Origin of the sequence: Caballeronia sp. INML2, from assembly GCF_023631365.1 — a bacterium.
Lineage (GTDB): Bacteria > Pseudomonadota > Gammaproteobacteria > Burkholderiales > Burkholderiaceae > Caballeronia > Caballeronia turbans.
Genome location: NZ_JALQDH010000013.1, coordinates 1 through 57,671, shown reverse-complemented (window position 1 = coordinate 57,671; position 57,671 = coordinate 1). Strand labels below are relative to the sequence as shown.

At 64.2% G+C, this 57,671-nt stretch carries 43 protein-coding genes and 1 pseudogene (1 of these 44 running past the window's edge); 27 read left to right on the top strand and 17 right to left on the bottom strand.

Going from position 1 to position 57,671, the window contains the following annotated elements; all coding sequences use genetic code 11:
* Positions 1-336, top strand: the 3' portion of a protein-coding gene (locus NCT32_RS04560) for a DMT family transporter (RefSeq protein WP_061119903.1). It extends 597 nt beyond the left edge of the window; the window shows 336 of its 933 coding nt (coding positions 598-933); its start codon lies beyond the left edge, outside the window; it ends in the stop codon at positions 334-336.
* A 621-nt stretch (positions 337-957) separates the two neighbouring features.
* Here NCT32_RS04560 and NCT32_RS04555 read toward each other — a convergent pair.
* A complete protein-coding gene (locus NCT32_RS04555) occupies positions 958-1,311 on the bottom strand; it encodes a hypothetical protein (RefSeq protein ID WP_250489931.1) in 354 nt (117 codons plus the stop codon).
* 16 nt (positions 1,312-1,327) lie between these two features.
* On the opposite strand from NCT32_RS04555, the gene NCT32_RS37570 reads away from it, so the two are divergent.
* The 5 genes from NCT32_RS37570 (at position 1,328) to NCT32_RS04530 (ending at position 6,013) form a co-directional block, all read left to right on the top strand.
* The gene (locus tag NCT32_RS37570; RefSeq protein WP_086961358.1) at positions 1,328-1,693 is read left to right on the top strand and encodes a type VI secretion system Vgr family protein; all 366 of its coding nucleotides are present in this window, start codon (positions 1,328-1,330) and stop codon (positions 1,691-1,693) included.
* A gap of 577 nt (positions 1,694-2,270) precedes the next feature.
* Positions 2,271-2,903, top strand: coding sequence for a hypothetical protein (locus tag NCT32_RS04545; protein WP_143756380.1), 633 nt, complete (start codon positions 2,271-2,273; stop codon positions 2,901-2,903).
* Positions 2,860-4,266 (top strand): hypothetical protein, encoded by a 1,407-nt coding sequence (locus NCT32_RS04540; protein WP_143756381.1) that lies wholly within the window; start codon positions 2,860-2,862, stop codon positions 4,264-4,266. Before NCT32_RS04545 ends, NCT32_RS04540 begins: the two co-directional genes overlap by 44 nt.
* A gap of 68 nt (positions 4,267-4,334) precedes the next feature.
* Positions 4,335-4,592: a PAAR domain-containing protein gene (locus NCT32_RS04535; RefSeq protein WP_086961353.1), complete on the top strand. Its 258-nt coding sequence runs from the start codon at positions 4,335-4,337 to the stop codon at positions 4,590-4,592.
* Positions 4,589-6,013, top strand: coding sequence for a hypothetical protein (locus NCT32_RS04530; RefSeq protein ID WP_061119911.1), 1,425 nt, complete (start codon positions 4,589-4,591; stop codon positions 6,011-6,013). Before NCT32_RS04535 ends, NCT32_RS04530 begins: the two co-directional genes overlap by 4 nt.
* Positions 6,014-6,283: 270 nt before the next feature.
* On the opposite strand, the gene arfB is transcribed toward NCT32_RS04530, so the two are convergent.
* From arfB to recC, 4 genes are read right to left on the bottom strand one after another with little or no spacing between them, the layout of a single operon-like run.
* On the bottom strand, positions 6,284-6,697 hold the full coding sequence (gene arfB, locus NCT32_RS04525; protein ID WP_409219257.1) for an alternative ribosome rescue aminoacyl-tRNA hydrolase ArfB: 414 nt from the start codon (positions 6,695-6,697) through the stop codon (positions 6,284-6,286).
* Positions 6,698-6,722: 25 nt separating this feature from the next.
* The gene (locus NCT32_RS04520; protein WP_250489930.1) at positions 6,723-8,732 is read right to left on the bottom strand and encodes an AAA family ATPase; all 2,010 of its coding nucleotides are present in this window, start codon (positions 8,730-8,732) and stop codon (positions 6,723-6,725) included.
* Positions 8,729-12,433, bottom strand: a complete 3,705-nt coding sequence (recB, locus tag NCT32_RS04515; protein WP_061119913.1) for an exodeoxyribonuclease V subunit beta — start codon at positions 12,431-12,433, stop codon at positions 8,729-8,731. Before recB ends, NCT32_RS04520 begins: the two co-directional genes overlap by 4 nt.
* Positions 12,430-15,828, bottom strand: coding sequence for an exodeoxyribonuclease V subunit gamma (recC, locus tag NCT32_RS04510; RefSeq protein WP_061119914.1), 3,399 nt, complete (start codon positions 15,826-15,828; stop codon positions 12,430-12,432). Before recC ends, recB begins: the two co-directional genes overlap by 4 nt.
* A gap of 195 nt (positions 15,829-16,023) precedes the next feature.
* On the opposite strand from recC, the gene NCT32_RS04505 reads away from it, so the two are divergent.
* On the top strand, positions 16,024-18,573 hold the full coding sequence (locus tag NCT32_RS04505; protein WP_061119915.1) for an FUSC family membrane protein: 2,550 nt from the start codon (positions 16,024-16,026) through the stop codon (positions 18,571-18,573).
* Between the two features lie 18 nt (positions 18,574-18,591).
* On the opposite strand, the gene NCT32_RS04500 is transcribed toward NCT32_RS04505, so the two are convergent.
* Both NCT32_RS04500 and NCT32_RS04495 read right to left on the bottom strand, forming a co-directional pair.
* Positions 18,592-18,810, bottom strand: coding sequence for a hypothetical protein (locus NCT32_RS04500; RefSeq protein ID WP_061119916.1), 219 nt, complete (start codon positions 18,808-18,810; stop codon positions 18,592-18,594).
* Positions 18,811-19,187: 377 nt separating this feature from the next.
* On the bottom strand, positions 19,188-19,655 hold the full coding sequence (locus NCT32_RS04495) for an Lrp/AsnC family transcriptional regulator (RefSeq protein WP_086961356.1): 468 nt from the start codon (positions 19,653-19,655) through the stop codon (positions 19,188-19,190).
* A 133-nt stretch (positions 19,656-19,788) separates the two neighbouring features.
* Between NCT32_RS04495 and NCT32_RS04490 the strand changes: the two genes are divergently transcribed.
* Entirely contained in the window at positions 19,789-20,388 is a 600-nt protein-coding gene (locus tag NCT32_RS04490) for a cysteine dioxygenase family protein (RefSeq protein ID WP_061119917.1), read from the top strand.
* 7 nt (positions 20,389-20,395) lie between these two features.
* On the opposite strand, the gene NCT32_RS04485 is transcribed toward NCT32_RS04490, so the two are convergent.
* Positions 20,396-23,065, bottom strand: coding sequence for a mechanosensitive ion channel family protein (locus NCT32_RS04485; RefSeq protein ID WP_061119918.1), 2,670 nt, complete (start codon positions 23,063-23,065; stop codon positions 20,396-20,398).
* A gap of 136 nt (positions 23,066-23,201) precedes the next feature.
* Positions 23,202-23,672 carry a hypothetical protein gene (locus NCT32_RS04480; protein ID WP_061119919.1) on the bottom strand — a complete coding sequence of 157 codons (471 nt, stop codon included), beginning with the start codon at positions 23,670-23,672 and terminating at the stop codon, positions 23,202-23,204.
* A gap of 191 nt (positions 23,673-23,863) precedes the next feature.
* Between NCT32_RS04480 and NCT32_RS04475 the strand changes: the two genes are divergently transcribed.
* From NCT32_RS04475 to NCT32_RS04445, 7 genes and pseudogenes are all read left to right on the top strand, one after another.
* Entirely contained in the window at positions 23,864-24,445 is a 582-nt protein-coding gene (locus tag NCT32_RS04475) for a DJ-1/PfpI family protein (RefSeq protein WP_061119920.1), read from the top strand.
* 192 nt (positions 24,446-24,637) lie between these two features.
* Entirely contained in the window at positions 24,638-24,946 is a 309-nt protein-coding gene (locus NCT32_RS04470) for a hypothetical protein (protein ID WP_061119921.1), read from the top strand.
* A gap of 537 nt (positions 24,947-25,483) precedes the next feature.
* The gene (locus NCT32_RS04465; RefSeq protein WP_061119922.1) at positions 25,484-26,317 is read left to right on the top strand and encodes an IclR family transcriptional regulator; all 834 of its coding nucleotides are present in this window, start codon (positions 25,484-25,486) and stop codon (positions 26,315-26,317) included.
* 332 nt (positions 26,318-26,649) lie between these two features.
* On the top strand, positions 26,650-27,996 hold the full coding sequence (locus NCT32_RS04460) for an MdtA/MuxA family multidrug efflux RND transporter periplasmic adaptor subunit (RefSeq protein WP_061119923.1): 1,347 nt from the start codon (positions 26,650-26,652) through the stop codon (positions 27,994-27,996).
* 24 nt (positions 27,997-28,020) lie between these two features.
* Positions 28,021-31,143 (top strand): annotated as a pseudogene (locus NCT32_RS04455) (MdtB/MuxB family multidrug efflux RND transporter permease subunit); the annotation flags it as partial.
* A gap of 3 nt (positions 31,144-31,146) precedes the next feature.
* Positions 31,147-34,482: an efflux RND transporter permease subunit gene (locus NCT32_RS04450; RefSeq protein WP_061119925.1), complete on the top strand. Its 3,336-nt coding sequence runs from the start codon at positions 31,147-31,149 to the stop codon at positions 34,480-34,482.
* Between the two features lie 162 nt (positions 34,483-34,644).
* Entirely contained in the window at positions 34,645-35,337 is a 693-nt protein-coding gene (locus tag NCT32_RS04445; RefSeq protein WP_061119926.1) for an SDR family oxidoreductase, read from the top strand.
* On the opposite strand, the gene kdpE is transcribed toward NCT32_RS04445, so the two are convergent.
* Genes kdpE through NCT32_RS04425 form a run of 4 tightly spaced genes read right to left on the bottom strand, consistent with a single transcriptional unit; the run spans position 35,313 to position 38,234 of the window.
* Positions 35,313-36,011 (bottom strand): two-component system response regulator KdpE, encoded by a 699-nt coding sequence (gene kdpE, locus NCT32_RS04440; RefSeq protein ID WP_061119927.1) that lies wholly within the window; start codon positions 36,009-36,011, stop codon positions 35,313-35,315. The genes NCT32_RS04445 and kdpE overlap by 25 nt on opposite strands.
* A 45-nt stretch (positions 36,012-36,056) precedes the next feature.
* The gene (locus NCT32_RS04435) at positions 36,057-37,031 is read right to left on the bottom strand and encodes a quinone oxidoreductase (RefSeq protein WP_061119928.1); all 975 of its coding nucleotides are present in this window, start codon (positions 37,029-37,031) and stop codon (positions 36,057-36,059) included.
* A gap of 21 nt (positions 37,032-37,052) precedes the next feature.
* Positions 37,053-37,439, bottom strand: a complete 387-nt coding sequence (locus NCT32_RS04430; RefSeq protein WP_061119929.1) for a methylglyoxal synthase — start codon at positions 37,437-37,439, stop codon at positions 37,053-37,055.
* A gap of 15 nt (positions 37,440-37,454) precedes the next feature.
* Positions 37,455-38,234, bottom strand: a complete 780-nt coding sequence (locus NCT32_RS04425) for an SDR family oxidoreductase (RefSeq protein WP_061119949.1) — start codon at positions 38,232-38,234, stop codon at positions 37,455-37,457.
* Positions 38,235-38,472: 238 nt separating this feature from the next.
* Between NCT32_RS04425 and upp the strand changes: the two genes are divergently transcribed.
* The 9 genes from upp (at position 38,473) to rng (ending at position 46,641) form a co-directional block, all read left to right on the top strand.
* Complete coding sequence (upp, locus tag NCT32_RS04420; RefSeq protein ID WP_061119930.1) at positions 38,473-39,126, top strand: uracil phosphoribosyltransferase; 654 nt, start codon at positions 38,473-38,475, stop codon at positions 39,124-39,126.
* 341 nt (positions 39,127-39,467) lie between these two features.
* Positions 39,468-40,196, top strand: coding sequence for a YebC/PmpR family DNA-binding transcriptional regulator (locus NCT32_RS04415; RefSeq protein ID WP_061119931.1), 729 nt, complete (start codon positions 39,468-39,470; stop codon positions 40,194-40,196).
* Between the two features lie 257 nt (positions 40,197-40,453).
* Entirely contained in the window at positions 40,454-41,755 is a 1,302-nt protein-coding gene (purD, locus tag NCT32_RS04410) for a phosphoribosylamine--glycine ligase (protein ID WP_061119933.1), read from the top strand.
* Between the two features lie 138 nt (positions 41,756-41,893).
* Positions 41,894-42,853, top strand: coding sequence for an oxygen-dependent coproporphyrinogen oxidase (hemF, locus tag NCT32_RS04405; RefSeq protein WP_061119934.1), 960 nt, complete (start codon positions 41,894-41,896; stop codon positions 42,851-42,853).
* The gene (locus NCT32_RS04400; protein WP_061119935.1) at positions 42,844-43,554 is read left to right on the top strand and encodes a nicotinate-nucleotide adenylyltransferase; all 711 of its coding nucleotides are present in this window, start codon (positions 42,844-42,846) and stop codon (positions 43,552-43,554) included. The genes hemF and NCT32_RS04400 overlap by 10 nt, the downstream gene beginning before the upstream one ends.
* Before the next feature lie 2 nt (positions 43,555-43,556).
* The gene (rsfS, locus tag NCT32_RS04395; RefSeq protein ID WP_061119936.1) at positions 43,557-44,009 is read left to right on the top strand and encodes a ribosome silencing factor; all 453 of its coding nucleotides are present in this window, start codon (positions 43,557-43,559) and stop codon (positions 44,007-44,009) included.
* A 14-nt stretch (positions 44,010-44,023) separates the two neighbouring features.
* Positions 44,024-44,494 carry a 23S rRNA (pseudouridine(1915)-N(3))-methyltransferase RlmH gene (rlmH, locus tag NCT32_RS04390; protein WP_250489929.1) on the top strand — a complete coding sequence of 157 codons (471 nt, stop codon included), beginning with the start codon at positions 44,024-44,026 and terminating at the stop codon, positions 44,492-44,494.
* A 55-nt stretch (positions 44,495-44,549) separates the two neighbouring features.
* On the top strand, positions 44,550-45,164 hold the full coding sequence (locus NCT32_RS04385) for a nucleoside triphosphate pyrophosphatase (RefSeq protein ID WP_061119950.1): 615 nt from the start codon (positions 44,550-44,552) through the stop codon (positions 45,162-45,164).
* A 7-nt stretch (positions 45,165-45,171) separates the two neighbouring features.
* Positions 45,172-46,641 carry a ribonuclease G gene (gene rng / locus NCT32_RS04380; RefSeq protein ID WP_061119938.1) on the top strand — a complete coding sequence of 490 codons (1,470 nt, stop codon included), beginning with the start codon at positions 45,172-45,174 and terminating at the stop codon, positions 46,639-46,641.
* 72 nt (positions 46,642-46,713) lie between these two features.
* Here rng and msbA read toward each other — a convergent pair whose 3' ends face one another.
* Both msbA and NCT32_RS04370 read right to left on the bottom strand, forming a co-directional pair.
* Positions 46,714-48,432 (bottom strand): lipid A export permease/ATP-binding protein MsbA, encoded by a 1,719-nt coding sequence (gene msbA / locus NCT32_RS04375; RefSeq protein WP_409219258.1) that lies wholly within the window; start codon positions 48,430-48,432, stop codon positions 46,714-46,716.
* 314 nt (positions 48,433-48,746) lie between these two features.
* Positions 48,747-49,883, bottom strand: coding sequence for a glycosyltransferase family 9 protein (locus NCT32_RS04370; protein WP_061119940.1), 1,137 nt, complete (start codon positions 49,881-49,883; stop codon positions 48,747-48,749).
* A gap of 346 nt (positions 49,884-50,229) precedes the next feature.
* Between NCT32_RS04370 and NCT32_RS04365 the strand changes: the two genes are divergently transcribed.
* Positions 50,230-50,991 carry a glycosyltransferase family 2 protein gene (locus NCT32_RS04365; protein ID WP_061119941.1) on the top strand — a complete coding sequence of 254 codons (762 nt, stop codon included), beginning with the start codon at positions 50,230-50,232 and terminating at the stop codon, positions 50,989-50,991.
* 5 nt (positions 50,992-50,996) lie between these two features.
* Here NCT32_RS04365 and NCT32_RS04360 read toward each other — a convergent pair whose 3' ends face one another.
* Positions 50,997-52,061 (bottom strand): glycosyltransferase family 4 protein, encoded by a 1,065-nt coding sequence (locus NCT32_RS04360; RefSeq protein WP_061119942.1) that lies wholly within the window; start codon positions 52,059-52,061, stop codon positions 50,997-50,999.
* Positions 52,061-55,594 carry a DNA polymerase III subunit alpha gene (dnaE, locus tag NCT32_RS04355; protein ID WP_061119951.1) on the bottom strand — a complete coding sequence of 1,178 codons (3,534 nt, stop codon included), beginning with the start codon at positions 55,592-55,594 and terminating at the stop codon, positions 52,061-52,063. The genes NCT32_RS04360 and dnaE overlap by 1 nt, the downstream gene beginning before the upstream one ends.
* 211 nt (positions 55,595-55,805) lie before the next feature.
* Between dnaE and NCT32_RS04350 the strand changes: the two genes are divergently transcribed.
* Positions 55,806-56,669: a sulfurtransferase gene (locus NCT32_RS04350; RefSeq protein WP_061119952.1), complete on the top strand. Its 864-nt coding sequence runs from the start codon at positions 55,806-55,808 to the stop codon at positions 56,667-56,669.
* A 17-nt stretch (positions 56,670-56,686) separates the two neighbouring features.
* Positions 56,687-57,556 carry a tRNA glutamyl-Q(34) synthetase GluQRS gene (gene gluQRS / locus NCT32_RS04345; protein WP_061119943.1) on the top strand — a complete coding sequence of 290 codons (870 nt, stop codon included), beginning with the start codon at positions 56,687-56,689 and terminating at the stop codon, positions 57,554-57,556.
* The last annotated feature ends 115 nt before the right edge of the window (positions 57,557-57,671 follow it).

Genomic DNA, 57,671 nt, shown 5'->3' with positions numbered 1-57,671 from the left:
GCAACGCTCACGCTTGCGCCCATTGCGTTCCTCACGTGGCCCGCCGCGCCGGTTTCCGCCCACGCGTGGGGCGCGGTGCTCGCGCTCGGCATCGGCTGCACGGGCATCGCGTACTTCATCTATTTCCATCTGGTCGCGGTCGCGGGTCCGGCCCGCGCGATGACCGTCACCTTCGTCATTCCGCTCTTCGGCATTCTGTGGGGCGCGGTGTTTCTCGGCGAACATGTGTCGATTGCGATGATCGCGGGGTGTGGGATCGTGCTTGCGGGGACTTCGCTTGCTACCGGCGTTGTGAAGCGTGTGCCGTTCATTGGGCGGCGTAAGCTTGCGCCGTGAGCCAGGCTTCTGCCAGGAACGCTGGACGCCGCGGCGATTTCTTCGTTTTCTTGCTTCTGCATACCGTCGACATCGTTCGCGCTCTGATGGTCAAAGGCACCGGCGGCGCGCTGCCGACTTCCATCCCGGTAATCGGATCGCCAAGGAACGAAAGCGCTCCATGCGCTCGTGAATAGCGTCGAGTACCGCAAACAGCGGCGGTCCGTTCTTGTAGTTCGACCGGCGCGTCGGTTCGATATCCCCGCGTGCGTGCTGATGAATAAGGACTTGACCGGCGAGACGCTCGCTTCCCTGCGCGGGTGCTTCGGCTTCGACCTGGAACAGGTGGAGCGGCGCGCAGCGGCCCCCGATTGCTAGCTCCGCCGGCCATTCGATTTGGGCAGTTCCTATTTTCGGTTGCGCGAAGTCAGGCATCTTTCACCACGAATTGATACACAAATTCTCTCGGCTGCGCGTTAGCCTCCGTATCGCTAACGGCTCGCGCTCCGAGACGTCGGCCACTTCGGATTCCGGAATACCGAGCTGGTGCACAAACCCATTCAAAATGATCGGCAGGTTCCTGAAGTTGAGCACTGCTTTGGACACGCTGCGGCGGGTCTTTTTTGTTTTGGCTACGCGCTTTTAGCCAAAAAGGAGGATTAGTTGAATCGCAGAGACGAATACTTTGAAAGACGTGAGCGCGCTTTTCAAGGACAGCATCAGCCCTACTTTCTTGAGATAAGAAGCGCGCCGAGTTCGGCCACGGCGGATGTCTTCAGCATTGAGGGCGAGGAAGCCATCGGGCAGGAGAGCCGCTTCAAGATTCAGTTCACGCACACATCGCACGACTTGTCCCAGCGCGAGTATCTGGGCAAGCGGGGTTCGCTTCTCGTGCAGCCGCCGCATGACCCGACTCGCCAACTCAAGCCCGATCCGGCACGTCACAAATTTGGCGTAATCACAGGCTTCTCCAAACTCTCGACTCTTCGCGGGCAATCCGGACCTCCCGTACATACTCCATGCGCTGCATAACTCGCAGGATACCGACCCGGTTCATCAGGAACACAAGTGGCGCACGCGCAACGTCGTCATTCACACGGTTCGCAACAACACGATTCAGGTCGAGGACCGCGAGAACCAGGAACATATCAAGATCGCGACGGAGCCGGGCAAGTCGCAACTGAACCTCGGTCACGCGGTCGGCCGTGATGACAAAGCTCGCGGATTCGGCTTCGAACTGCGTCTGCGCCGGAAATCATGCATTTGGCAGGGCCTGCGTTCGCGCCCGTGGTCGTGCCGTTTAAAACGGGTTGCGACGCGTGGCTGTACTCCGAGAGTTTCGCGGAGAAGACGACGCCGCCCGGATCGAAGCAAGTGAACTGGGAGCAGCCGCAGAGTGCAGGCGCGGTGCCTGCTGCGCCCCCTTCGCCGTCAACGTCCGACGCGAGCGCGTCGAGTGCGCCGTCGGCCAATGCTGCCGCGTACGATCAGCCGTCCCCCGATGCGCCCGAGGCGGATCATGATTCCAAGCATGAAATGAAGAAATCGCCAGCGTCAAAGGAGACCGATCCTGAGCCGGAACCGATCAAACTCGCCGAGCCGGTTTGGTGTGACTGGAACCTGAGAAGGTTGAAACCGAATGCGACGGCGCAACCGAAACGGGAGAATATAAGGCACTGACTAATACGAAGACTCCTTGGCTTAATCTAGACAACAGCCAACGCATCGGCGGGGGATCATTCCCTACTACGTTCGAACTGCTTTATGAGCCGGACACAAAAACACTGACAGCTTCCGTCCGTGTAAAAATAATACCGGTTGACCTAATTAAGGCCGACAGCACCGGTCAAGCGATCCTCGATTGCGACGGGCGTAAGCAGTCTGTGCCATACGAAAACAGCGCGCACTGGCGAAATGTTGCGAATGGTGTCGGATCGCCGTTTGCCGGACTCGTCATGGAATATCGCGATGCGGCAGGATCAAATGTCGATCTTGTTGCGTTGAAACGGCAGGTAGAAGCAACGCTGAATGGGCATAAGAGCCAATTGATTCTTGCCGGATGTTCAAAGGCCGCTTCGTGTGGCTGCCGGGTCAAGGTTAGATTCAATGTGACGTTCTTATTGAGCGTTAAGAATTGCCACGTCGGAGAATATCACAAAGAAATATGGTTATTTCCGAAAACAGACCGCGCCGACGCTGCATCATGGGGCGAGTCAAATTTCGACCCCATACCTAAAGATCCGAATCGGTATGTATCGCTCTCTGAAATGAACATTGTTGCACACGAATGCGGTCATCTGTTTAATTATCCCGATGAATACTGGGCGTTCGGCGGTTTTGTTCACAGTGACTATATAAACAATGGTGAGCTTGATTTTAAGAAAGCCGATGAATTGAAACTCAAGCAAACGTGGAAAATGATGTCTACACCTAATCTCATGGGGTCGGGCGCCCGACGACAAAGCGCGAAAACGCGCTCCTACTATCTTCGATACGTCAGGCAGCACTTTTCGAAAATGACAAATAAGACTTGGAATATTGGTTATGAAGAAGAATTGGTGTGCGACGAAAATTCGCAAATTAATTAGAAACATCGCAGTCGAAAAGAAGACTCTCACGAAATTACTAGTGATTTATTTAGGAGGTTTTGCTGTGCCGATTCTCTCTGCCGCCGCGACAGTGCCGAGCGTCGCCGATGAAGGTTTCTCCATGAGTAGGATGGGCGGTCATCAGTACGGCACTAATGGAATCGGAGTATGGACTTCAGGGAGGGTTCGTGTTGGTCTATCAGACACAATTCAAACAGAGTTTAATGGCGCTGGAATTATAGAGAATCAGCTTACATCGGAAGACGTTAAGCAGGCTAGAGACATTCATCGTCAGCTATGTGAAATTGCTGATTCCAAGCCCGCAACAGACATGAAACGGATTGATCCGCCGACTGTATATTCCGCCAGCTGTGTACAAAATGGCAAGAAAACCGTTTATCAAGGAAGGATAGACGAGCTACCTAGAGAACTTTGCTTTCTTATGGATAGCTTCTATTTAAGAACTCGGGATTCTTATGCACGTGACGGCCGCGCTATTGCCAAGCTTGATGTTTCCGTAGAGAGCATTGTCCGGCAAAGAGATGGATTCCAGATATCGGTCAAATTCATCAATAGCGGAGATTACCCTATGATTACTCTCCCCCCCGACCACTGGAGCGGTGTATGGGGAGAAGATTTAATCTGGATCCACGGACAAAGCGCGGACGGCAAGCATAAGTGGAATGTCGATCTATCGGCGTTGCCCTTGATCAACAAGGCCGACTTCCCCGGAGACACCGTGACCATTCCACCGAGGAGTTCTGTAACGTACAAATTCTTGACCCTTCCCGATGAAAAGCTAATTGCTGGAATATACAGCTTCGAAGCCCAAGTTTTTATGAGCGTCGGCGCAGAAGACGGCCCCGTTGCCAGCATGGGCAAAGTCGATTTCCACTCAGACCGCACCAAGCCCACCCGCGTAACTTTCGACCGCGACTACCCCTCAACCCCGCAAGAGTGGAAGGATTTCGAAGCGCGTAAGGCTAAGGAAGTGTCTTTCCTAATGCCCGGCGCGACGGTGGCCGAATCCGGCTACTACCGCGCTGCGTCGATTGCCGGAACCCGCGATCAGTTCGTGAGGAAGTTCGAGCAAGGCACCGCTGCGCCCGACCTTGATTTCCAACGCTGGGACCGTTGGGAATGGGAGGCGGATCTAGCTCGCGCGACCGTCTGCAAACCCGGCGAGACGTGCCCGCGCGAGGGTCGCTGGATACTGCGCGCGAAAGACTACTCCTACGGCAGCAAGGGCGATCTCACTTACCCACAGCATCAGCAACTTTTCCGGATGGGCGAGCAGAGTCGCTCCATTGATGTTGCCAACGTCGATGGGTCGAGACTCTTCTGGGAATGGTTGAGCGCGTAACGCGCCGCCGATCCTGTCCAAGCCGGGGCATTGCGCCCCGGCGTCCTATCTGTTCCTAAAGATTGAACATGAAAAACCCAGTATGCAAAGGCGATCCGACCTCACATGGCGGCGTCGTCAAAACCGCCTCTTCCAGCTTCGACATTGATGGGCGCATGGTCGCGCTGCTGCATGACATCGTTACGTGCCCTCAACACGGAGACAACCCCATCATTGAAAGCGGCGAAGGTTATGAGGAAGACGGTCGCAAGTGGGTCGCCGATGGATGTCTGACCCGATGCGGCAGCGTTGTCCACGCTACTACCAAGGGAATGGACATCGCATGAGGACATGGCGCGTTCCAAACGTTCCCGAGGAAAAGCACATCGAACCGCCGTCCATCTGGATAGCGGTGTTTGCCTTTGTCGTGCTGCTCATAGCGGGCTTCATCATCACGATTCTGAACTGGAAACAAGGCGCCTCGATCGTATCGGCGAAGTTTTTTGGCTTTGCGCTGGGCCTGCCGCTTCTGGTCTGGGGCGCGCTCTGCGGCTTGCTCTATCTGCCATCCGAAGACTGGAACGACCGCGCAGACCTGTGGAATTTTCTTTGTACAGACAACTTCAACAATTGGCGCGCGTGGTCACAGTGGAACCTGTGCATTCTCGATACCGTGACGCTTACGCCCGAGGTTGAGCTTGCCGAGCGCGTCCTCGGGCTGGAGGGAAGCGCACCGACGAACAAAGGCAAGGTGCTGAGCTTGCAAGCCGAAGGGGATGTCATCGTTGATACGAAGCTTGAGGACGTTCTGACGCAACTCGTTACGCCCTTTGTCGGAACGCTTCAGCGCTTCACCGGAAAGCGAACGGTGCATATTGCCCTTCAGTCAACGCAGGATGCCCATTTGGCAGTCTTGCGCACCGTGCTTCAAAGGCTGGAAATCGCGCATGAGCACATCGCCCTGTCTCGCTACACGATGAAGGACGTGCCGAGCATTCTTGACGAATGGATGGAAAACCAGAAGGTGCGCTATGACTACGGCTATCGAGAGCGAAAGATCATGCCGGACCTATGCCTGATGCTAGCGTGTCAGTTCAACGAGGACGGCGCCCCCACGGTATCCGAGGCGGCGCTCGGGCTTCTGTTCGGCTCGTGGCAGATGCTTGAAGATACGAAGCTTAAAGTCAAGGCGCGGCTGTTCCGCTCAATTCCCACGACGACCGACGAAATCGCCGCTGCCCTCAAGACATTGCAGACGGCCGAGCCGACGCCCCTTAAACGGCTGCGCAATCTATGGGTCAGCAACCTGGCGAAACGGGACGGTCATATCGTGCGGGCCATTGCGAAGGATAGCGAACCGGCTCTGACCTTGATTGACCTCGATGAGGCGCTAGGCGTGCCGGGACCGGCTAGTCCGCTGCTGTTGCAAGCGCTGGCCGCACAGACGGTTCAATTCGGACAGGGGCCGCAACTGGTCGCGATGCCGGACGCTGAAGGCTTACGCTTGAATCTCGTGGGGAACGGCTACGCCGAGATTGCAGAGGCCAAAAGGCCCGAACCCGAATTTTGGCCGGTTTCGTATGCAGCGGTGTTCGGGTCTCTACTGCCCCTGATAGAAGTCGCGATGATCGCATCGGATGCCGGCGCCGTCTGGACATGTAGCGTTTTAGGCGTGGGCCTTCTGCTTTTTCTTGTAGGGATTCCAGCAGGGAGGGTATTCAGGCTTCGGGGCGTGTCGCGAGAGTTCTACGAGCGTGCGCGGGGATAAGCGCGGCGGGCGGTTGAGCGTTGGAAGGCCATGCCCGCCTCTGTCGCATACGTTGATATTAACGATGGTACAAGCGGACAGCATTACAGCCGCTGCAATCAGCACGACCCCGAATGCAATGCGGCAACATGTTTGCGCAGTCAACCGATACGCCAGTGAAAACCCGGACCGCCGCCTGGCATCGCTAAAAAATAACGACGAACTTACGATCGTTGATCGTTACTAGAAAGACGCTCGCCGCTTGTCCTTCTGCTTCCGATCAAGTCCAACTCAATCCCCCCGCACCGGCCCCCTTCCCGCCTTGATCGCACCGCGCTTCACCTTGCTCTCCACGCGACGCCGTTGCGATGCGCGCGTCGGCTTCGTCGCGATCCGCTTGCGCCGCGTGACGGCGACACTCCGAATGAGCTCATCCAGCCGCGCGAGCGCCGCCGCGCGATTCATGTCCTGCGTGCGATGCTCCTGCGCCTTGATGACGATCACGCCCTCGCGCGTGACGCGGCTGTCGGTGAGCGCGAGCAGGCGATCCTTGATGTGCTCCGGCAGCGACGACGCGCGAATGTCGAAGCGCAGATGGATCGCGCTCGACACCTTGTTGACGTTCTGACCGCCCGCGCCTTGCGCGCGCACGGCCGTCAGCTCGATTTCGTTCGGCGGCACGGCGAAGCTGTCGGTCATCGTCATCGGTCGGCTCCTTGTCGTCCTGCGTTCATGTGAGACGCCGCATTCTCGCGGCGAGCCCGGAATCGCGCCGCGTCGGCTCCCGGACGGCCTGCGCGAAGATCGCCGCGGAGCCGATCACTTCGACCCTGCGCTTCGCACGCGTGATCGCCGTGTACACCAGCTCGCGCGACAGCACGCGCACGAACGTGCCGGGCAGCACCAGCGCCGCGTGCTCGAATTCCGAGCCTTGCGATTTGTGCACCGTGAGCGCGAACGCGGTGTCGTGCGGCGGCAGCGCGGCGGGCGACACGTAGCGCAGCGCGCCATCGGCCATGCGGAACGCGACCCGCAACGAGCCGTCCGCGCCCGGCAAAGCGATGCCGATATCGCCGTTGAAAAGTCCGAGCGCATAGTCGTTGCGCGTGACGATCACCGGCCGTCCGGCGAACCACTGTGCACCGAGCGCAAGCGCAATGCCGGCCTGCTCGCGCACTTTCGCCGCGATGCGCGCGTTCACTTCATCGACGCCGCGCGGCCCCTTGCGTGTCGCGCACAGCACGCGGAAGCGATTGAGCGCGTCGAAGAGCCGCGTGTGATCCGCTTGTGTGCCGTCGAGCACGGCGCAGAGCGCATCGGCATACGGCGCGAAGCCGTTGGCGAGACGGGTGAGCGTGCGCTCGGACAGCGCAGCGTCGCCGTCGTCGAAAAGCACGGCCGCGCGCGCGCCGGATGGATCGAGCGCATCCAGCGCGGCCTGTTCGTCGCCGTTGCGAATCGCGATCGAAAGACGCCCGATGTCCGAGTCCAGCCCGAAGCGATAATTCTTCTGCAGCCAGACGACGCAATCGGTGAGCGTGGCTTCCCCTTCCTTGCCGGCGTCGCCCCAGTCACCGGGCAGCGTATCGAAGAGCGCGCCGTAGCCTTCGGAATCGTCGACGGGCGCGGCGTCGAAAAGTCCCAGTTGCGGCTGGCGCTTCGGCATTTCCGCATGCGGCAACGCGGCTTCGAGCCGCTTCGCATCGATCGAGAGTGCCGAGGCGATGCGCGCCACACCCGCGACGCTGAACGACGGCTGCGCGCTCAGCTCGGCGAACACCGCGCCGGCTTCCACGGCCGACAACTGATCCTTGTCGCCGAGCATCACGAGACGGCTCGCCGGCGCGACCGCTTCGAGCAGATGCGCCGCGAGCGCGACGTCGATCATCGAGGCTTCGTCGACGACGATGACGTCATACGGCAAAGGATTGTCGCGATGATGCCGGAAGCGCCCGTCCGACTGCACGCCGAGCAGCCGCTGCAAGGTGAACGACGTCCGCGGCAGGCGCTCCGCGAGTTCCGGCGGGAGTTTGTCCGCGCGTTCGATGAGCGCCTCCTGCATGCGCTGCGCGGCTTTGCCGGTCGGCGCGGCGAGCGCGATGCGCAGTTCCGGATCGGCATCGAGCAGGCACGCGAGCACGCCGACCACCGTCGTCGTCTTGCCGGTGCCCGGCCCGCCGCTCACGATCGTGAGCCGTCCGGCCAGCGCCGAGAGCGCGGCGACGCGCTGCCAGTCGATGTCGTCGTCCTTGCCCGGACCAAAATAACGCGCAATGCGCCCGGCTTGTTGCGCGATGTCCTCCCGCGAGACGGGCGCGCGCGCATCGCGCGAGCGTTCGACGAGCGCCCGGGCCAGCCGCCGCTCGTAATCGAAATAGCGCGCGAGGTAAAGCCGCCCATCCTCGTCGATGACGAGCGGCAGCAGATCGGCGGCGTCCGCGCGTGCGTCACTGCGCGCGAGGCACGCGACGCCGCTCGCGAGCAGCGCGTCGCGGGCTTCGGCGAAGCGTGCGTCGTGACGCCGGGCGAGCGCGGCGAGCGACAGGCACACGTGGCCTTGCGCGGTCGCGCGGCTCATCGCGAGCGCGGCGCGCTCGGCCCACAGCACGCCGCGCTCGTTTGCGCCCAGCCGCGCCGCGAGCGCGCTCAGGCGTCGCGCGAAGCCTTCGGCGAGGGCCGCGGTTTCGTCCGCAAGCGCGGGCACGGGGCGCGCCGCTTCAATTTCATCGAGCGTGCTCATGCCGCGCCTCCCGACATCAGGCGATCGAGCGCTTCGACGAGTTCCAGCGACGGGCGTCCGCGATGCACGCCGCTTGCCGATTCGCCGTCACGCCAGCCGGGACGAACGCCGCGCACGAAGAGATACAGGTACCCGCCGATATGCGTGTCGTATGCATAGTCCGCCAGACGCGCGCGCAAGTAGCGATGCAGCGCCACCACGTAGATGAGCGCCTGAAGGTGATACGCATGGTCCGCCATCGCCGCGGCGAGCGGCGCGGCGGCGTAGTCGGATGCGGCATCGCCCAGATGATTCGACTTCCAGTCGATGATCCAGTAGCGGCCTTCATGCTCGACGATCATGTCGATGAATCCCTTGATGAACCCGCGCAGCGCGCCGTTTTCGAGCGCGACGTCGGGAAAGCCGTGCGCGGCCAGCAAACGCCGCAACGCGGTGAAATCGAGTGCTTGCGCCGGAAACAGAAACTCCAGCTCGTTCATGCGGCGCGTCATCGCGATGGTTTGCAGCCGCATGGCGGGCGCGATCTCGGCGGCGACCGTATCGGCGAGCAGGCGCAGCATCATCGGACGCAGGCGCGAAGCGAGCGCTTCCGGCGCAGGGGTCGGATGCTCGTGCAGCGCGCGCTCGACGGCAGCGGGCCAGCCGGATGGCTCGGTGAAATCCGCAAGCTCGAACATGCGATGCAGGCACTCGCCCGCCGCCGCGCCGCGCGGGAACGCGAGAATGTCGTCGGGGGCGAGTTGCGAATCGTCGCGTGGGGACGCCGCTATTCGCGCGGCGTCATCGAGCGCGGCGAGTTCGTCGTGATCGGGACGCGCTTCGACGGGCTGCGCCTGATTCGCCTCGTCGCGTGCGCCGGCCGCGATCAGCGCGCTGAAACTCGCCATCCGCCAGCGATCGCGCAGGATGCGCTGATTCACGCGCGCGGCGATTTCGTGGCGATGGGCGGCATCCGCGACGAGCGGCTCGCGCATGTCGATCACGGGCAGAGGCGCGACGCCGATCGCGCCGCCCGAGCGCGCGGCGACCGCATGCCAGGCCGCGACGATGTCCGCTTCCTCGGGCGGCGCCTCGCAGAACGCATCGAAGTCTTTCCCGTTGCCCGCGACGAGCCAGTTGAGCACGCTGCGGCGCGATTCCTTCGTCGAACGGTTCGACACATAGAAACCCGCGACGACGTAACAGCGGAACACCGCGCGCGTCAACGCGACGTAGACGAGACGCGCGCGCTCGGCCGCCTGCTCGCGCGCGATCAGCGCGCTCACGCGATCGTCATGCTCGCCTTCGATGCCGTAATGGAGCACGGCTTCGCCCGTGTCGTCGTGATACTCGCGCGCGTCGGGCAAGCCCGATTTCGACGAATCTCGTGACGCGCCGTCGTTCAAAAACGGGCAGAACACGACCGCATATTCCAGTCCTTTCGACTTGTGAACGGTCACGATCTGCACGAGATTGCGATCGGATTCGAGACGCAACTGCGCTTCCTCGCCGCCGCCCTGCTGCTCGCGTTGCGCGGCAAGCCAGCGCAGCGTCGGCGCGATCCCGGGCTGTTCGGCCGAACGCGCCTGCAGCAACTCCGCCAGATGATTCACGTTCGTGAGCCTGCGCTCGCCGTCGGGCCGCGCGACGAGACGCGTCGCGATCGACAACTCGCGCGCGAGCGTGCGCCACATCACCGCGAAGCCGCGCTCGTGCCAGATCGTGCGATAACGCGAGAAGCGCTCGACCCAGCTCGTGGAATCGATCGGCGCGCCGTGCGGATCGGCCGCGTCCGCGTGCTCCAGCCGCCAGAGCGCGGCGGCGTCGAGCCCGAACCAGTCGGTTGCGAGCGCCGCGCGCAGACGGCGCAAGTCGCCCGGCGTGTCGATGGCGGCGAGCACGCGCTCGATCTGCTCTGCATCGGGCGAGCCGAACACCGACGCCTGCGCGAGCTCGACGCTGCCGATGCCCCATGCGGCAAGCACGCGCTTCACGAGGCTCCCCTGCCGATGCGTCTGGACGAGCACCGCGATATCGCCCGCCGAAAGCGGCGCGCGGCCGATCGTCACCTCGCCGCGCTGCGCGCCGCGCAGCAGCCGCGCGATCTCGGCGGCGCAGGCTTCGGCAGCGTCGCGCTGCGCGCTGGTTTTCAATAGCGCCGATTCGCCGTCCGGCAGCATCCACACACAGAAATCGGCGATGTCGGAATAAGCTGCGGCCGGCGTGGCGTCGACGAACGGCCCGCGTTTGCGGGTGCCGGCACGCACCGGCTGATAGTCTAGCCCGTCGAGAATGAACGCCGCCGGATTCGCTTCGAACACGCGATTGCACGCCTCGATGATCTGCGGCGTCGAGCGCTGGTTGACCGCGAGCGTATAACGCGCGCTCGCGCCTTCGCGCGCGGCGAGATAGGTGTGCAGGTCGGCGGCGCGGAAGCTGTAGATCGCCTGCTTCGGATCGCCGACGAGAAAAAGCGGCCCGTGCGGCGCGAACACGCGGTTGAAGATGGCGTATTGCAGCGGATCGGTATCCTGGAATTCGTCGATGAGCGCCGCCGGATAGCGCGCGCGCAACGCCTCGGCGAGCCACGCGTGCCTGACGAGCGCGTGATGCAGGTTCGACAGCAGGCCGTCGAACGATACGACGCGGCGCGCGCGCTTTCGTGCGGCGAGTTCTGCGGGCGCGTGATCGAGCCATTCGCGCACGATGCCGAGCCACATCGCGCGCTGCGACGCCTCGGCAGCGGCGGCGGTCACGGCGAGCGCATCGGCTTGATCGAAGAACGCGTGCACCGGCGGCGGGTGCTTGCCCTTGGTGCCCTTCGCGAGCGCGGTGGCGGTGAGCTTGAGCGCTTCCTTCGGCGGCGGCGCATGACAGTCGGCGCTGGCGAAATAGTCGGCCCACGCGTCGATCGCCGCATCGATGATCGTGCGCTTGTGCGTCGTCTTGTTGAGGATGGCCTCGGCGTCGAAGAGCAGCTTCGCGATCGTGTCGCGCTCGGCGTGCCACAACGCGCAGGCCTCATCGAACAGCGCCTGCATGTCCGCCGATTCGGCGGCGTCCGTATCACCGAAGCGCAGCGCAGCGAGCGGCTTTTTCAGACGCCGGGCGAGCTGCGCATCGAGCGATGCCGGTCCCGCGCCCTTCGCGACGAGCCACGACGCGAACGACGGCGTGCGCGCCGCGACCGGCTCCACGCGCTCGCGCCAGAAATCCGCCGCGAGCTCGAAACGCAGCGCGCTGTCGTCGGCTTCCATGTCGAACGCGAACGGCATCGCGGCGGCGAACGGCGCTTCCTGCAGCGCGCGCTGGCAGAACGCGTGAATCGTGTGGATCGCGGCCTGATCGAACGTCGACACGGCGATGCGCAAGCGCTTCGCGGCCTCGTTTGCGTCGATTGCGGCGAGCGTCGTTTCGAAGAGTTGCTCGATGAACGGATCGCCGGCCGCATCGCCGTTTTCGATCGCATGCGCGACGCCCGCGAGCCGCGAGCGGATGCGTTCGTGCAACTCGGCGGTCGCGGCCTTCGTGAAAGTCACGACGAGAATCTGCTCGACCGACAGGCGCTTTTCGAGCAGCAGCCGCACGTATAGCGCGCAGATGTTCCAGGTCTTTCCCGTGCCGGCGGAAGCCTCGATCTGGTTCACGCCATCGAGCGCGCAAGCGAAGACATCGAGTTCCTGCACGCCGATGTCATCGACGGATGCCGTGAGATTCGTCATGCGGCGCTTTCCAGATGTTGTACGAGCGGCTCGAACACGATGCGCGCGAGCGCGGCGAAGGCATCGTCGAGCGTGAGATCCGCGCCGCGAAACGCGATGCGAAACACCGGGTCGTCGGATTCGGCGTGTGTGCGTTCGGACTCCCACGCGGCCTGCGCTTTCGAATCGCCCTCTTTCACCTTGAGCCACGCGCTTTTCGGAAAGAACCTGAGCGGCATGCGTCGTCCCGCGCGATAGAGCGCCGCCAGCGCGGCGAGATGCGCGAGCGGATCGGCGACGGGCATCAGCGCGAAATCCGCCGATTGCGCCCCGCGACCGTGCCAGATCGTGCGGCGCGGGCCATCGGGGAGCGCCGCGCAATACGCGAGATGCGCGAGCCACGCGGACAAGTAATCCCGCGCGCGCGGCGTGTCGTAGCGATAGATCACCTGGCCTTGCGGCGTGAGCGCATTGAGCGTGCCGACGAGCGTCATCGGACGAATGTCGATGAGTGCGTCGTCGTGTGCGCCGAAGAGCGCGATGCCGGCGGTGTCGGGCCAGCGCGGCGCGAGATCGAGCGAGAACGGCAGACGCTCGACACCCGCGGACGTCGAAGCGCGCACGCGTTCGGCCAGTTGACCGAGCGCGTGAAGCTCGCGCGCCTGCCACACGCCGCCCGTCGCGCCGCCGGGCATTTCAGGACTCGCGCGCGCGACGCGTCTCGCGCGTTCGCGTGCGGCACGGTCGCCCTCGTCGGCGGCTTCGAGCAGCGCGGGCAGCACGCGCGCGGCGAGCGCATCGCGGCCCGCGAAGCCCAGTTCGAACGGCTCGGTCTCGTCGAGCTCGGCTTCGGCATCGACGAGCGCGATGCCGAGACGGTCACGCAACAGCGCGCGCGCGGGATGACGCCAGAAGCGCACGAAGTCGTCGAACGCGACAATTGCGACGTCGTCCTCCTGCGGCAAGGGCGCGGAGAAAAACCGCGCGACGGGCTGCGATTTGCCCGACTCCAGTGCGCGAGCGAGTTCGGCGCGCTCGGGCTCGTAGGTGAAGAGCCTGCCGTGCGCGTGAAAATAGTCCGGCGCATAGGGCTGCAACGGGTGCTCGAACACGAAACGTGCGCGGGCCTCTGCGAGTTCACTGGGTCCGGCATGCCTGCCCGCGACGGACTGCGCGAGATAGTCGAGCAGCTCGTCGATGAGCGCGGCGGGCGGCAGCACCGCGTTGTCGCGGATACTGCGCCCCGTGTACGCGATCATTAACCGATCGCGCGCGGCGAGCATGAGATCGAGGAACAGGTTGCGCTCGTCATCGCGGCGCTGGCGGTCGCCGAGCTTGCCGAAACACGCCATCAGATCGAACTCGTCGGCGCGCGTGAGGCTCGGAAGCATGCCGTCGTCCATGCCGAGCAGGCACACCACGCGATAAGGCAGGCCACGCAGGCTCGTCAACGACGAGAACGTGACACCGCCCCACGGCACGCCGCCGCGCGCGGGATCGTCGAGCGTATCGGTGAGCGCGGTGCGGATCACGGCGGCCGATACGTCGGTATCGCCCGCGCCTTCGTCCATCGCGGCGACGAGCGAATCGACCGCGCGGCGCACGTCGCCGATGGCGTCGGTGAATGCGATGCCCGCGTCGAAGAAACGCTCGAGCGCATCGAGCAGCAAAGCGCCCCACGCGCGCGCGGTGCGCGGCGTCGCGATGCGCTCGGCGAACGCGTCGATATCGTCGACGAAGCGCGTCAGACGGCCGAGCAATTCGGCATCGGAGCCGTTCGCGCCTTGTATGGGCAGCCACTCGCCTACCGGTGACCCGCCCTCGGGCAACGCGTAGCCGAGATAAAGACGCGTGAGCGCATCGGCGAATGTGTGGCGCGCGGCGGGCACGTCCGCGGCGGTGACTTCGTCCGGCCGTAACCCACGACGCGCGCCCGCGGCGGCGAGCCATGCCTGCGCCGTTTCGAGCGCGATCGCGTCGATGCCGTAACGCGCCGCGATCGCATCCACACGCAGCCATTCCACGAGTTCGGGCGCGCCGACGCCGCGCTCGGTAAGCGCGAGCCAGTCGATGAGCGCGCGCGCGACGGGATTCGCCTGCGACGGCGGCAGGCCCGTGATGCGATACGGAATGCGCCGCCGCTCGTTGCTCGCGCTCGCGGGCGCGGTGCCGAAGATGCCGTCGATGAGCGGCCCCGCCACCGCGAGGTCCGGAAACGCGACGAGCACATCAGACGGCTCCAGGCCTTCGATGTCGTCGAACCAGTCGAGCAGACGATCGTGCAGCACTTCCAGCTGGCGCGACAGGCTATGACAGACATGCACTTCGATGCCGTTCTCCACGATCGTTTCAGGCTGCGGCTGCGCGTTCTCTTCATCGAGCGCCAGGATGCCGTTCTGCACGCGCGCGAGCCACGTGGGCGCGGGATTGTCCTCGAAGAGTTGCCGCTCGCTCGAGGCCGCGCTTTCGGTCAGCTCGTGCAGCATGTGCAGTTGCGCCTGCGTCTGGCGGCCCCATTCGGCAAGCAGCGGATGGCCGACTTCCTGATAATCGGCTTCGCCCTTCAGCTCGAGCTGCTCGACGCGCGCCGCGCTCACGATGTCGTACCAGAACTCGCGGCAGGGATTCTGCGCATAGACGCGCACGTCGATCCAGCGAGACAGCTCGCGCAACAGCGCGATATGCAGCGGCGGCATTGTCGGCAAGGCAAACACGCTGATGCGGCGCGGCCATTGCGCGCGCATCACGGCATCGAGGTCGAGGCCGGGCGCGTCGGCGAGAAAGCGGTACGCGGGCGGCGTCGGATCTTTCTCGTCGCCGTTCGCATCGCGTGCGAGATCCGCGAGCAACGCGCGCCAGAGGGCCGCCTGCCAGCGCTCGTCCTCGCGTTGAATATCGTTCGCGCCGGAAAGACGCGGGCCGCGCGCATCGGTCCTGGCGCCGCTGCCCGCGAGAATCGAGCCGCCCGCCTGCCAGTGCGTGAGCCACTCGGGCCGATACGTCAGATAGTGATCGAAAACCGTCGCGATGCGGCGCGCTAGCTCGTAGCGCATCGAGTCGTCGGCGGCGTTGAGATACGTGGACAGCCGCGCCGAATCGCCGATCGACGGATCCTCGAAGAGCCGGTAGCAGCGCCACGCAAGCCGGTCCGGCGCGAACGGCGAATATGCGGGCACGGGCAGCACGCGTCCGATCTGCGCCCAAAGCCATTGCGCGAGATAGCAGAAATCGACGTTCGCGCAGATGCCGAAGCGCTCGGCCATGTCGAGTTCGAGCCGCCGCCGCACGGCCGCGCTCGGCACGATGACGGCTTCGCGCGCGAAGGGATCGCTCTCGCGCATCGCGAACGCGTCGAGGTCCTCGAAGAGCGCCGCGGCGAGCGTCTCGTGACGATTCGAATAAAAGAGTTCGAGCATGGAAGCGGCGTGCTTTGCGGCTTGAAATGGGGGGATTTGAAAAGCTTTGCAACGTTCAGGCGCCAGCATAGCAAAGCGGGCGCGGCGGCGAGAACCTGGCCGAATGGCCGAGGGTCGAAGCCCGGGTGAGTTGGGTTAGACTCGTTTCTCGCCTCGTCCCCTTAGAACATCAACGAGCGTCAAGACAGGAAGTCGATGCGTTATTCGTTCGAAATCAGGAAGTTCATCTACAGCCAGTATTTCTTCGGCGGCTTGCGCATCGCTTTGGGCGTGTCACTGCCCGCCGTCCTCATGCTCATCGTCTTCGACAATCGCGAGCTCGGCTTCACGATCGCAACCGGCGCGCTCGGCGCGTGCGTCGTCGACATGCCCGGGCCGCTCAGGCACAAGCACAACGAGATGCTCGCCTGCACGCTGATCGGCTTTCTTGCGGCGCTCGCAACAGGAATCGCGACGGCGCATCCGCTCACGCTCTGGCTGACCATCGTGCCATTGACCTTCGTGCTGTCGCTGATCGTCGTCTATGGCAATCGCTGGCCGCAAATCAGCTTCGCGACGCTCTTCATGATGGTCGTCACGCTCGAAGAGCATTTCACGCCCTTGCAGGCGCTCATCAACGCGTCGTGGATTCTCGTGGGCGGCCTCTGGTACACCTACTGGGCGACGCTCGTGAGCCGCCTGCTCGTGTATCGCATCGAGCAGCAGGCGCTCGCCGAAAGCATTTTCAGTTGCGCGGAGTACCTGCTCGCGCGGGCCGAGTTCTATGACGGCGACGCCGATCTCGACGAGTGTTATCGCGTGCTCATCGAAAAGCAGATTGCGGCCGTCGAGCGGCAGGACGCGGCGCGCGACATCGTGCTGCGCAACCTGCCGAAAGTGAAAAGCGGCAAGCTCGACGCGCGGCGCGCGCGGCTCTTCAATCTTTTCATCAACGTGGTGGATCTGCACGAGTTCTTCGTCGGCGCGCACACGGACTATCCGCTCGTCAGAAAGACCTTCGCGGGCTCGGACGTGCTCATCTTCTATCGCGATCTGATGCGAAAGGCGAGCGCGGATCTCGAGGAAATCGGCCTCGCCGTGCTGCAGAACAAGCCGGCCGGGCGGCAGATCAGCATGAAGGCCGAATTGCGCGCGATCGAATACGAACTCGAACTGATGCGCAAGCACGGCCTGCCGGAGAAGAATCCCGAAGCGTACACGGCGGCAGCGGCGGTGTTCAGGCGGCTCTGGAGCGCGACGCGACTCATCGACAAGATGCGTCGCCGCACACGCGACGACGCGAGCCCGATCGAGACCGAAGTGCAGATCGATCACGCATTGTCGCGGTTCATTTCGAGCCGGCGCGTGCCGTTCATGCAGATCTTTTCGAATCTCACGATGGCCTCGCCGAGCTTTCGCCACGCGCTGCGCGTAACGATCGCGGTTGGCATCGGTTACTGGCTCGGACGTCTGCTGCCGCTCACGAACGCGTACTGGATCGTGATGACGACGGTCATCATTCTGAAGCCCGGCTATTCGCTCACGAAGCAGCGCAATACGCAGCGGATCATCGGTACGGCGATCGGCTGCGCGGTGACCATCGCGCTAATTCTCTTCGTGAAAGAGCCGCATATCCTGCTCGTCGTCATGTTCGCGTCGATGGTGATGAGCTATAGCCTCCTGCTCTTCAACTATGCGGCGAGCGTCGTGTTCACGTCGTCGTATGTGCTTCTGATGTTCCATCTGCTCGCGCCCGGCAGCTTGCGGCTGATCGGCGAGCGGGCGATCGACACCGTGGTCGGCTGCGCGATCGCCATCGCGGCGAGCCATCTCTTCCCTTATTGGGAATACCGGTTGATGGGCAAGCTCGTGAAGGATCTGCTCGCCGCGACGCGCAATTATCTGGAAGCCAGCTGGTGGTGGAAAGCGAAGCCGGCCACGCAGGCCGAGAAGGCGCGCGCGGCTTCGTCATCGGCGGTGGAAACGCCCGTCGAACGCGCCGTGTTCGCCGATGCCAACGCCGGCGCGGTGGCGGCGGCGTTGCCTGTCGAGGCGCCCGCGCAAACGGTGACCATCACGGCGGTCGCGGCCAGCGAGCCGGGCACCGTCACGCCGCCGCTCGATCCGGCGCTGGTCGTCGATTCGCAGATGAAAGCCGCGAGTGCCACGGCGCAGCGGTTGTCGTCGGTGAGTATCGGGGAAAGCACGGCGGCCACGGCGAGCAAGGGCGCGTCCGCCGCGGCAACGGTCGCGGCCACCGCGCTCGATCGTGACTTCCGTTATCGGCTCGCGCGCAAGAACGTGCACATCGCTTTCGCCAATCTCGCGCAAGCGTTCCAGCGCATGATGCTCGAGCCGAAGGCGCAGCAACGGTATGTCGCCGAATTGAACGATCTGCTCGTGCAAAGCCATGTCCTCGCCTCGCAGATCACCGCTGTGGCGCCGCTCCTGCAGTCGCTCAACGAAGCGGGCGGCCAGCCGTTCGAACCGGTGCAGCGCACGTTCGGCATCGTGCGCGACAATCTCGCCGGCGCCGTCGGCGAACTGCCTGCCGCGCCCGGGCCCGATGCGCCGCCCGCACAGACGGACGCGCTCAAGGAACTGCGGCGCGATCTGGACAAGATGGTCGTCGATGCCGAGCGCGCGCAAGCGCTGCCCGCCGATGCGCTTCACGATCTCAAGCTGCTCGCGCATCAATGCAAACAGATGCTGACCGCGTCATCGCTCATCGGCAAGGACGCGGCGCAGATTCGCCTGCCGGTCTGAACGCGACGTGCTATTGCGTCACTGCGATGCGCCGATCGCGGGCACCGCGGGGCGCACGTCGCTTGCCGCGGACGGTTGCGCGTTTTGCTGATCGAACTCGCGCTTTTCGCGAATCGCGTTGAAGAGAATCGTGCCGATCACGAGCAGCACCACGACGACGATGAACACGCTGACGGCGCGGGTCGGGTTCTTCGGCTTACCGTCCGGGCGGCGAGGATCGCGGGAATCGTGGTTCATGAAAAGGTTCGTGGCGACGTTTCGGGAAAGACCCGACATGGTACTCGCGTTGGGTTTCAGTTGGGTTGCGAGGCATATCGGTCCAGCACCCGCTGATGCGGTTCGCCGCACTTCGGCTCATGTCGTTTCGATACGCGCACGCCGACGGCGAAATTCTGTGCTGCACCGCGCCGCTTGAAAGGCTCCCGTCCGGACGACGATACTGATTTCGATTCCATGCGCGTCCGATCCCGGCGAGGGCGGCAAGGGCAGGTGTCGGGATAACCTTGTGACCGGACGTGTTGAGCCGCCCTCCCGGGCGGCTTTTTGTTTCATGCATGCGCGGCGAACGCGCCCCGCATCGCTTGATCATCTTGAGCTGATGCGCTCGCGAACGCTCACGGCGCGAGCGTCGGCCTCACCGGCAGCGCCGTCGAATACTTGATCTGCTCCATCGCGAAACTGGAACTCACGTCATACAGAGGCACCGCGCGAATGAGCTGCTTGTACACGCGGTCGTAGTCGTCGATATCCGACACCACGACGCGCAGCAGATAGTCGGTTTCTCCGCTCATCCGATACACCTCGACCACTTCCGGAATGTCGCGGACCGCGCGCGTGAAATCCTCCGCCCACGTCTGCGTGTGCTGATTCGTGCGCACCGCGACGAACACCGTCGTACCGACGCCCAGTTTCTTCGGATCGCATAGCGCCACCTGCGCCCGGATCACGCCCGTTTCCTTCAGGCGCTGAACGCGCTTCCAGCACGGCGTCTGCGACAGATTCACGCGTTGCGCGAGTTCCGCGATGGGCATCGTCACGTCGTTCTGCAGCAACTCGAGCAGTTTGCGGTCGATGAGGTCCATTCCCATGCTGCACCCCTTATAGGAAATTATTCTATTTCTCGATGGTCGAGCGAAATTATATGGAAACTTATTCTGGAGGCAAGCCGGTATAAATGAGTGCAACAGGCAACAACGAAGAGACGGCCCTTCCACTATGCAACTCGAACATGTCAGCCGCCCGGCGCGGCCCTTTTCTCCGGCTGCGCCGGCTTCCGGTCCGGCTTCCCGCCAGAGCGCGGCGCTCGAGCAACTATGCCGCGAGCTGGATGCCGCTTTCTCTGCCGCCGAAAGGGGGCCGCGCGCTTCGTTCGGACAGCGCGTGCGCCTGGCGCTGCAACGGGCGATCGCCGATCCGGGCCTGTTGCGTCCGGATCAGCGCGCAAGCAATCCGCAGAGTTATTGCCGCCATCTGCTCGCCGCCGATCCGCTCGACCGCTATGCGATCGCCGCGCTCGTCTGGGCGCCGGGCCAGGCGAGCCCGGTGCACGGTCATCGAACGTGGTGCGGCTATGCGGTGATGGAAGGCACGCTCGAAGAAACGCTTTATCGCTGGGACGCGCTCGAGCACTGCGCGATTAAAACGCGGCGTCATCCACGCCCGCCGGGCGCGGTGTCGTATGTGGACGCGGGACGTGGCGCGATTCATCAGCTCGGCCTTCCCGCCGATGCCGCCGCGCGCGCCGTCTCGCTGCATGTCTACGGCGTCGCGGGCGAGCAGATCTCGACGCACGTCAACGATCTGCTGGCGGCCTGAAGAAAGCTCAGCCTTTCCCCGGCTCGGAGGCCGTCGGAATCTGCGGCGGAATCGGCACGGACTGATCGGTCGGCGGAGGCGCCGGCTGCGGCTCGTGGGAAACGTCGCGCGCCGCGGCCGCCGCGACCTTCGCCTCACGCGAAAGTCCCGGGCCGACCGCCTGTTCCTCTTCGTGTGCGGCCGGCGGCGCTTCGCCCGTCCAGATGCGCCGCCCGCGCCCTTCGGCGGCGTCGGCGCCGAGCATGGCATCGCGCGTCATCTGCACGTGCATCTGCGGGACGGGAATCTCCATGCCCGCCTCGTCCATCTTGCGCTTGATGCGCAGATTGAACGCCCGCGCGACGCTCCATTGCTGCAGCGGCCGCGTCTTGATCTGCCCCTTCACGACCATCCAGTTGGGATCGAAGCGGTCCAGCCCCCACACCTCGACCGGTCCCAGCATCTCGAGCCGATAGCGGAAATCGGCCATCAGATCGGCGCCGACTTCGCGAATCATTTGCGTCACTTCCTCGACGTCGGCGGTAAACGGCACGCGCACCTCGAACACCGCATATGCGAAATCGCGCGACAGATTCTTGACCGTCTTGATCTGCGAGAACGGGATCGCGTGGATCGCGCCCTGACCGTCGCGCAGGCGCACGGTGCGAATCGTCAGGCTTTCGACGATGCCCGCGTGGCCGCCCTCGACCTCGATCGAATCGCCAACCGAAATCGTGTCCTCAATGATGATGAAAAGCCCCGTGATCAGATCCGCGACGAGCGACTGCGCGCCGAAACCGACCGCAAGACCGATCACGCCCGCGCCCGCGAGCAGCGGCGTCACGTTCAGGCCGAGGTTGGCGGCCGTTACGATCGCCGCGACCGTCAGCAGGAACACGAACACGACGTTGCGCACGAGCGGCAGCATCGTGCGGGCGCGCATGCTCGGACCGCGCCCGCCGCGCCGTGCCGCGTCCGGCCTGAGCGCCTCCTGAATGCCGGTGTCGATGAGAATCCAGATCAGCCATACGACGAAGAACGTCAGCACGATCATCGCGACCGCGTGCGTGATGCCGCGCGCGGCAACGCTCTCCTCGGCCATGTGGGCGAGCGAGAAGCCCCAGAAACGCGACGAGAGTTCAAGGAACACGAGCCACACGCCGACCACGATCATCGTGCCGACGAACTTGACGAGCCTGCGCACATAGGCCGATTGCCGGCGCGGTTTGCGCGACCTGGGCCGCGTGATGCGCACGATGATCGCGGAGAGAAAGAACGCGACGACGAGCAGGCCCGCGGTCGCGATCGCCATCTGCAACACATTCTCCGACGTGCCAATGCCCATCAGCGTCGCCACCACCGACGCCGACGCGAGCAACAGCAGCGGCAGTTGCCACAGCGACGCGACGACTTCGAAGGTTTCTGTCGCGGCCTTGCGCGTGTTGCGCTGCTCGTAGCTTCGGCTTCGGATCAGATGCGCGACGGGGCGCTGGAACGCGAGCGCGAAATACGCGGTGAGGCCCGCGGCGCCCATGTTCGCGCAGGTCGAGATGAGCCCGGCCAGATTGGTGCCGAGTTGCTGAGCGACGTCGTAGTTGGCGGCGGCGTCGCCGAGCGCGCCGAGCGTGCCGATCAGAAAGAGCAGCCGGCGCGCGCGAAGGATCAGCAGGTTCACCGCGACGCGCCGGTGCGCCGAGCCGAACAGCGAGAACATGATGAGGCAGATCGCGGAAAACACCGCGCCCGCGACGATTGCGTACGCGGTGACCATCGCGAGCGTGCGGCCGAGCGAAAGCGGCATGTAGTGCGTGAAGGTCAGCGCGGCGAAGAACGCGAAGAGATACGGCGCCACACGGCGCAGCGCGAAGAGCAGCAACTCGCGCGTCGTCGGATTCGAGTGCAGGCCGGCGCCGATGCCATAACGCGCCTGCACGCGCCGCTGCAGATAGACCAGCGTCATCGCGCACGCGGCCCATCCCGCCAGCGTCGCGAAGAAGTTGAAGAGCGTGCGGCCGAACGGCTCGCGGCTCTGGCTCGTGACGATCGTGAAAAGCTCGTTGCCGGCCGCGTTGAAGCGCCCGATCCAATAGGCGAAGGGCGTCTTGCCGCGCTTCACGTCGGCTTCGATATTGGTGAGCGCCGACGCGATCGCTCCGAGCAGGCCCGCGTTCTGCGCGATGGTCGCCACGACCGAGGAGGCCGTCGAGCCGGACGTCGGCGTCGCGCCCGAGGCGGCCGTGCTGCTTGCCGCGGCGTCCGCCGTCGCGGGAGCCGCGGCCGGGCCGGACGCCGGAACCGCGGCATCGGCAGCGCGCTTCGCATCGCGCAAGTGCTTCAACTGGGAGACGAGCGCGGCGCGCTGCTTGTCGCTGTCGAGCGTGGAGATGATGTTGTCGAGCGAGCGCAGCATCTCGGCATCGGACATGGCGGGCGCAGACGCGGCATCCGGCGCGGACGCGGGCGCGGCCGGCGTGATCAGTTCCTGAAAAGTGGGCAGCGTGAGCGCGGGAGCCGCCTGTGCGGCGGGCGCCGCGAACGCGATCGACGCGACGAGCACGGCAAGCACCGACGACATGACGAGCGAAAGAGCGCGCGACGCATGGTGCATGAGCGCGGCGCTGCAACGCACGCGCGCCGCCATCCAGGAGATCGCGACAGACGCCGCCGCGCGTGCAGGCGCGAGCTTGCGTGACTTCATAACGGTCTCGATTCTGAAAGACCGCCAGTTTAGCGGCTGTGACAGGAACACCGCCCAACGGGGACGTAACGGAATGTTAAGCCGATTCGCGTGATTTTTTCAGACGAATGAGCGCTGATGCCGGCATCGGCTCGCGCTATTTGTCCATCTCGGTGCGGGCGCCGCTGCCATCGGCGGCCGGGCTTGCGACCGAGCCCTGCGCGCTCGCCTGCGGATTCGATGCGCCGCCGTTCGCGGACCATTCCTGCAGCTTGCGACCCGCCGATTGCAGGCCGGCGCCCGTCGCGCTCGCGGCATTGTTGATGGCGGCATTCGTGGCGCTCGCCGCGCTGTCGAAGTTCGATCGCGCCGTCGCGGCGACGCTGCTCGCCGACACATCGGGCATCGATCCGGCGCCATCGACATTCTGTTGCGCCGACTGCCTGGCCGCATCGACCTTCTGGCCGACATAGCTCGCCGCCTGGTCGAACTTCTGGCTGGTCTGGCTCGCGAGGTTGTTGAATGCGCCCGCGGCTTGCCCCGCGGTGGCGTCGTGTTTCTCGCACGCCGCCAGCACGCCGAGCGCCGCGAGCGCCACGGCGATGCGGCTCATGGGAGTCATTTGCATGGTGTTACCTTCTGCCTGTTTCGTGATCTCAAAAAACTCGCGCACATCATACGCTGCCGGGGCGCAGTCTCTCCGGAATGCTGCTCCGCCGTGTCGCATGCGACGCGCAACTGAATAGTAGACTGGTCCGCGTTGTGCGCCTTGCACGCCGCACGGTGCATCCGACAACCCATTCACTGACGAGGCTAGCGATGGCTGCGAAGAAGATTCTTTTCCTCACCGGCGATTTCGCCGAAGACTATGAAACGATGGTCCCGTTCCAGGCGCTGCAGGCCGTCGGCCATACGGTCGATGCGGTGTGCCCCGGCAAAGAGCGCGGCGATTACGTGAAAACGGCGATCCATGATTTCGAGGGCGATCAGACTTACACGGAGAAGCCCGGCCACCGCTTCACGCTCAACGCGAGCTTCGACGATGTCGATCCGGGCGGTTACGACGCCCTCGCGATCGCAGGCGGGCGCGCGCCGGAGTATTTGCGACTCGATGATCGCGTGCTTGAACTGGTGCGCCATTTCGCGCGGTCGAACAAGCCGATCGCCGCTGTCTGCCACGGCGCGCAGGTGCTCGCGGCCGCAGGCGTGATCGAGGGACGACGCATTTCCGCTTATCCGGCCTGCGCGCCCGAAGTGCGGCTCGCCGGCGCGACCTTCGCAGATATCGCAGTGGACGACGCCGTGACCGATGCGAATTTCGTCACCGCGCCCGCATGGCCTGCTCATCCCGCGTGGATCAGGCAATTTCTCGCGCTGCTCGGCACACGCATCGAACTCTGAAACCTTGCATCGCAGGGGAACCTGGCTGGCGCGCGAAGATTGCGCTGGCCTTTCGGCAACCAGCGCGACGCGGAACTGAAGTAGCAAACGGGAAATAGAATTTTCCCTCTATATTTAAGAGACTTCTGCTTTTGGTGCCTACTTCAGTGGCATATATTCGCCGACGTTCCAGCCTCCACGAAGTCTCGCACCATGCTTCTCATGAATGTCGCTGTCGCCCTGGTCGCAGGGTTGATGTTGTTCGAGCCGTTCACTCGCGCGCCCGTCTCCCGCTTCGCCACGCCCCGCATGCGCCGCAATCTCGCCAGCCGATCGTTCTATCAGGCAGGCGCGGCATTTCTCACGGCATTGTTCATCGCAACGAACCCGCCCGCGCCGGAACGTATTTCGCCGCTTGTGGTACTGGCCGTCGCCCTGCTGCTCGTATGCGCGAGCGTCTACTGGATCGTGCGCGGCAAGCGCCTCCTCAGGCAGCCGCGCGTGTTCAACAACATGTACTGATTCCCTCGACGCGGCGCACTATGCGCCGCGTTTGCCGTCGACCGGCGAAGATCTACGCCGCCGGTTTCCCTCCTCGCATTCCCCTTCGCTCGCGGCATCCCGATCTAGAGGATTGCGCACGATCGATTCAGTTCTATTGCCCTTCGGGTATATTTGCGTCAAAGCGTTTTAGCGAACGCACGGACGAAAAAAAAGGCGCTACGTTGCCGTAGCGCCTTAAAAGTTCTAGCCATTCCGAGGGCCGTGCTAGAACCTGAGAGCCTGTCTTTCGAGCCCTGAGCGGAAAGCGCCGACGCGCACGTCACCTTCGGTTTCGAAATTCGGTTCCATTTTTTCCGGGATCGCTGCCTAAGTCAAGCAAAATTTCGCCGTTCGGGCAACTGCCCAAGTTTCGTTCAAGGCACGGCAGTCGGCGTAAAAGTTTCATCGTGTATGCAGCTTATCGTGAAGCCTTGCATCGTTTGCAAGTTTGGCCGTGTCGCCCGGTAGAATTGCGCCCGCCATCAAATAAAACAATGTTTCACAAAACGAATGCCTATGCCCAATGAGCAGTCCTCATCCAGAGAGCGCGTCCGTGAGAAAGACGGCGAGGAAGTGACGGCGCTCGCGCGCGGGCTCGATGTGTTGCGCCGGATCGCCGCCGCCGACGCGCCTGTGAGCAATCGCGAACTGACCGACTGGACCGGCATCCCCAAGCCGACGGTTTCGCGTATCACCGCGACGCTCGTCGGTGCCGGTCTGCTGCTCCGGTTGCCCGATAGTGAGCGTTTCGTGCTCACCGCATCGGTTCTCGAGCTGAGCAACGGATTCTTACGCAACTTCGATATTCGTGCACGGGCGCGCCCGTTCCTCATCCGGCTCGCGGATCAAACCGGGTTGTCCGTTCACCTCGCCGTGCGCGATCGTCTGGAAATGGTTGTAATCGATGCCATCCGGCCTCGCTCCGCCGTGCTCGTCTCGCGACTGGAAGTCGGTGGCAGGATGGATCTGAGCCGCACGGCGGTCGGCCGCGCATACCTTGCGGTGCTGTCGGAACCGGACCGGCGCGCGCTCATCGGCAGTTTGCAGACCGCATCGGGCGACGACTGGCCGGCCATCGCGGGTGGCTTGCAGCACGGCCTCGACGATGCCTTGCGCCTCGGCTTCGCCCTCTCCGTCGGGGAATGGCATCAGGGGCTGAACGCGGTCGCAGCGGGCTTCGTGGGACCGTCCGGCGAACGGTATTCGGTCAACTGCGGCGGCGCCGCGCATCAGTGCCCGCACGACGTACTGATCGAAGAAGTCGCGCCGGCGCTGCTCGATTGCGTCGAGCAGATCACGCGCGAGATCGGCGGCACGCGCGCGACCAACGGCGCACACGCCGCCGGTTAGACTAAGCGACCACGCCTCTGCGCGGCGCGCGACGAAGCCCGTCGAAAGCTCGCGTCAGCGCGCATGTAACAGTCGTAATCAACAGAAAGAATGGCCGGTAGACGGCCCCCGGTGCGGGACGTAGCATCATGCTTCGCGCGCACCCGGGCCGCGCCGGGCTCCCCGCCTGAATTGACAGGCAGGCTTTCCAGACGCTTTCGACGGCCCCGCCATTTTCACGGTCCCCGCTTGAGTCACGGTTCATGCGCGCGGCGCATCGCTTTGCGCGACCGAACCGTGATCGCCGCCCGTCCGCGCTCCGTACAGATTTGAAAGACCCAGCCACCGAACCGATGGACGACCAAAAGAATCCTCCCGCGCAGCCGCGCCCGACGCCTCCAACGCCCGCCGTCATCGAACCCGCACGACGGCGGCGCCGGATGGTTCCGCTCATCGTCGCGCTCCTGGTCGTCGCCGGCGCGCTCGCGTGGTGGCATCCGTGGAATCGCGGCAGCGGCGGCGGCACGGGCGCCTCGCAGGACGCGCGTCAAGGCGGACGGCGCGGCGCGCAAGCAGCAAACCAGCCGCAGCCGGTGCATGTGGCGACCGTCACGCAAGGCGAAATGCCCGTCGTCATCAATTCGCTTGGCACCGTCACGCCGCTTGCAAACGTCACGGTCAAGACGCAGTTGAACGGCACGCTGGTCGACGTCGCGTTCAAGGAAGGCCAGATGGTCAGGAAAGGCGACGTGCTCGCGCAGATCGATCCGCGTCCCTACGAAATCTCGCTGCGCAACGCGCAAGGCGCGCTCGCGAAAGACCAGGCGTTGCTGCAGACCGCGCGTCTCGACTTGCAGCGCTACCAGACGCTGCTTTCGCAGGACTCCATCGCGAAGCAACAGGTCGACACGCAGGCGTCGCTCGTGAAGCAGTACGAAGGCGCGGTGAAGTCCGATCAGGCCAACGTCGATACCTACAAGCTCGATCTGACTTACGCGCGCATCACCGCGCCGGTGTCGGGGCGCGTGGGTCTGCGCCAGGTCGATCCGGGCAACTACGTGACGACGGGCGACACCAACGGCGTCGTCGTCATCACGCAGTTGCAGCCGATCAGCGTGATTTTCACGACCTCCGAGGACAACCTCGCCGCGATTCTCAAGCCGCTGCACGCGGGCACGAAGATGTCGGTGACCGCATACGACCGCTCGAACACGACGCCGCTCGAAGCGGGCTACCTCGAAACCGTCGACAACCAGATCGACACGACCACCGGCACCGTGAAGCTGCGCGCCACCTTCGACAACAAGGAAAGCATGCTCTTCCCGAATCAGTTCGTGAACACGAAGCTGCTCGTCGATGTCATCAAGAACGCGACCATCGTGCCCACTTCGGCGGTGCTGAACGGCTCGTCCGGCTCGTTCGTCTATGTCGTGAAGCCGGATAACACCGTCACGGTGCGCAACGTGAAGGCGGGCCCGGTCGACGGCGAGCGCACCAGCATCAAGTCCGGGCTGCAAGTGGGCGAGCGCGTGGTGATCGACGGCTCCGACCGCCTGAAGGAAGGCGCGAAGATCACGATTCCGGCTGAAAAGGCGCAGGCGGCATCGGGTGCTTCCGGCGCATCGGCGGCGGCGCCGGCTTCGGCGGCATCGGGGGCGCGGCACGGCGGGCATCGACGTCAGCAGTCGCAGCAGCAGTAACCGCAAGCATTACGTAACGAATCCGGCATGAACCCATCTCGCATTTTTATCCTGCGTCCGGTCGGCACGGCGCTCCTGATGGCGGCGATCATGCTGGTCGGCCTCGTCGCGCTGCGCTTCCTGCCGCTCTCGGCGCTGCCCGCCGTCGACTATCCGACGATCCAGGTCCAGACCTTCTATCCGGGCGCGTCGCCGGATGTGATGACATCGAGTGTCACCGCGCCGCTCGAAAAGCAGTTCGGGCAGATGGCGAGCCTGAACCAGATGTCGTCGCAGAGCTCCGCGGGCGCATCGGTCATCACGCTGCAATTCAGCCTCGACCTGCCGCTCGATATCGCCGAGCAGGAAGTGCAGGCGGCCATCAACGCGGCGGGCAACCTGCTGCCGTCCGATCTGCCCGCGCCGCCGATCTACGCGAAGGTGAACCCCGCCGACGCGCCGATCATGACGCTCGCGGTGAGCTCGAAGACACTGCCGCTCACGCAGGTGCAGGATCTCGCCGACACGCGTCTCGCGCAAAAGATCTCGCAGGTCGCGGGCGTGGGCCTCGTGTCGGTGAGCGGGGGCAATCGTCCGGCCGTGCGCATCCGGGCGAACACGCGCGCGCTCGCCTCCTACGGCCTCAACATCGACGATCTGCGCACGACGATTTCGAACCTCAACGTCAACACGCCGAAGGGCAACTTCGACGGCCCCACGCGCGCCTACACGATCAACGCGAACGACCAGCTCACCGACGCCGACGCCTACAAGAGCGCGGTGGTCGCCTATCGCAACGGCCGCCCGGTCATGCTGACGGACGTCGCGAGCATCGTCCAGGGACCGGAGAACACGAAGCTCGGCGCGTGGGTCGACGCGACACCCGCGATCATCCTGAACGTGCAGCGCCAGCCGGGCGCGAATGTGATCGCGGTCGTCGACGGTATCAAGAAAATTCTGCCGCAGTTGCAACAAGCGCTGCCGGCGGCGCTCGACGTGCGCGTCGTCACGGACCGCACCACGACCATCCGCGCATCGGTTCGCGACGTGCAGTTCGAGCTCGCGCTTTCCGTCGTGCTCGTCGTGCTGGTGATCTATCTCTTCCTCGCGAACGTCTACGCGACCATCATCCCCAGCTTGTCCGTGCCGCTCTCGCTTGTCGGCACGCTTGCAATCATGTATCTGTGCGGCTTCTCGCTCGACAACCTCTCGCTGATGGCGCTGACCATCGCGACTGGCTTCGTCGTCGACGACGCCATCGTGATGATCGAGAACATCGCGCGCTACGTGGAGGAAGGCGAATCGCCGCTCGAAGCCGCGTTGAAGGGGTCGAAGCAGATCGGCTTCACCATCATCTCGCTGACGGTTTCGCTCATCGCCGTGCTGATTCCGCTGCTCTTCATGGGCGACGTGGTCGGCCGCCTCTTCCACGAATTCGCAATCACACTCGCGGTGACCATCGTCATTTCGGCGATCGTCTCGCTCACGCTCGTGCCGATGATGTGCGCCAAGCTCCTGCGCCACACGCCGCCGAAAGAAAGCAAGCGCTTCGAAGCGCGCGCACACCAGTTCATCGACTACGTCATCGGGCGATATGCGGTCGCGCTGAACTGGGTGCTCGAGCGTCAACGCGCGACACTGCTCGTTTTCGTGCTCACGCTCATCTGCACCGCGGTGCTGTACGTGTACATCCCGAAGGGCTTCTTCCCCACGCAGGACACCGGCGTGATCCAGGCGATCACCCAGGCGCCGCAGGCGGCGTCGTATCAGGCCGTCGCGGAGCAGCAGCAGGCGCTCGCGCAGAAAATCCTGCAGAACGCGGACGTGGAAAGCCTGACTTCGTTCGTCGGCGTCGATGGCACGAACATCACGCTCAACAGCGGGCGCATGCTCATCAACCTGAAGCCGCGCGACGACCGCAGCAATACGTCGAGCGACATCATCCGCACAATCCAGAGCGAAGTCGCGGACATTCCCGGCATCAAGCTCTACATGCAGCCGGTGCAGGATCTGACGATCGATTCGACCGTCAGCCCGACGCAGTACCAGTTCATGCTGACGGACCCGAATCCGTCCGAATTCGCCGAATGGGTGCCGAAGCTCGTCGAGCGCCTGCAGCACACGTCGATCCTCACCGATGTCGCCACCGACCTGCAGCAGAACGGCCAGTCGGTGTACATCGAGATCGACCGCGCGACCGCCGCGCGCTTCGGCATTACGCCGGCGACCGTCGACAACGCGCTCTACGACGCGTTCGGCCAGCGCATCATCTCGACGATCTTCACGCAGTCGAACCAGTACCGCGTGATTCTCGAAGCCGAACCGAGCGACGCGCACTACAGCGACACGCTCAACGGCATCTATCTGCCCTCCTCCACCGCGAGCAACGGACAGGTGCCGCTGTCGGCCATCGCGAAGTTCCACGAGCGCGCGGCGCCCTTGCTCGTCACGCACCTCGGCCAGTTCCCGGCGACGACCGTCTCCTTCAATCTCGCCAAGGGCGCGTCGCTCGGCGAAGCGGTGAAGGCGATCGAGCAGGCGAAAGAGGAGATCGGCCTGCCCGCATCGTTCCAGATCCGCTTCCAGGGCGCGGCGCTCGCGTTTCAGGCGTCGCTGTCGAACGAACTGTTCCTGATTCTCGCGGCCATCGTGACGATGTACATCGTGCTCGGCGTGCTGTACGAGAGTTTCATCCACCCGATCACCATTCTCTCGACGCTGCCGTCCGCGGGCGTCGGCGCGCTGCTCTCGCTGATGATCACCGGGCACGATCTCGACATCATCGGCATCATCGGCATCGTGCTGTTGATCGGCATCGTGAAGAAGAACGCGATCATGATGATCGACTTCGCACTCGAAGCCGAACGCGATCAAGGCAAGTCGCCGCGCGAGGCGATTTTCCAGGCGTCGCTGTTGCGCTTTCGCCCGATTCTCATGACGACGATGGCCGCGTTGCTCGGCGCGCTGCCACTGATGCTCGGCTGGGGCGCGGGTTCGGAGCTGCGGCATCCGCTGGGCATTGCGATCGTCGGCGGTCTCATCGTGTCGCAATTGCTCACGCTTTTTACGACGCCGGTGATCTATCTCGGCTTCGATTCGCTCGCCCGCAAGCTGCGCGCGCGGTTTCATCGAGGCGCGCCGCCGGCGCCGGCCAGTGAGGGACGCTGAGCCATGAATCTGTCGCGCATCTTCATCGCCCGGCCGGTCGCGACGACGCTCCTCGCGATCGGCATCGCGCTCGCGGGCATGTTCGCGTTCGTGCGGCTGCCCGTGGCGCCGCTGCCGCAGGTCGATTTTCCGACGATCTCCGTGCAGGCGACGCTGCCCGGCGCGAGCCCGGAGACGGTCGCGACAAGCGTGGCGAGCCCGCTGGAGCGGCATCTCGGCACCATCGCCGACGTGAGCGAGATGACGTCGATGAGTTCGGTGGGCTCGACGCGCATCACGCTGCAATTCGGCCTCAATCGCGATATCGACGGCGCCGCGCGCGACGTGCAGGCCGCGATCAACGCCGCGCGCGCCGATCTGCCGACCTCGCTGCGCCAGAACCCGACGTATCACAAGGTCAACCCCGCCGACGCACCGATTCTGGTGCTCGCGCTCTCGTCGCCCACGCGCACGGCGGGCTCGCTTTACGATTCCGCCGCGACCGTGCTGCAGCAGACGCTTTCGACCGTGCCGGGCGTCGGCGAAGTCGACGTGAGCGGCTCGGCGAATCCGGCGGTGCGCGTCGAGCTGGAGCCGGGCGCCCTCTTTCACTACGGCATCGGGCTGGAGGACGTGCGCGCCGCGCTCGCATCGGCGAACGCGAACAGTCCGAAGGGCGCGATCGAGTTCAAGGGCAACCGCGTTCAGCTCTACACCAACGATCAGGCGAGCAAGGCTTCGCAATACAGGGATCTCGTCGTCGCGTACCGCAACGGCTCGGCGGTGAAGCTCTCGGATGTGGGTGAAGTGGTCGATTCGGTCGAAGACCTGCGCAACCTCGGCCTCATCAACAACAAGCGCGCGGTGCTCGTCATTCTGTATCGCCAGCCGGGCGCGAACATCATCGAGACCATCGACCGGGTGAAGTCGATGCTGCCGCAACTTCAGGCGGCGCTGCCCGCCGACGTGCAGATCACGCCGACCGCCGACCGCTCCGTGACGATCCGCTCGTCGCTGCACGATACCGAGCTGACGCTCGTGATCGCGGTGGCGCTGGTCGTGATGGTCGTATTCCTGTTTCTGCGCAACTGGCGCGCGACACTGATACCGAGCGTCGCCGTGCCGATTTCGATCATCGGCACCTTCGCCGCGATGTATCTGCTCGGCTTTTCGCTCGACAACCTGTCGCTGATGGCGCTGACCATCGCGACGGGCTTCGTCGTCGACGACGCCATCGTCGTGCTCGAGAACATCACGCGGCATGTGGAGAAAGGCGTGCCGCGCATGCAGGCCGCGATTTTGGGCGCGCGAGAAGTCGGCTTCACGGTGCTGTCGATCAGCGTGTCGCTCGTCGCGGTGTTCCTGCCTATTCTGCTGATGGGCGGCATCGTCGGGCGGCTGTTCCGCGAGTTCGCGCTGACGCTCTCGCTCGCGATCGCGGTGTCGCTCGTCGTGTCGCTGACCGTCACGCCGATGATGTGCTCGCGCCTCCTCCAGGAACCGCACGACCGCAAGGAAGAGGGCCGCGTCGCACGCTGGCTCGAGCGCCAGTTCGACCGCATGCAGCGCGCCTACGCGCGCACGCTGGGCTGGGCGCTCGCGCATCCGCGCACGATTCTGCTGATTCTGCTCGCGACCATCGGGCTGAACATCTATCTGTACGTCATCGTGCCGAAGGGATTTTTCCCGCAGCAGGACACGGGGCGCATCATCGGCGGCATTCAGGCGGACCAGAGCACGTCGTTCCAGGCAATGAAGATCAAGTTCGCGGAGATGATGAAGATCGTCGAGGCGGATCCGGCCGTGGATAGCGTCGCGGGCTTCACCGGCGGCCGTTCGACCAATTCGGGCTTCATGTTCATTTCGCTTAAACCCAAGAGCGAGCGCAAGGTGTCCGCCGATCAGGTGATCAACCGGTTGCGACGTCCGCTCGCGGACGTCGCGGGCGCGCGCACATTCCTGCAGGCGGTGCAGGACATCCGTGTGGGCGGACGGCAGTCGAATGCGCAATATCAGTTCACGCTGTTGTCCGACACGACATCCGATCTCTACAAATGGGGGCCGCTGCTTACCGACGCGCTGCAAAAGCGGCCCGAGCTCACCGACGTCAATTCCGACCAGCAACAAGGCGGCCTCGAAGCGATGGTCACGTTCGACCGCTCGACCGCCGCGCGCCTCGGCATCAAGCCCGCGCAGATCGACAACACACTCTACGACGCGTTCGGCCAGCGCCAGGTCTCGACCATCTACAACCCGCTGTCGCAGTATCACGTGGTGATGGAACTCGCGCCGAAATACTGGCAGAACCCGGAGACGCTCAAGCAGATCTACATCAGCACGTCGGGCGGCACGGCGAGCGGCTCGGCATCGACACAATCGACCACGACGTCCGGGGCGACGTCGACCGCGTCCACTTCTGCGACCGGATCGACCGGCGCGGGCGGGTCATCGACGAGCACGAGCGACACCACGGCCGCCCTCGCGCTTGCCGCGGTGAAGAACTCCGCCACCAACGCGATCGCGGCGACGGGCAAGAACGGTTCGTCGTCGGGCGCGGCGGTATCGACGTCGAAGGAAACCATGGTCCCGCTTTCGGCCATCGCGAAGTTCGGGCCGGGCAATACGCCGCTTTCGGTGAATCACCAGAGCCAGTTCGTCGCCTCGACGATTTCGTTCAACCTGCCGCCGGGCAAATCCCTGTCCGACGCGACCGCGGCCATCTACGAAACCATGGCCGAGATCGGCGTGCCGCAGACCATCCACGGCAGCTTTCAGGGCACGGCGCAGGCGTTTCAGCAATCGCTCAACGACCAGCCGCTCCTGATTCTCGCGGCGCTGGCGGCGGTGTATATCGTGCTCGGCATCCTGTACGAAAGCTACATCCATCCGATCACGATTCTTTCGACGCTGCCGTCCGCGGGCATTGGCGCGCTGCTCGCGCTGCTTTTGTTCAAGACGGAGTTCAGCATCATCGCGTTGATCGCGGTGATATTGCTTATCGGCATCGTGAAGAAGAACGCGATCATGATGGTCGATTTCGCGATCGAGGCGACGCGGCACGGCGCGCAGACGCCGCAGGACGCGATTCGCGAAGCGTGTCTGTTGCGGTTCCGCCCGATCATGATGACGACCGCGGCCGCCCTGCTCGGCGCGCTGCCGCTCGCGTTCGGCACCGGCGAAGGCTCGGAGATGCGCGCGCCGCTCGGTATTGCGATCGTCGGCGGGTTGATCGTGAGCCAGATGCTCACGCTCTATACGACGCCGGTCGTGTATCTCTATATGGACCGATTCCGCATTCGTGGGGAGGAGCGGCGTGCGCGCCGACAGCGGCGTGCACGGCCGGCGAGCGCGGCGGAGTGAATGGAGTGAATGGCGTTCTTGGCTTTCGCCCCGGCCTTTCGTACCCCGCCCACGCCAGCCGAAAATGCTGCAAACGCAAATGCATCCCACAGCGCGCCACGCAAAAATCGCCTACTTTGTCGGGTAAAGGCTCACTGCGACCACAGCGAAGGAGCGTCCCGCATGAAACCGCTAAAGGTTTTGCTGATCGGCGCACACGGTCGCACGGGCCGACTGATCGCGCAGCGGCTGCATGACGAAGCCATACCGTTTCGCGCCATGCTGCGCAAATCCGCCCACAGGAGCGAGTTCGCGGCGATGGGCGCCGAAATCGTCCTCGGCGATCTCACCAACGACTTCTCCCACGCCTTCGACGACATCACGCACGTGATCTACGCGGCCGGATCGGCGGAAACGGAAAGCGTGCACGAGCAACGCGCGATCGACCGCGACGCCGTCATGCACGCCGCCGACTACGCAAAGCGCCGGCGCGTGCAGCAGATCGTCGTCATTAGCGCGCTGTCGGCGTTTTATCCCGAGCGCAGCGGATTTGCGCTGCGCCACTATTCGCGGATGAAGCGCGAAGCCGACCAATACGTCGCGCACCGCGGCGTGCCTTACGCGATTCTTCGGCCCGGGCCGCTATCGGATGAACCGGCGCACGGCGCGATCGCGCTTGCCGGCGAACTCACGAAGCACAAGCCCGAGGTGTCGCGCGCCGACGTCGCGCGCGTCGCGCTGCAATGCGTGACATCCGGCATCAACAACCGGATGATCGCGTTCGTCGGCGGCGACGAGCCGATCGACATCGTGCTGGATTCGCTCCGGCTCGAATCCGCGCACACCTTCCGTCACGCCGCGCCGACGAGCCTGTAGCCGACGCCCGTTTCCGTCACGATATGCTCGGGCTGCGCCGGATCGCGCTCGAGCTTCTGGCGCAGATGCGCCATGTAGATGCGCAAGTAATGCGGGCTTTCGACATGCGACGGCCCCCACACTTCCACCAGCAATTGCCGATGCGTCAACACGCGCCCCGCGTGCCGCACGAGCGTCGATAGCAGGCGATATTCGATCGGCGTCAGATGCACGTTCTCGCCGTTCTTCACGACGCGGCGCAGCGCCAGATCGACGCTCACGTCGCCGAACGCGACCACCGGCGTCTCGCTCGCCTGCGCCTGATTACGCCGCCGCAAATGCGCGCGAATCCGCGCCATCAGTTCGGAGACGCCGAAGGGCTTCGTGAGGTAGTCGTCGGCGCCGGCATCGAGCGCGGCCACTTTCTCTTCTTCCTGCGTGCGCGCCGACAGCACGATGATCGGCAACCCCGTCCAGCCGCGCAACTCGCGGATCACGTCGATGCCATCGGTATCGGGCAAACCGAGATCGACGATCACGAGATCGGGCTTGCGCGTCGCGGCTTCGACGAGGCCCTTCTGCCCCGTTTCCGCCTCATGGACCGTCATGCCCTGCGCTTCGAGCGACACGCGCACGAAGCGGCGAATCTGCTTTTCGTCCTCGATCAGGACGACGGTGAAGGACGGCTCGCTCATGGTTCTATTGGTGTTGATGGTGACGAACCGCCCTCGCGCTTCACGTCAGGGCAGAAGGATCGTCGAGCCGGTCGTCTTGCGCGCTTCGAGCTCTTCATGTGCGCGAGCCGCATCGGACAAGGGATAACGCTGGCGCACGTTCGTCTTCACCTTGCCCGAGGAGACGACGTCGAACAACTCCGCCGCCATCGCATCGAGATCGCTGCGTTTGGCGATGTAGCTGAAGAGCGTCGGCCGCGTGAAGTAGAGCGAGCCGCGTCCTGCGAGCTCCGACGAATCGATCGGCGGCAGCGGCCCCGACGAATTGCCGAAGCTCACGAAAAGGCCGAGCGGCGCGAGGCAATCGAGCGACGCGATGTACGTGTCCTTGCCGATCGAATCGTAGACCACCGGCACGCCCGCGCCGTTGGTGATCTCGCGCACGCGCTGCGTGAAGTTCTCGCGCGTGTAGACGATCGGGTAATCGCAGCCGTGCGCCTTCGCGAGCTCGGCTTTCTCGTCGGAACCGACAGTGCCGATAACCGTCGCGCCCAGCGCCTTCGCCCACTGGCACGCAAGCATGCCGACGCCGCCCGCCGCCGCGTGGATCAGCACGGTATCGCCGGCCTTCACGCGATACGTCCGCCGCAGAAGATATTGCGCGGTCAGGCCTTGCAGCATGATCGACGCGGCGTCCTCATAACTGATCGAATCGGGCAGCCTGACGACGTAATCCGCCGACATCACGCGCTCTTGCGCATACGCGCCCGGCGGACGCGACGCGTACGCCACGCGATCGCCCGGCTTGAATTGCGTGACGCCCTCGCCCACCGCCGTCACCTCGCCGGCGGCCTCCATGCCGAGGCCGCCGGGCAGCGGCATCGGATAAAGACCGGTGCGGAAGTACACGTCGATGAAATTCAGGCCCACCGCATGATGCTTCACGCGGATCTCGCCCTTGCCCGGCGCGCCCACGTCCACGTCGACCCATTTCATGACTTCCGGGCCGCCTGCCTTGTCGAATCGGATTGCCTTGGTCATCGCTTGTTCTCCATCGGTTCGTCAAGCCCGCGCAAAGCGCTGGCGCAAGTCGTCGAGAATCATGCGCGCCGTCGCGATGTTGGTCGCGCACGGCACGTTGTGCACGTCACAGGCGCGCACGAGCGCGTTGATGTCCGGCTCGTGCGGCTGCGGTGTCATCGGATCGCGCAGGAAAATCACGAGGTCGACGCGGCCCTCGGCCAGTTCCGCCCCGATCTGCAGGTCGCCGCCGTGGGGGCCGGAGAGCTTGCGCTCGACCTCCAGCCCGTGCGCCGCCGCGATGCGTCCGCCAGTCGTGCCCGTCGCAACGAGATCGCATTGCGCAAGCGTGTCGACGAACTCGCCCGCGAGCGTGACGATGTCGTCCTTCTTCATGTCGTGCGCGATCAGCGCGACGCGTGTGGTCATATGCGTGATCCTCGATCAGTACGTGCCGGGGTAAGCGCCGCCGTCGATCAGCAGGTTCTGACCGGTGATGTAGCCCGCGTGCACGCTGCATAGAAACGCGCACGCCTTGCCGAATTCTTCCGACGTGCCGAAGCGTCCCGCAGGCAGACTCTGCGCTCGACGCGCGCGCATCTCCTCGATCGGGATGTTCTGCGCCTTCGCCTGCGCTTCCATCGTCACGGCGATGCGGTCGGTGTCGAAGGTGCCGGGCAACAGATTGTTGATCGTGACGCCGGTCGATGCGACCTTGCGTGCAACGCCCGCGACGAAGCCCGTGAGCCCGGAACGCGCGCCGTTGGACAGGCCGAGCACGTCGATCGGCGCCTTCACCGACGAACTCGTGATATTCACGATGCGACCGAAGCCGCGCTCGATCATGCCGTCGATGGTCGCCTTGATCAGCTCGATCGGCGTCAGCATGTTGCCTTCCAGCGCCTTGATCCACATGTCGTGCGTGAAGGTGCGGAAGTCGCCCGGCGGCGGGCCGCCCGCGTTGTTGACCAGAATGTCCGGCGCGGGGCACGCGGCGAGCGCGGCGGCGTGGCCTTCGGGCGTCGTGATGTCGCCCGCGACCGTCGTCACGGTGACGCCGTACTGCGCGCGGATGTGCGCGGCCGTCGCTTCCAGCGTTTGCGCCGTGCGCGCGGTGATGACCAGATTCACGCCCTCGGCGGCGAGCGCCTCGGCACAGCCTCGTCCGAGGCCCTTGCTCGCCGCGCACACCAGCGCGGTGCGGCCCGCGATTCCCATGTCCATCGTCCATCCTCCGTCTTCGTTGTAGAGTTGCCTCGCACGCGCGTCGCGGCGCATGCGAGGGTGCCATGTCTCTCGCGCATTCTAGAAGAATCGGGGCGGCAACGTCGGCGGTCCCTCGGCACCACGCGATTCTTCTTAGGTGCGGGCGGCCTTTTGGGTAAACTGTCGCCACTGTCCGCTCCCCGAGCGTCGAAGGCAGAACATCACACGAGCAGGACGCGCAGCGCGCGCGAGACCCATGAAACAAGACAGCCGCTTCCCCAATCTCTTCATCCTCGATCACCCGTTGATCCAGCACAAGCTCACTCACATGCGCGACAAGGACACGTCGACGCGCACGTTCCGCGAGCTGCTGCGGGAAATCACGCTGCTGATGGGCTACGAAATCACGCGCAACCTGCCGCTCACGACCAAGCGCGTGGAAACGCCGCTCGTCGAGGTCGACGCGCCGGTGATCGCCGGCAAGAAGCTCGCGATCGTGCCGGTGCTGCGCGCGGGCATCGGCATGTCGGACGGTCTGCTGGATCTGGTGCCGTCGGCGCGCGTCGGGCATATCGGCGTGTATCGGGCCGAGGATCATCGCCCGGTCGAGTATCTCGTGCGGCTCCCGCCCGATCTCGAGGAGCGCGTCTTTATTCTCTGCGATCCGATGGTCGCGACCGGCTACTCGGCGGTGCACGCCGTCGACGTGATGAAGCGCCGCAAGGTGCAGAGCGAGAACATCGTGTTCGTCGCGCTGGTGGCGGCGCCGGAAGGCGTCAAGGTATTCCAGGACGCGCATCCGGAAGTAAAGCTCTACGTTGCGTCCCTCGATTCGCATCTGAACGAGCATGCGTATATCGTCCCGGGGCTCGGCGACGCGGGAGACCGCCTGTTCGGCACGAAGAACTGAGCGCCCGCAACATTTTCGCGATTCCTGTTCATCCCGCCGCGCCGTCCGCGCGGCGGTTTTGCGTTTACTGCCGCCTTTTCGAGTTTTCGCCGCGATTCGCCGGAATTTCACGCCGTTTGCATCACTTTTCCTGTGTCTGTCCGCGCGCAGCGGTTCTGAGAGCGGGCGCCGCCATGCTAAAATTTCGGTCTGTTCCTATCCGGGTTCCGCCAGATTCGGCGATCCGCGAGCGGACTCGCGACCGGCGCACAAGCGCGGCGCGGACAGACACATTCGGCATCACAAAGCACGACAGCACACTAGGCGCACGGCTAGACGCCCGCGCGCGATGGAGAAAGGTAATGGCGGGTCATTCGAAATGGGCCAACATCAAGCATAAGAAAGCCGCGGCCGACGCGAAGAAGGGCAAGGTCTGGACGCGCCTCATCAAGGAAATCCAGGTCGCCGCGCGCATGGGCGGCGGCGAGGTCGATTCGAACCCGCGCCTGCGTCTCGCCGTCGACAAGGCCTACGACGCCAACATGCCGAAGGACAACATCAACCGCGCGATCCAGCGCGGCGTAGGCGGCGTCGATGGCGCGAACTACGAAGAAATCCGTTACGAAGGCTACGGCATCGGCGGCGCGGCGATCATCGTCGACACGATGACGGACAACCGCACGCGCACCGTCGCGGAAGTGCGCCACGCATTTTCGAAGTTCGGCGGCAACATGGGCACGGACGGCTCCGTGTCGTTCATGTTCGATCACGTCGGCCAGTTCCTTTTCGCACCCGGCACGCCGGAAGACAAGCTGATGGATGCAGCGCTCGAAGCCGGCGCGGACGACGTGGTAACGAATGAGGACGGCAGCATCGAGGTGATCTGCCCGCCGAACGACTTTCAGAAGGTGAAAGACGCGCTCGAAGCCGCGGGCTTCAAGGCAGAACTCGCCGAAGTGACGATGAAACCGCAGACGGAAGTCGAATTCAGCGGCGACGACGCAGTGAAGATGCAAAAACTGCTCGACGCGCTCGAAAATCTAGACGACGTGCAGGAAGTCTATACAAACGCGGCGATCAACGAAGACTGAACTTCGTATCGCACGGGGCGTGGCGCAAACGAAAGCGCCCCGCCCTCGCATGGAACATCTTTCGCTTCGGCTCGCATGCCGGAGCAGCGCCGCGTGATCTTTGCGGCGCGGCATCGCCACTGGAAGGCGCGTGACGCAGCCGATGTCAGCGCGAGCCGCCTTCGCGACGCTTTGACGGTCGTCATGCGCGCAAGCCAGGGGCCGTGCGCCCGCCGCTTTTTCTCAAGCCGCTTTTTGTCAGGATTTCGGGGATTCAAATGAAGTTACTCGTCGTCGGTTCCGGCGGCCGCGAACATGCGCTGGCCTGGAAGCTCGCGCAATCGCCGCGCGTGCAGATCGTCTATGTCGCGCCGGGCAACGGCGGCACCGCGCAGGACGAGCGTCTGCGCAACGTCGACATCACGGACCCGGCGGAACTCGCCGATTTCGTCGAGAAAGAGCATGTAGCATTCACGCTCGTCGGGCCGGAGCAGCCGCTTGCCGCGGGCATCGTCAATGTGTTCCGTTCGCGCGGCCTGAAAATCTTCGGACCGAGCAAGGAAGCCGCGCAGCTCGAAAGCTCGAAGGACTTCGCCAAGGCGTTCATGAAGCGCCACAACATCCCGACGGCCGAATACGAAACCTTCTCCGACGCCGCCGCCGCGCACGCGTACATCGACGCGAAGGGCGCGCCGATCGTCGTCAAGGCGGACGGACTGGCCGCCGGCAAGGGCGTCGTCGTGGCGATGACGCCGGAAGAAGCGCACGCCGCCGTCGATTCGATGCTCGCCGACAACAAGCTCGGCGATGCGGGCGCACGCGTCGTAATCGAGGAGTTTCTCACGGGCGAGGAAGCGAGCTTCATCGTAATGGTGGACGGCAAGCACGTACTCGCGCTCGCGTCCAGTCAGGACCACAAGCGCCTGCTCGACGGCGACAAGGGCCCGAACACGGGCGGCATGGGTGCGTACTCGCCCGCGCCGATCGTCACGCCGCAATTGCACGCGCGGGTGATGCGCGAAATCATCCAGCCGACGGTGCGCGGCATGGAAAACGAAGGCATCCGCTTCACGGGCTTCCTGTACGCCGGTCTCATGATCGACGCGAACGGCAATCCGAAAACGCTCGAATTCAATTGCCGCATGGGCGATCCGGAGACGCAGCCGATCATGGCGCGCCTGAAGGGTGACTTCTCGAAGGTCGTGGAAATGGCCATCGACGGCAAGCTCGACAGCGTCGATCTCGACTGGGACCGCCGCACGGCGCTCGGCGTCGTCCTCGCGGCGCACAACTATCCGGAGACGCCGCGCAAGGGCGACCGTATCAGCGGGATTCCGGCGGAAACCGACAGTTCCGTCACTTTCCATGCCGGCACGACGCTCACTGACGGCAAACTCACGACCTCGGGCGGACGCGTGCTGTGCGTCGTCGGTCTGGCGGATTCCGTGCGCGGCGCGCAATCCGTGGTCTACGATACAGTCAACCAGATCTCGTTCGACGGCATGCAGTACCGCCGGGATATCGGTTATCGGGCGGTGAACCGCAAGCAGTCGGCGGACAAGCCCGGCGACAAGCACTGACACGTAACCGCGCGGCTTTTGCCGCACGAATCAACGCGCTGCCGGACCTCGTGTCCGGCAGCGTGCTTTTGAGAGTTTTGAGGCGAAGGGTTTACCCCCGCCCATTCATGGCCGCCCGCAGGGCGCACGCAGCAATCGATGAGTGAACCGAACCGCAGCGCGGAACAACGTAAAGAACACGACGCAGCCCACGATATCGGGGCCGTCCGCGATTATCTGACGGGCCTGCAGACGCGCATCGCCGATGCCCTCGGCGCCTTCGACGGCACCGCCTTCGCCACCGATGCCTGGACGCGCGAGCCCGGCGCGCATCTGCGCGGGGGCGGCGTCACGCGCATCCTGGAAGGCGGCGGCTTTTTCGAGCGCGGCGGCATCGGCTTTTCGGACGTGCAGGGCGACGCGCTGCCGCCCTCCGCGAGCGCGGCGCGTCCGCAGCTTGCGGGGCGCGGCTTCGAGGCGCTCGGCGTGTCGCTCGTGATGCATCCGCGCAATCCGCACTGCCCCACTGTGCACATGAATGTGCGCATGCTCACCGCGACGAAGGCAGGCGAAGCGCCGATCTTCTGGTTCGGCGGCGGCATGGATCTCACGCCGATATACGGCTACGAGGAAGACGCGCGGCATTTTCATCGGATCTGCCGCGACGCGCTCGATCCGTTCGGCGCGGACCTGTATCCGCGCTTCAAGACGTGGTGCGACGAGTACTTCTATCTGAAGCACCGCAACGAGCAGCGCGGCATCGGCGGGATTTTCTTCGACGATTTCTCGGAGCCCGGCTTCGAGCGCTCGTTCGCGATGATGCAAAGCGTCGGCGATGCGTTTCTCAATGCGTATCTGCCTGTCATCGAGCGCCGCCGCGACACGCCGTATTCCGAGCGCGAGCGCGAGTTCCAGGCGTACCGGCGCGGGCGCTACGTCGAATTCAATCTCGTGTTCGACCGCGGCACGCACTTCGGCCTGCAAAGCGGCGGACGCACCGAGTCGATTCTGATGTCGATGCCGCCCGTCGCGAACTGGCGCTACGACTGGAAACCCGAGCCCGGCACGCAAGAAGCGCGGCTGTACGAAGATTTTCTGGTGCGGCGGGAATGGCTGTGACCCGGACCGCACCGGCGCGCGCGTCTTGTGCCAAACGCGTCGGCATATTTGGCGGCACCTTCGATCCGATCCACAACGGGCATCTCGCGCTCGCGCGGCGCTTCGTCGAGTTGCTGCGACTGACCGAGCTCGTGCTGCTGCCCGCCGGCCAGCCGTGGCAGAAGGCGGGCGTATCGGCGCCGGAACATCGGCTGGCGATGACGCGCGCGGCGGCGGCATCGCTCGTGCTCGACGGCGTGCAAGTCATCGTCGCCACCGATGAAATCGACCGCCAGGGCGACACCTATACCGTCGACACGCTCGCCCGCTGGCGCGAGCGCGAAGGCGCGGATGCGTCGCTTTCGTTGCTGATGGGCGCGGATCAGCTCGTCAAGCTCGACTCGTGGCATCAATGGATGCGGCTCTTCGACTACGCGCATATCTGCGTGGAAACGCGCCCGGGATTCGATGTCTCGACGCTGCCGGCGGTGGTCGCCGCGCAAGTCGGACAGCGCGCCGCATCGCCCGAAACACTGCAAGCGAGCCCGCACGGGCACGTGCTCGTCGACGAGACGCTTCTACTCGACGTATCCGCCACGGCGATCCGCGAGGAAGCGCGCACGATGACAGACGAACACGGCGCCCGCGCACATGCACGCAATCAGGTCCCGCCCGCTGTATGGGACTATATTGTTCAACATCACCTGTACCAGACACGGTAACTATGGAACTTCAGAAGCTTCAACGCGCGATCATCGACGGTCTCGAAGACGTCAAGGCGCAAGACATCAAGGTGTTCAACACGACCCATCTGACGTCGCTGTTCGACCGCGTGGTCGTGGCGAGCGGCACGTCGAACCGGCAGACCAAGGCGCTCGCCAATAGCGTGCGCGAGAAGGTCAAGGAAGCCGGCGGCGACATCATCAGCACGGAAGGCGAAGAGATCGGCGAATGGGTGCTGGTCGATTGCGGCGACGCGGTCGTCCACATCCTGCAACCCGCGCTGCGCCAGTACTACAACCTCGAGGAAGTCTGGGGCGACAAGCCCGTGCGCGTGAAGCTTCAAACGCCGAACATGTTCGGCGGCGCGAACGTGACCGCCGACGAAGACGAGGACGAGGAAGACGCCGCACCCGCGGTCAAACGTCCCGCGCGCAAGACCACGCGCAAGCACTGAAGCCGCTTCATTCGATGAAGCTGGTCATCCTCGCCGTCGGACACAAGATGCCCGACTGGATCACGAATGGCTTCGACGAATACGCGAAGCGCATGCCGCCCGAACTGCGCATCGAGCTGAAGGAAATCAAGCCCGAACAGCGCTCGGCGGGACGCAATGCCGAAAGCGTGATGGCAGCCGAGAAGCAGCGCATCGAAGCCGCCTTGCCGAAGAACGCGCGCGTCGTCGCACTCGACGAACGCGGCCGCGACTGGACCACGATGCAACTCGCGAACGCCCTGCCCGGCTGGCAACAGGACGGGCGCGATGTCGCGTTCGTGATCGGCGGTGCGGACGGGCTCAATCCGGCAGTGAAAGCGCGCGCCGAACTGATGCTGCGCGTGTCGAGTCTCACGCTGCCGCATGGCATGGTGCGCGTGCTGCTCGCCGAACAGCTTTACCGCGCGTGGAGCATCACGCAGAATCATCCCTATCATCGCGCGTGAGGCTTTTTCGACGTTGGATCGAATGCCGTGCGCGCCATTCGAACCCGACTTCAAGATGCCGACTCATCGCTTCGTTTATCTCGCGTCTCAAAGCCCGCGCCGTCAGGAGCTGCTGCGTCAGCTCGGCGTGCAGTACGAACTCCTGCTTCCCCGTCCCGATGAAGACGCCGAAGCGCTCGAAACCGAGCTGCCAGGCGAGTCCGCCGATGCGTACGTCGTGCGCGTATGCGCGCTGAAGGCGCACGCGGCGCGCGCGCGGCTGCTTGCGGGCGGCCATGCAAGCGCGCCGGTGCTGGTCGCCGATACGACCGTGACCATCGACGGCCTGATCCTCGGCAAGCCGCGGCACGAAGAAGACGCGGTTGCGATGCTCGAACGCCTCGCGGGACGCGAGCACGAAGTGCTGACGGCGCTCGCCGTCGTCGATGCGGATGGCGCGCTTCTCGAACCTGCGCTCTCGCGCTCGACGGTGCGTTTCGCGCGTGCCGATCGTGCTGCGCTGCAGCGCTATGCGGCGTCCGGCGAGCCGCTCGGCAAGGCGGGCGCGTACGGCATACAGGGACGCGCGGCGGAGTTCATCGAGCGAATCGACGGGTCCTATTCGGGTATCATGGGTTTGCCCCTTTTCGAAACAGCAGCACTATTGCGCGTGGCGCGCGTCGCATTCTAAACAGGCCATGAACGAAGAAATCCTGATCAACGTCACACCGCAGGAATCCCGGGTCGCACTGGTTCAGCAAGGCGCCGTTCAGGAACTTCACGTCGAGCGCACGCTTTCGCGCGGACGCGTCGGCAATGTCTATCTCGGCCGTGTCGTGCGCGTGCTGCCGGGCATGCAGTCCGCGTTCATCGATATCGGTCTCGAGCGCGCCGCGTTTCTTCATGTCGCCGACATCTGGCATCCGCGCATCGCGGGCGAGCCGCATTCGTCGGCGCCGCATGTGCCGATCGAGAAGATCGTCTTCGAAGGGCAATCGCTGATGGTGCAGGTCGTGAAGGACCCGATCGGCACGAAGGGCGCGCGGCTGTCGACGCAGGTGAGCATTGCGGGACGCACGCTCGTGTATCTGCCGCAGGAGCCGCATATCGGCATCTCGCAGAAGATCGAGAGCGAGGCGGAGCGCGAGGCCGTGCGCGCGCGCCTCACGGCCGTGTTGCCCGCCGACGAGAAAGGCGGCTACATCGTGCGGACCATTGCCGAAGACGCGACGAGCGAAGAGCTCGCGGCCGATGTCGCGTACCTGCGCAAGACCTGGGCGACGATCGTCGCTCAAGCGCAGCGCGTGCCGCCCACGACGCTGCTCTATCAGGACCTGAACCTCGCGCAACGCGTATTGCGCGACTTCGTGAATGACGAGACCACGCGCATTCAGGTCGATTCGCGCGAAACATATCAGATGCTCGCCGACTTCGCGGCGGAGTTCACGCCGGCGGTGGCTTCGCGTCTGCATCACTACACCGGCGAGCGGCCGCTCTTCGATCTGTACAACATCGAAGCGGAGATCCAGCGCGCGCTGTCGCGGCGCGTCGATCTCAAGTCGGGCGGTTACCTGATGATCGACCAGACCGAGGCGATGACGACCATCGACGTCAATACGGGCGGCTACGTCGGCGCGCGCAACTTCGACGACACGATCTTCAAGACGAATCTCGAAGCGGCGCATACCATCGCGCGGCAACTGCGCCTCAGGAATCTCGGCGGGATCATCATCATCGACTTCATCGACATGGAGAATGTCGAGCACCGCGATCAGGTCCTGGGGGAACTCAAGAAGGCTTTGTCACGGGACCGCACGCGCGTGACGGTGAACGGGTTCTCGCAGCTCGGGCTCGTGGAGATGACGAGAAAGCGCACGCGTGAGTCACTGGCTCACGTATTGTGCGAACCGTGCCCGACGTGCGAGGGGAAAGGTCAGGTGAAGACGCCGCGCACCGTGTGCTACGACGTGCTGCGGGAAATCATGCGCGAGTCGCGGCAGTTCAATCCGCGTGAGTTCCGGGTGGTCGCGTCGCAGCAGGTCATCGATCTCTTTCTCGAAGAAGAGTCACAGCATCTGGCGATGCTGATGGACTTCATCGGGAAGCCGGTTTCATTGCAGGTGGAGAGCAATCTCAGTCAGGAGCAGTACGACATCGTGCTGATGTAGGTTCCGCGACAACCTCGCCCGAAGCGCATTCGAGCGAGGTCCGGAACCAGGACACAACGCAGCCTTCGCGCCTCACGCCGCCTGCTGCTGATACTGAATCCGATGCAGATGGGCATACAACCCATCCTTGCGCAACAGCTCGGCATGACTTCCCTGCTCCGCGATCTTCCCTGCTTCCATTACGAGAATGCGGTCCGCGCGCTCGATCGTCGACAACCGGTGCGCGATGACGAGCGTGGTGCGTCCTTTCATGAGCGTCTCGAGCGCCGACTGCACGTGGCGCTCCGATTCCGAATCCAGCGCTGAGGTCGCTTCGTCGAGAATCAGGATCGGCGCGTCTTTATAGATCGCCCGCGCGATCGCGAGACGCTGGCGCTGCCCGCCCGAGAGCCGCATGCCGTTACCGCCGACCAGCGTGTCGATCCCATCCGGCAGCGACGACACCACATCCGACAGATTCGCCGCGGCGAGCGCCGACATCACGCGCTCGCGATCCGGCGTCTGACCATACGCGACGTTCGCCGCGATCGTATCGTTGAAGAGCACGACGTCCTGGCTGACCATCGCAAGCTGACCGCGCAGATCGTGCAGGTTGTACTCGGTGATCGGCACGCCATCGACGAGCACCTGACCGGCGCGCGGATCGAAGAAGCGCGGCAGCAAATTCACGAGCGTCGTCTTGCCGCTGCCCGACGGACCCGCAAGCGCGACCATCTCGCCCGGCGCAACCTTGAACGACACGCGATCGAGCGTCGGCCGGTCGATGGAGCCGTAGCTGAACGTCACGTCGCGGAATTCGACCTCGCCGCGTGCGCGCGGAAGACGCCGCCCGCCGCCCTCGGGCTCGGCCGGTTCGTCGATCAGGCCGAAGATCAGCTCGGCCGCCGTCATGCCGCGCTGCAGGGGCTGGTTGATATCGATCAGATGCTTGAGCGGCGAGATCACGAGCAGCATCGACGTGACGAACGCGACGAAACCGCCGACCGTGGTTTGATCGTTCGCCGACTGCACGACCGCGATCGTGATGACGATCGCTAGCGCGATCGACGCGAGAAACTGCGTGAGCGGCTGTGCGAGCCCGCCCGATACCTGCATGCGCATCGCATAGCCGCGCAGGCGATGGCTCATCTCCGAGAAGCGGCCAATCTCATACGGCTCGCCGTTGTGCACCTTCACGACCTTGTAGCCGCCGACCGTCTCCTCGACGATATACGACAGTTCGTTGGTCAGCGTCTGATGCTCGCGGTTCAGGCGCCGCAGCCGGCGGTTGATCTTGCTGACGAGCCAGCCGATCGCGGGGAGGATCACCGCGACGATCAGCGTGAGGCGCCAGTTGAGGATGAACAGATAGCCGAGCAGGAAGACGACCGTGAGCGAATCGCGCACGAGGGTGACGACCACGCTCGACAGCACGCTCAGGATCTGATTGACCTCGAAGACGATCGCGTTGATGACCGTGCTCGCGGTCTCGCGCTGGAAGAAGCCGGCGCTCGTGTGGATCATGCGGTGGAACATTTCGAGCCGCAGTTGCAGCAGGATCTTGTTCGTCACGTAGGAAAGAAAATAGCCGGATGCGTATTGCGCCGCGCCGCGCACGAGCGCGAGGCCGATGACCGCGGCCGGCACGAGCCACTTCGCGTGATCGCTGCTCTTGGCGCCGAAGCCGTGGTCGAGCAAAGGCTTCAGCAGCATCGGGATGCCCGCCTCGGTCGCGGCGACGATGCCCATCGTCAACAGGCCGAGAAGAACCATGCCCATCAGCGGTCGGATGTACGGCCATAGGCGTTTCATGACCGCCGTGGGCGAGCTGCTTTCGCCCGCGCCGATGGTCTTGCGCAATGTCTGCTTCTCGCTCAAATCTTTCCTCGGTGTTCGGTTTGCATGAAAGTGCGCCAGTTTGATTCGCCGCGCGGGTCAGCATACGAGAATCCGCCATTCTAATCCTGTGAGGGACGCTATCGAAGAAACGCCTGTGCAGCCGATCCCGATGGAATCGAGCGCGATGCTCCCAGGTGCTGTCGCATGGGCGAACGCCACGATGAAAAGAATGAGGGGCGCGCCAGTTTAGAGAAACAAATCCGGCTGAAAACGATACGTTTTTGTCGTCATGGACCTTCCGCCAGCATCTCCTCCAGCGCCCGGCTCACCGCTTCGAGCGAAATGAGGCCCATGCATGCGGCATGATCGCCGCGCCAGGCGACACACGTCGTTTCATTGCGATCGCAGCGGCGCACCCACGAAACATGCCGCCGAAAAATGATCGGCTCGTCGCGGCACGGCATGTCGACGATGGAAACCGGCCTGAAGGGCGCGTCGCGCCAGAATTCGCCCGCGCCGTGGATCATCGCGTTGCCCGGACCGAAGAGCGTTACCGTCGGCACGCCCACCATTCGCCCCAGGTGCGCGACGCCCGTGTCGGGACAGACGACTGCGCGCGCGCGCCCAAACAGCCACCAGAGTTCGCCGAGCCCCATACGGCCCGCGAAGCTCGGATATCGTCCTTCAGGGTCGATTGCACGTACCAGGTCGGCTTCAGTCGGACCGCCGCTCCACACCGGCACGTAGCCGAGCGCCTCGATGAGCCCGGCGAGCGCGCGCCAGCGATCGTTCGGCCAGCGCTTGACAGACGTGCTCGCGCCCGGATGCAGCACCACGTAGGGTCGCGCGAGCAACGCGGCGTCCGCCTGCGTGAGCGGCGCGCTCGCCGGCGCCGGCCAGTCGCTCGGGCGATAAGGCGCTGGCGGCGGCCCGTCGATTAGCGTCGCGGCGATGTCGGCCCATGCAGCGGGTTCCGGCGGATAGGGATGCAACTCGTCGAGCGGCCAGTTCTTCCACGCGGGCGTGTCGCCGCCGTGGCCTATGATCCACCGGCACTTCGCGGCGATGGCGAGCCACGCGTGACGATTGTCGCCGACTACGATGCCGAGATCGTACGGGCCGGACTTCAGCACGGCCGAGACGCTAGCGGCATCACGCGGATCGAAGGGCAGCGCCTCCGCGCCATAGGGACGTCCCGCGTAGAGCGGCATGATCGCCTTCGGACACGTGAGCACGATGCGCGCGTGCGGATATTGCATGCGCAGCTTCGCGACGAGCGGCGTCAGCAGCAAGGTATCGCCGAGCAGCAAGTGATGCGCGATCAGAATGCTCGACACGTCGGTCGGCCTCTGGCGGAACGCCTTGAACGCAAGCTTGGGTATCGCTCGGGCAATGATGCGTATGCGCCCGGAGAGTCGGCTCATAGAATCAAAACAGGATTGCTCGGGGTGCTGTCCACCGGCGAAGCAGGCGCAAAACACGCTTCTGCTGCAGATGGGATTCGTCAGGCCGCATGTTTCATGGACACCGATGCGGCTCGCGAAGAAAACCCGGTGCTCGATGGCCGACGTGACGGGCAACCAGACCCGCCTCGATCGAACTTTTGCTGGGCGCTCCCGTCAGGCACACTATCGGCCTCATCGACGATGAAACGAAAAGAGGCCCGCGGCCTCTTTACACTCGGTTCGGGCGAGACGGAATGCCTCGCATAACGCCACGCCCGACCGCTATTCAATAATTATACCAACTCGCACCCCCGGTCCACGCTCCATGTCACGCCCCACGCTCGGCATCGCCATCATCACCCACAACGCCGCCGCGCGGCTCGCACAATGCCTTCAGGCGGTCTCCTTCGCCGACGAAATCGTCGTCATCGACGGCGGGAGCACCGACGCGACCGTGGGCATCGCCGAGGCGCTTCGCGCGCGCGTGATCGAGGCGCGCGACTGGCCGGGCTTCGGCCCGCAGAAAAACCGCGCGCTCGACGCGCTCTCGACAGACTGGGTGCTCTCGATCGACGCCGACGAAATCGTGTCGCCGGAACTGGCGGCGTCCATCCAGGCGGCGATCACCGATCCGCAGGCAGACGTCTACGCGGTCGATCGCCTGTCGAGCTTTTGCGGCGTGTGGGTGAAGCACAGCGGCTGGTATCCCGACTGGATTCCGCGGCTCTTCCGGCGCGGCACGGCGCGCTTTTCGCCCGATCTCGTGCATGAGCGCCTCGTGCTGTCGACGGGCAAGCCGGTCGCCCGCCTCTCCGGCAAGCTGATGCACTACTCCTACGAGGATTTCGAAGCGGTGCTGCGCAAGCTGGATGCATACTCGACGGCGGGCGCGCAGCAACGTCATGCGGCCGGCAAACGTGGCGGCTTCGGCATCGCGCTCGCGCGCGGCGCGTGGGCGTTCGTGCGGACTTATGTGTTGCGGCGCGGCTTTCTGGACGGCAAGGCCGGCTTCATGATCGCGGTGTTCAACGCGCAGACGGTCTACTACCGGTTTCTGAAACTCGCGCACCTGAACCAGATGCGCTGAGCGTCTCAGCGCTTCGTGGCGATGTCGCGCGCAATGTCGATCAGCGCTCGCACGTGCGAATCGACACGGGTGTCGTAGCGCACCGCGTCATCCGGCACGCGCGCGGCGTCGCGCCGCGTTTCGATGGCATCGAGCACCGTGCGGCGCAGATCGCCGGCGTCGCCGGACTTGAAGACGTGCTTCGCGTGGTCCGCGATCGCATCGCAGCAGCCGATGCACGCCGGAAAGATCACCGGTGTGCCACACATGACCGATTCGATGCCGACGAGCCCGAACGGCTCGTAACTCGACGCGAGGATCGTGAAATCCGCTGCGCGATACGCATCCTCGATGTTCTTCGCATAACCGACGTAGCGCACGTTCGCCGCGGCCTTCTCCGGCGCGCGACCCGCGACGGCGATCACCACGTTCATGCCGGCGAGCGCCTTTTCGATCAGCGGCAAGCCCTTGCGTTCGTGACTGCTAGACGGAAAGAGCAGCACGGTCTCATCGGGTTTGAAACCGAAGCGTTCGCGCAGGCGTGCACGCGTAGCGGCATCGACCGGTGAGAATCGCGCGCCGTCGACGGGCGGATAAAGCACGCGGATTTTCCGGCTGTCGACACCGTATAGCGCGCGCAGTTCGTCGCTCATCATGTCCGAATGCGCGACGATCACCTCGGCCTGAGCGTACTGGCGGCGTTCCAGCGCGATCTGCCGCGTGTCCGAGCGCTTCTCGCGCCGCCCGGTCGCGCGCAAAAAGCCGATGTGCGTGCCGCCGCAAATGGCGATCTCGGAACCTTCCACGCGATTGCAACCGATGAGCACATCGACCTTCGCACGTTTGCGCGCGCGCTTCAGCGCCCACGAGAAGTAGGCGTCGCGCAGCTTGCCCGGCAGAAACGACACTTTGATTCGATGCGCCTCGATCAGCCGGCTTTCGGCCAGCGACATATCGATCTTGCGCGCGAAGAACGCGGGCTTGCGCTTGCCGTCGAAGCCCGCGGCGGCGAGACCGCGCACGAGATCCATCGCATAGCGCTCGAGACCGCCGGAATGCTTCAGCGCATTCGCCGATATGCCGATGCGCATCAGTAGACGATTTCGATCGCGCTGCCCGCGAATTCACCGCGCAACGCCGTGATGAGTTCGTCGGTCGGCTTGACCCGCCATGCGTCACCGAGGCGCACTTCGCCTTCAGCGTGCTCGCTGCGATAGACGATGCTTACGTTCAGGCCGTTAGGAATGGGCGCGCTTTGGCGCGAACGTCCGTTATCGCGAGCGGGCGGCGCGGCAACAGGCGCCGGCGTTTCAGCGCCCGCCGCATGCGCTTCGAGCACACGGCGCAGGCGCAACGCATCGGCGTTGCCGTTCATCTCGACCTTCACCGACTGCGCATAGCGGCTGCGCGCGCGCTCGAGATCCATCGCCGTATCGACGGTGAAGCGAATGCCGCCCGTGAAGGCGTCGTTGCGCGCCTGACCTTGCACGACGAGCAACTCGTCTTCCTTGAAGAGCGCCTTGTTCGCTTCGAACTGCTCGTTGAAGACGGTGACTTCGCACTGCCCGCTGCCATCGTCGAGATTGACGATCAGCATCTTGCCCCGCTGCGTCATCTGCGTGCGCATCGCCGAAATGACGCCCGCGACCAGCTTGTCGCGCCCTTCCTTCAACTCGCCGATTTTCTGGCGCACGAAGCGTCGCACTTCGCCTTTGTAGGCATCGAAGAGATGCCCCGACAGATAGAAGCCGAGCGCGGTCTTCTCTTCCTGCAAGCGCTTCTTGTCCGACCACTCGGGTTCGTCGACATATTCGTGTTTCGCGAGCGGCGCGTCGCCCATGTCGAAAAGGCCGGCCTGCATCGCGTTGGCGGCGGCCTGATCGGCGGCTTCCATCGCGAGCGGCACCGATGCGAGCAGCTGCGCACGATTCGCATGCACCGTGTCGAACGCGCCCGAGCGGATCAGCGCTTCCACCGTGCGACGATTCACGACACGACGGTCTATGCGCTCGCAGAAGTCGAACAGATCGACGAACGGGCCGTCCTCGCGCGCGCGCAGGATTTCCTCGATCGCGTTCTGACCGCTGCCCTTTACCGCGCCGAGACCATAGCGAATGGTTTTCGAGCGCTTGCCGTCGGCTTGCGCAACCGGCTCGAAGCGATACGCCGAGCGGTTGATGTCCGGCGGCAGCACCGCCATGCCGTTCGCGATGCAGTCCTCGAAGAGGATCTTCACCTTGTCGGTGTCGTCCATGGCGAGCGACATGTTGGCCGCCATGAATTCAGCCGGATGATGCGCCTTCAGCCACGCCGTGTGATACGCGAGCAACGCATAGGCGGCCGCGTGCGACTTGTTGAAGCCGTAGCCAGCGAACTTCTCCATCAAGTCGAAGGTCTCGTCCGCCTTCTCGCGCGTGAGGCCGTTCTTCGCCGCGCCTTCCGCGAAAATCTCGCGATGCTTCGCCATTTCCTCCGGCTTCTTCTTGCCCATCGCGCGACGCAGCAAGTCCGCGCCGCCGAGCGAGTAGCCGCCGATGATCTGCGCCATCTGCATCACCTGCTCCTGATAGACCATGATGCCGTAGGTCTCTTTCAGAACAGGCTCGACTCGCGGGTCCGGATATTCGACGATCTCCCGCCCGTGCTTGCGCGCGCAGAAGCTCGGGATCAGGTCCATCGGGCCCGGACGATACAACGCCACGAGCGCGATGATGTCCTCGAAGCGATCCGGCTGCGCGTCCTTCAGCATGCCTTGCATGCCGCGGCTTTCGAGCTGGAACACAGCGACGGTGTTTGCTTTCTTGAGGATCGAGAACGACGCCGGATCGTCGAGCGGCACCTGCGAGAGATTCCAGTCCTTTTTCGACGGATCGAGCCGGCGAATATAGCGCTCGGCCCAGTCGAGAATCGTGAGCGTGGTCAGGCCCAGAAAGTCGAACTTCACGAGGCCGACGGCTTCCACGTCGTCCTTGTCGTACTGGCTGACGACGCCGCCGTCCTCGCCTTGCGTATAGAGCGGACAGAAATCCGTGAGCTTGCCCGGCGCGATCAGCACGCCGCCCGCGTGCATGCCGACGTTACGCGTGAGCCCTTCCACGCGCTGCGCGAGTTCGAGCAGCTGATGCACTTCGTCTTCGCTGTCGAAGCGTTCCTGCAGAGTCGGCTCTTCCTTCAGCGCATCCGCGATGGTCACGTGCTTGCCTGGCTTGAACGGAATCAGCTTCGCGATGCCGTCCGTGAACATGTAGCCGAGATCGAGCACGCGGCCGATGTCGCGTACCGCGGCCTTCGCGGCCATCGTGCCGAAGGTCGCGATCTGCGAGACCGCATCTGCGCCGTACTTTCCCTTCACATACTGGATGACGCGGTCGCGCCCTTCCTGACAGAAGTCGATATCGAAGTCGGGCATCGACACGCGTTCCGGATTCAGGAAGCGCTCGAACAGCAGGTTGTAGCGCAGCGGATCGAGGTCCGTGATGCCGAGCGCATACGCGACCAGCGAGCCCGCGCCCGAACCGCGCCCCGGGCCGACCGGCACGCCATTGTTCTTCGCCCACATGATGAAGTCGGCGACGATCAGGAAGTAGCCCGGAAAGCCCATCTTGATGATCGTGCCGCACTCGAAGTCGAGGCGCGCGTAGTACGTTTCGCGCTGCGCTTCACGTTCGGCTTCATCCGGATAAAGCTGTTGCAGACGGACTTCGAGACCTTCCTTCGACAACTGCACGAGGTAGTCGTCGAGCGACATGCCATCGGGTGTCGGGAAAAGCGGCAGCTTCGGCTTGCCGAGTTCGAGCGTCAGATTGCAGCGCTTCGCGATCTCGACCGTGTTCGCGAGCGCCGACGGAATGTCGGCGAAGAGCGCACACATCTCGTCCTGCGTGCGGAAATACTGATCGTTCGTGAAGCGCTTCTGACGACGCGGATTGGCGAGAATGTCGCCTTCGGAAATGCACACGCGCGCTTCGTGCGCGGTGTAGTCGTCGGGCGTCATGAACTGCAGCGGATGCGTCGCGACCACGGGCAGCTTCAGCTTCGCGGCGAGCTTGACCGCTTCCTGAACGTAGGCCTGCTCACCCGGCAGACCCGCGCGTTGCAACTCGATGTAGAACGCGTTCGGAAAAAGTGCCGTCCAGCGCTCGGCGTTGCGTTGCGCGCCGGCTGCATTGCCTGCCGCGAGTGCCATGCCGATGTCGCCCGTCTGCGCGCCCGAGAGCGCGAGCAGTCCTTGGGCCAGGCCTTCTTCGAGCCATTCGACCATCACCTCGGCGCGGCCGCGATACTGGTTCGTCAGCCATGCGCGGCTCAACAGCTCGCACAGATTGAGATAGCCCTGCTTGTCGCGCACGAGGAGCAGCAGGCGCGAGGGCTTGTCGCGATCGGCGGGATTCGTGATCCAGACATCGCAACCCGCGATGGGCTTGACGCCATTACCGCGCGCTTCCTTGTAGAAGCGCACGAGGCCGAACGCGTTGCCGAGATCGGTCAGCGCAAGCGCGCCTTGCCCGTCTTTTGCGGCAGCCTTGACGACGTCGTCCAGCCGCACGATGCCGTCGGCGATCGAGAATTCGGAGTGGACGCGGAGATGAACGAAGCGGGGATCTGACATGGCGGTATTGTACATGCGGGATACACGCGAAAACGGGCGCGGCGAAGCGCGTTGGCCGAACGGATAAGGCCTGCGCGCACGCCCGACATTGCGCACGCGCAAGACCCGGCGACACGGCAGATCGAATCCCGGAGAGCCACGCGCCGTTTGCGGGATAATACGTGTTTTGCGCGCGTTTCATCCGCGCACTTTTTACCCGTTACAGCCGTTTGCGCGTCATCCGATCATGAGCATTCTGAATCTCTCCGCCTACAAATTCGTCACCATCGAGGACGGCCCCGCGTGGCGGCCGCTCGTCACCGAACGCTGCAACGCGCTCGGCCTGAAAGGCACGATTCTGCTGGCGCCGGAGGGCATCAATCTTTTCATTGCCGGTCCGATTGCCGAAGTCCGCGAATTCATCGACTACATTCGAACGGATGCCCTCTTCGGCGGCCGTTTCGCCGATCTGCAGTTCAAGGAAAGCCTCTCCGCGAAGCAGCCGTTTCGCCGCATGCTGGTGAAGCTCAAGCGCGAAATCATCACGATGAAAAAGCCCGCGATCAAGCCGGAACTCGGTCGCGCGCCTTCCGTCGACGCGCCCACGCTGAAAGCCTGGCTCGACCGCGGCCATGACGACGAAGGTCGTCCGGTCGTGATGCTCGACACGCGCAACGCATTCGAAGTGGACGTCGGCACGTTCGACGACGCGCTCGATTACCGCATCACGAAATTCAGCGAGTTTCCCGAGGTGATCGAGCAAAATCGTGCGGATCTGCAGGACAAGACCGTCGTGTCGTTCTGCACCGGCGGAATCCGCTGCGAAAAGGCCGCGATTCACATGAAGGAAGTCGGCATCGAGCACGTTTATCAGCTCGAAGGCGGCATTTTGAAGTACTTCGAGGAAGTGGGCGGCGCGCATTACACCGGCGAATGCTTCGTGTTCGATTACCGTACGGCGCTCGATCCGAACCTGCAGCCCACCGCGACCGCGCAGTGCTTCGGCTGTCGCGCGGTGGTGTCGGTCGAAGATCAGATGTCGCCGTTCTACAAGCCAGGCGAAACGTGCCCGGCTTGCCATCCCGACGCAAAGGTTAGCCGCGCGGCCTAGAGATCGACAAGAGCCCGATGACCTATCGCGGCCGCTTCGCGCCCTCGCCCACTGGACCGCTGCACGCGGGTTCTCTCGTCAGCGCGCTCGCGAGTTTTCTCGATGCCCGCGCGCACGGCGGGAGCTGGATCGTGCGCATCGAGGATGTCGATGCGCCGCGCACCGTGCCCGGGGCCGCCGATGAAATCCTCGCGACGCTCGCGCATTTCGGTATGCCTTCGGACGAACCGCCGGTCTGGCAAAGCGAGCGCGGCGATGCATATCAGGCCGCGTTCGAACGTCTTCAGGCGGCAGGCTTCATCTATCCCTGCGGCTGCACGCGACGCGAAATCGCGGATTCGCTGGTGCACGCGCACGCGCGCCATGCGACGCTCGCCTATCCGGGAACATGCCGCGGCGGCCTGCATGGCAAGCCCGCGCGCGCATGGCGGCTGCGCGTGCCGGATGGCGATGCGGCGGTCGTTACGTTCGTCGATCGCTGGCAAGGACCGCAAACGCAGAATCTCGCAACCGAGGTCGGCGATTTCGCGCTAAAGCGCGCGGACGGGCTGTGGGCATATCAACTGGCGGTCGTCGTCGATGACGCCGACGCCGGAATCACGCACATCGTGCGCGGCGCGGATCTGCTCGATTCGACCGCGCGGCAGATCTATCTCCAGCGCTGCCTCGGTGTGCCGACGCCGGCTTATCTGCATGTGGCCGTCGTCAACAACGACGTCGGCGAGAAACTGAGCAAGCAGACGGGCGCGGCGCCGCTCGATCGGCACGCGCCTCTCCAGGCGCTCGTCGCAGCGGCGCGGCATCTGGGCATCGATGTCTCGACCGATTCCCTCGACACGTTCTACAGCGCCGCGACGGCCGAATGGGCGAAGCGCTTCGCGCGCTAGATTCGTCGCCCGAAAGCAAAAAAGGCAGCCGCGCGGGCTAATGCCGTTCAGTTAAGGTCTTTTCTTAGATAACGAACGGTGTACCGTTTAGGGCGGGATTTGACGACCCGGTCGC

What these genes read in the sequence shown, in the direction of transcription:
- NCT32_RS04545 (WP_143756380.1), top strand. Translation starts at nt 2,271, where the DNA reads ATGGAATATCGCGATGCGGCAGGATCAAATGTCGATCTTGTTGCGTTG.
- NCT32_RS04540 (WP_143756381.1), top strand. Translation starts at nt 2,860, where the DNA reads ATGAAGAAGAATTGGTGTGCGACGAAAATTCGCAAATTAATTAGAAAC.
- NCT32_RS04535 (WP_086961353.1), top strand. Translation starts at nt 4,335, where the DNA reads ATGAAAAACCCAGTATGCAAAGGCGATCCGACCTCACATGGCGGCGTC.
- NCT32_RS04530 (WP_061119911.1), top strand. Translation starts at nt 4,589, where the DNA reads ATGAGGACATGGCGCGTTCCAAACGTTCCCGAGGAAAAGCACATCGAA.
- arfB (WP_409219257.1), bottom strand. Translation starts at nt 6,697, where the DNA reads ATGACGATGACCGACAGCTTCGCCGTGCCGCCGAACGAAATCGAGCTG.
- NCT32_RS04520 (WP_250489930.1), bottom strand. Translation starts at nt 8,732, where the DNA reads ATGAGCACGCTCGATGAAATTGAAGCGGCGCGCCCCGTGCCCGCGCTT.
- recB (WP_061119913.1), bottom strand. Translation starts at nt 12,433, where the DNA reads ATGACGAATCTCACGGCATCCGTCGATGACATCGGCGTGCAGGAACTC.
- recC (WP_061119914.1), bottom strand. Translation starts at nt 15,828, where the DNA reads ATGCTCGAACTCTTTTATTCGAATCGTCACGAGACGCTCGCCGCGGCG.
- NCT32_RS04505 (WP_061119915.1), top strand. Translation starts at nt 16,024, where the DNA reads ATGCGTTATTCGTTCGAAATCAGGAAGTTCATCTACAGCCAGTATTTC.
- NCT32_RS04500 (WP_061119916.1), bottom strand. Translation starts at nt 18,810, where the DNA reads ATGAACCACGATTCCCGCGATCCTCGCCGCCCGGACGGTAAGCCGAAG.
- NCT32_RS04495 (WP_086961356.1), bottom strand. Translation starts at nt 19,655, where the DNA reads ATGGACCTCATCGACCGCAAACTGCTCGAGTTGCTGCAGAACGACGTG.
- NCT32_RS04490 (WP_061119917.1), top strand. Translation starts at nt 19,789, where the DNA reads ATGCAACTCGAACATGTCAGCCGCCCGGCGCGGCCCTTTTCTCCGGCT.
- NCT32_RS04485 (WP_061119918.1), bottom strand. Translation starts at nt 23,065, where the DNA reads ATGAAGTCACGCAAGCTCGCGCCTGCACGCGCGGCGGCGTCTGTCGCG.
- NCT32_RS04480 (WP_061119919.1), bottom strand. Translation starts at nt 23,672, where the DNA reads ATGCAAATGACTCCCATGAGCCGCATCGCCGTGGCGCTCGCGGCGCTC.
- NCT32_RS04475 (WP_061119920.1), top strand. Translation starts at nt 23,864, where the DNA reads ATGGCTGCGAAGAAGATTCTTTTCCTCACCGGCGATTTCGCCGAAGAC.
- NCT32_RS04470 (WP_061119921.1), top strand. Translation starts at nt 24,638, where the DNA reads ATGCTTCTCATGAATGTCGCTGTCGCCCTGGTCGCAGGGTTGATGTTG.
- NCT32_RS04465 (WP_061119922.1), top strand. Translation starts at nt 25,484, where the DNA reads ATGCCCAATGAGCAGTCCTCATCCAGAGAGCGCGTCCGTGAGAAAGAC.
- NCT32_RS04460 (WP_061119923.1), top strand. Translation starts at nt 26,650, where the DNA reads ATGGACGACCAAAAGAATCCTCCCGCGCAGCCGCGCCCGACGCCTCCA.
- NCT32_RS04450 (WP_061119925.1), top strand. Translation starts at nt 31,147, where the DNA reads ATGAATCTGTCGCGCATCTTCATCGCCCGGCCGGTCGCGACGACGCTC.
- NCT32_RS04445 (WP_061119926.1), top strand. Translation starts at nt 34,645, where the DNA reads ATGAAACCGCTAAAGGTTTTGCTGATCGGCGCACACGGTCGCACGGGC.
- kdpE (WP_061119927.1), bottom strand. Translation starts at nt 36,011, where the DNA reads ATGAGCGAGCCGTCCTTCACCGTCGTCCTGATCGAGGACGAAAAGCAG.
- NCT32_RS04435 (WP_061119928.1), bottom strand. Translation starts at nt 37,031, where the DNA reads ATGACCAAGGCAATCCGATTCGACAAGGCAGGCGGCCCGGAAGTCATG.
- NCT32_RS04430 (WP_061119929.1), bottom strand. Translation starts at nt 37,439, where the DNA reads ATGACCACACGCGTCGCGCTGATCGCGCACGACATGAAGAAGGACGAC.
- NCT32_RS04425 (WP_061119949.1), bottom strand. Translation starts at nt 38,234, where the DNA reads ATGGACATGGGAATCGCGGGCCGCACCGCGCTGGTGTGCGCGGCGAGC.
- upp (WP_061119930.1), top strand. Translation starts at nt 38,473, where the DNA reads ATGAAACAAGACAGCCGCTTCCCCAATCTCTTCATCCTCGATCACCCG.
- NCT32_RS04415 (WP_061119931.1), top strand. Translation starts at nt 39,468, where the DNA reads ATGGCGGGTCATTCGAAATGGGCCAACATCAAGCATAAGAAAGCCGCG.
- purD (WP_061119933.1), top strand. Translation starts at nt 40,454, where the DNA reads ATGAAGTTACTCGTCGTCGGTTCCGGCGGCCGCGAACATGCGCTGGCC.
- hemF (WP_061119934.1), top strand. Translation starts at nt 41,894, where the DNA reads ATGAGTGAACCGAACCGCAGCGCGGAACAACGTAAAGAACACGACGCA.
- NCT32_RS04400 (WP_061119935.1), top strand. Translation starts at nt 42,844, where the DNA reads ATGGCTGTGACCCGGACCGCACCGGCGCGCGCGTCTTGTGCCAAACGC.
- rsfS (WP_061119936.1), top strand. Translation starts at nt 43,557, where the DNA reads ATGGAACTTCAGAAGCTTCAACGCGCGATCATCGACGGTCTCGAAGAC.
- rlmH (WP_250489929.1), top strand. Translation starts at nt 44,024, where the DNA reads ATGAAGCTGGTCATCCTCGCCGTCGGACACAAGATGCCCGACTGGATC.
- NCT32_RS04385 (WP_061119950.1), top strand. Translation starts at nt 44,550, where the DNA reads ATGCCGACTCATCGCTTCGTTTATCTCGCGTCTCAAAGCCCGCGCCGT.
- rng (WP_061119938.1), top strand. Translation starts at nt 45,172, where the DNA reads ATGAACGAAGAAATCCTGATCAACGTCACACCGCAGGAATCCCGGGTC.
- msbA (WP_409219258.1), bottom strand. Translation starts at nt 48,432, where the DNA reads ATGAAACGCCTATGGCCGTACATCCGACCGCTGATGGGCATGGTTCTT.
- NCT32_RS04370 (WP_061119940.1), bottom strand. Translation starts at nt 49,883, where the DNA reads ATGAGCCGACTCTCCGGGCGCATACGCATCATTGCCCGAGCGATACCC.
- NCT32_RS04365 (WP_061119941.1), top strand. Translation starts at nt 50,230, where the DNA reads ATGTCACGCCCCACGCTCGGCATCGCCATCATCACCCACAACGCCGCC.
- NCT32_RS04360 (WP_061119942.1), bottom strand. Translation starts at nt 52,061, where the DNA reads ATGCGCATCGGCATATCGGCGAATGCGCTGAAGCATTCCGGCGGTCTC.
- dnaE (WP_061119951.1), bottom strand. Translation starts at nt 55,594, where the DNA reads ATGTACAATACCGCCATGTCAGATCCCCGCTTCGTTCATCTCCGCGTC.
- NCT32_RS04350 (WP_061119952.1), top strand. Translation starts at nt 55,806, where the DNA reads ATGAGCATTCTGAATCTCTCCGCCTACAAATTCGTCACCATCGAGGAC.
- gluQRS (WP_061119943.1), top strand. Translation starts at nt 56,687, where the DNA reads ATGACCTATCGCGGCCGCTTCGCGCCCTCGCCCACTGGACCGCTGCAC.